This window comes from Coleofasciculus sp. G3-WIS-01 (assembly GCF_040223135.1).
Lineage (GTDB): Bacteria > Cyanobacteriota > Cyanobacteriia > Cyanobacteriales > Coleofasciculaceae > Coleofasciculus.
The window spans coordinates 1-57671 of sequence record NZ_JAVJZI010000211.1 but is presented as its reverse complement, the minus strand read 5'-3'; the positions used below and the strand labels follow the sequence as shown (position 1 = coordinate 57671).

39 protein-coding genes (1 of these 39 running past the window's edge) are annotated in these 57671 nt (G+C 44.5%); 21 read left to right on the top strand and 18 right to left on the bottom strand.

The features are described 5' to 3' along the window. The 3 genes from rimK to RIM23_RS21845 form a co-directional block, all read left to right on the top strand. A protein-coding gene (gene rimK, locus RIM23_RS21855) for a 30S ribosomal protein S6--L-glutamate ligase (RefSeq protein ID WP_446369277.1) crosses the window boundary here: on the top strand, window positions 1-116 show its end. 790 nt of this gene lie to the left of the window's left edge; the window shows 116 of its 906 coding nt (coding positions 791-906); the start codon falls outside the window, past its left edge; it ends in the stop codon at window positions 114-116. Window positions 117-289: 173 nt separating this feature from the next. After that, complete coding sequence (locus RIM23_RS21850; protein ID WP_446369274.1) at window positions 290-1246, top strand: succinylglutamate desuccinylase/aspartoacylase family protein; 957 nt, start codon at window positions 290-292, stop codon at window positions 1244-1246. 154 nt (window positions 1247-1400) lie between these two features. Continuing rightward, window positions 1401-5630, top strand: coding sequence for a CHAT domain-containing protein (locus RIM23_RS21845; protein WP_446369272.1), 4230 nt, complete (start codon window positions 1401-1403; stop codon window positions 5628-5630). A 286-nt stretch (window positions 5631-5916) separates the two neighbouring features. On the opposite strand, the gene RIM23_RS21840 is transcribed toward RIM23_RS21845, so the two are convergent. The 3 genes from RIM23_RS21840 to RIM23_RS21830 form a co-directional block, all read right to left on the bottom strand. Beyond that, window positions 5917-7218 carry an NAD(P)/FAD-dependent oxidoreductase gene (locus RIM23_RS21840; RefSeq protein WP_446369270.1) on the bottom strand — a complete coding sequence of 434 codons (1302 nt, stop codon included), beginning with the start codon at window positions 7216-7218 and terminating at the stop codon, window positions 5917-5919. Window positions 7219-7336: 118 nt separating this feature from the next. After that, window positions 7337-8002 carry a class I SAM-dependent methyltransferase gene (locus RIM23_RS21835; RefSeq protein WP_446369268.1) on the bottom strand — a complete coding sequence of 222 codons (666 nt, stop codon included), beginning with the start codon at window positions 8000-8002 and terminating at the stop codon, window positions 7337-7339. A 33-nt stretch (window positions 8003-8035) separates the two neighbouring features. After that, window positions 8036-9295 carry a DUF3747 domain-containing protein gene (locus RIM23_RS21830; protein ID WP_446369266.1) on the bottom strand — a complete coding sequence of 420 codons (1260 nt, stop codon included), beginning with the start codon at window positions 9293-9295 and terminating at the stop codon, window positions 8036-8038. A 248-nt stretch (window positions 9296-9543) separates the two neighbouring features. Here RIM23_RS21830 and RIM23_RS21825 point away from each other — a divergent pair, with 248 nt between their 5' ends. Beyond that, window positions 9544-10314: a hypothetical protein gene (locus RIM23_RS21825; protein WP_446369264.1), complete on the top strand. Its 771-nt coding sequence runs from the start codon at window positions 9544-9546 to the stop codon at window positions 10312-10314. 14 nt (window positions 10315-10328) lie between these two features. Here the strand turns inward: RIM23_RS21825 and RIM23_RS21820 are convergent, their stop codons facing one another. After that, window positions 10329-11684: a hybrid sensor histidine kinase/response regulator gene (locus RIM23_RS21820; protein ID WP_446369262.1), complete on the bottom strand. Its 1356-nt coding sequence runs from the start codon at window positions 11682-11684 to the stop codon at window positions 10329-10331. A 160-nt stretch (window positions 11685-11844) separates the two neighbouring features. Continuing rightward, window positions 11845-15570, bottom strand: a complete 3726-nt coding sequence (locus RIM23_RS21815) for a PAS domain S-box protein (RefSeq protein ID WP_446369260.1) — start codon at window positions 15568-15570, stop codon at window positions 11845-11847. Window positions 15571-15980: 410 nt separating this feature from the next. Here RIM23_RS21815 and RIM23_RS21810 point away from each other — a divergent pair, with 410 nt between their 5' ends. Beyond that, the gene (locus RIM23_RS21810) at window positions 15981-16214 is read left to right on the top strand and encodes a hypothetical protein (RefSeq protein ID WP_446369258.1); all 234 of its coding nucleotides are present in this window, start codon (window positions 15981-15983) and stop codon (window positions 16212-16214) included. 103 nt (window positions 16215-16317) lie between these two features. Next, window positions 16318-17670, top strand: coding sequence for a DUF6798 domain-containing protein (locus RIM23_RS21805; protein WP_446369256.1), 1353 nt, complete (start codon window positions 16318-16320; stop codon window positions 17668-17670). Here RIM23_RS21805 and RIM23_RS21800 read toward each other — a convergent pair. The 3 genes from RIM23_RS21800 to RIM23_RS21790 form a co-directional block, all read right to left on the bottom strand. Beyond that, window positions 17592-19316, bottom strand: a complete 1725-nt coding sequence (locus tag RIM23_RS21800; protein WP_446369254.1) for a hypothetical protein — start codon at window positions 19314-19316, stop codon at window positions 17592-17594. The two genes, RIM23_RS21805 and RIM23_RS21800, sit on opposite strands and share 79 nt — an antisense overlap. Before the next feature lie 291 nt (window positions 19317-19607). Beyond that, window positions 19608-21386, bottom strand: a complete 1779-nt coding sequence (locus RIM23_RS21795) for a hypothetical protein (RefSeq protein ID WP_446369252.1) — start codon at window positions 21384-21386, stop codon at window positions 19608-19610. Between the two features lie 17 nt (window positions 21387-21403). Beyond that, window positions 21404-22516, bottom strand: a complete 1113-nt coding sequence (locus tag RIM23_RS21790) for a hypothetical protein (protein WP_446369250.1) — start codon at window positions 22514-22516, stop codon at window positions 21404-21406. Between the two features lie 69 nt (window positions 22517-22585). On the opposite strand from RIM23_RS21790, the gene RIM23_RS21785 reads away from it, so the two are divergent. Further along, a complete protein-coding gene (locus RIM23_RS21785) occupies window positions 22586-23590 on the top strand; it encodes an NAD-dependent epimerase (protein ID WP_446369248.1) in 1005 nt (334 codons plus the stop codon). Between the two features lie 134 nt (window positions 23591-23724). On the opposite strand, the gene RIM23_RS21780 is transcribed toward RIM23_RS21785, so the two are convergent. Together RIM23_RS21780 and RIM23_RS21775 are read right to left on the bottom strand one after the other, a co-directional pair. After that, window positions 23725-26079: a GumC family protein gene (locus RIM23_RS21780; protein WP_446369246.1), complete on the bottom strand. Its 2355-nt coding sequence runs from the start codon at window positions 26077-26079 to the stop codon at window positions 23725-23727. A 301-nt stretch (window positions 26080-26380) separates the two neighbouring features. Continuing rightward, window positions 26381-27832, bottom strand: a complete 1452-nt coding sequence (locus tag RIM23_RS21775) for a polysaccharide biosynthesis/export family protein (protein WP_446369244.1) — start codon at window positions 27830-27832, stop codon at window positions 26381-26383. Window positions 27833-28312: 480 nt separating this feature from the next. Between RIM23_RS21775 and RIM23_RS21770 the strand changes: the two genes are divergently transcribed. Further along, window positions 28313-29245 carry an Rpn family recombination-promoting nuclease/putative transposase gene (locus RIM23_RS21770; protein WP_446369243.1) on the top strand — a complete coding sequence of 311 codons (933 nt, stop codon included), beginning with the start codon at window positions 28313-28315 and terminating at the stop codon, window positions 29243-29245. Between the two features lie 298 nt (window positions 29246-29543). Here RIM23_RS21770 and sfsA read toward each other — a convergent pair whose 3' ends face one another. Further along, a complete protein-coding gene (sfsA, locus tag RIM23_RS21765; protein ID WP_446369241.1) occupies window positions 29544-30305 on the bottom strand; it encodes a DNA/RNA nuclease SfsA in 762 nt (253 codons plus the stop codon). A 79-nt stretch (window positions 30306-30384) separates the two neighbouring features. Here sfsA and RIM23_RS21760 point away from each other — a divergent pair, with 79 nt between their 5' ends. Continuing rightward, window positions 30385-30525, top strand: a complete 141-nt coding sequence (locus RIM23_RS21760; RefSeq protein WP_446369239.1) for a hypothetical protein — start codon at window positions 30385-30387, stop codon at window positions 30523-30525. Window positions 30526-30884: 359 nt separating this feature from the next. On the opposite strand, the gene RIM23_RS21755 is transcribed toward RIM23_RS21760, so the two are convergent. From RIM23_RS21755 to RIM23_RS21740, 4 genes are all read right to left on the bottom strand, one after another. Then, complete coding sequence (locus tag RIM23_RS21755; protein ID WP_446369237.1) at window positions 30885-31163, bottom strand: hypothetical protein; 279 nt, start codon at window positions 31161-31163, stop codon at window positions 30885-30887. 236 nt (window positions 31164-31399) lie between these two features. Further along, window positions 31400-33550 carry a PAS domain S-box protein gene (locus RIM23_RS21750; protein ID WP_446369235.1) on the bottom strand — a complete coding sequence of 717 codons (2151 nt, stop codon included), beginning with the start codon at window positions 33548-33550 and terminating at the stop codon, window positions 31400-31402. A gap of 89 nt (window positions 33551-33639) precedes the next feature. Beyond that, a complete protein-coding gene (locus RIM23_RS21745) occupies window positions 33640-34035 on the bottom strand; it encodes a response regulator (protein ID WP_446369233.1) in 396 nt (131 codons plus the stop codon). Window positions 34036-34264: 229 nt separating this feature from the next. Beyond that, complete coding sequence (locus tag RIM23_RS21740) at window positions 34265-39832, bottom strand: trifunctional serine/threonine-protein kinase/ATP-binding protein/sensor histidine kinase (protein WP_446369231.1); 5568 nt, start codon at window positions 39830-39832, stop codon at window positions 34265-34267. A 529-nt stretch (window positions 39833-40361) separates the two neighbouring features. On the opposite strand from RIM23_RS21740, the gene RIM23_RS21735 reads away from it, so the two are divergent. After that, a complete protein-coding gene (locus RIM23_RS21735) occupies window positions 40362-42170 on the top strand; it encodes a hypothetical protein (protein ID WP_446369229.1) in 1809 nt (602 codons plus the stop codon). A gap of 62 nt (window positions 42171-42232) precedes the next feature. Continuing rightward, window positions 42233-43633, top strand: coding sequence for a thioredoxin-disulfide reductase (gene trxB / locus RIM23_RS21730; RefSeq protein WP_446369227.1), 1401 nt, complete (start codon window positions 42233-42235; stop codon window positions 43631-43633). A 44-nt stretch (window positions 43634-43677) separates the two neighbouring features. Here the strand turns inward: trxB and RIM23_RS21725 are convergent, their stop codons facing one another. Further along, window positions 43678-44742, bottom strand: a complete 1065-nt coding sequence (locus RIM23_RS21725; RefSeq protein WP_446369225.1) for a tetratricopeptide repeat protein — start codon at window positions 44740-44742, stop codon at window positions 43678-43680. 582 nt (window positions 44743-45324) lie between these two features. Here RIM23_RS21725 and RIM23_RS21720 point away from each other — a divergent pair. After that, entirely contained in the window at window positions 45325-46209 is an 885-nt protein-coding gene (locus RIM23_RS21720) for a glycosyltransferase (RefSeq protein WP_446369223.1), read from the top strand. Window positions 46210-46254: 45 nt separating this feature from the next. Here the strand turns inward: RIM23_RS21720 and RIM23_RS21715 are convergent, their stop codons facing one another. Continuing rightward, window positions 46255-46716 carry a tetratricopeptide repeat protein gene (locus RIM23_RS21715; protein WP_446369307.1) on the bottom strand — a complete coding sequence of 154 codons (462 nt, stop codon included), beginning with the start codon at window positions 46714-46716 and terminating at the stop codon, window positions 46255-46257. Between the two features lie 303 nt (window positions 46717-47019). Here RIM23_RS21715 and RIM23_RS21710 point away from each other — a divergent pair, with 303 nt between their 5' ends. The 7 genes from RIM23_RS21710 (at window position 47020) to RIM23_RS21680 (ending at window position 52828) form a co-directional block, all read left to right on the top strand. After that, on the top strand, window positions 47020-47409 hold the full coding sequence (locus RIM23_RS21710) for a hypothetical protein (RefSeq protein ID WP_446369221.1): 390 nt from the start codon (window positions 47020-47022) through the stop codon (window positions 47407-47409). A gap of 279 nt (window positions 47410-47688) precedes the next feature. Next, the gene (locus RIM23_RS21705) at window positions 47689-47871 is read left to right on the top strand and encodes a CsbD family protein (protein ID WP_446369219.1); all 183 of its coding nucleotides are present in this window, start codon (window positions 47689-47691) and stop codon (window positions 47869-47871) included. Between the two features lie 194 nt (window positions 47872-48065). Next, window positions 48066-48494, top strand: coding sequence for a hypothetical protein (locus tag RIM23_RS21700; protein WP_446369217.1), 429 nt, complete (start codon window positions 48066-48068; stop codon window positions 48492-48494). A gap of 18 nt (window positions 48495-48512) precedes the next feature. Continuing rightward, a complete protein-coding gene (locus RIM23_RS21695) occupies window positions 48513-49034 on the top strand; it encodes a hypothetical protein (RefSeq protein WP_446339931.1) in 522 nt (173 codons plus the stop codon). A 521-nt stretch (window positions 49035-49555) separates the two neighbouring features. Beyond that, window positions 49556-51664: a SpoIIE family protein phosphatase gene (locus RIM23_RS21690; RefSeq protein ID WP_446369215.1), complete on the top strand. Its 2109-nt coding sequence runs from the start codon at window positions 49556-49558 to the stop codon at window positions 51662-51664. A 158-nt stretch (window positions 51665-51822) separates the two neighbouring features. Continuing rightward, window positions 51823-52416: a DUF6272 family protein gene (locus RIM23_RS21685; protein ID WP_446369213.1), complete on the top strand. Its 594-nt coding sequence runs from the start codon at window positions 51823-51825 to the stop codon at window positions 52414-52416. 58 nt (window positions 52417-52474) lie between these two features. Beyond that, window positions 52475-52828, top strand: a complete 354-nt coding sequence (locus tag RIM23_RS21680) for a slr1659 superfamily regulator (RefSeq protein WP_446369211.1) — start codon at window positions 52475-52477, stop codon at window positions 52826-52828. Between the two features lie 320 nt (window positions 52829-53148). Here RIM23_RS21680 and RIM23_RS21675 read toward each other — a convergent pair whose 3' ends face one another. Next, complete coding sequence (locus RIM23_RS21675) at window positions 53149-55107, bottom strand: BamA/TamA family outer membrane protein (RefSeq protein WP_446369209.1); 1959 nt, start codon at window positions 55105-55107, stop codon at window positions 53149-53151. A 250-nt stretch (window positions 55108-55357) separates the two neighbouring features. On the opposite strand from RIM23_RS21675, the gene RIM23_RS21670 reads away from it, so the two are divergent. Together RIM23_RS21670 and RIM23_RS21665 are read left to right on the top strand one after the other, a co-directional pair. After that, entirely contained in the window at window positions 55358-57136 is a 1779-nt protein-coding gene (locus RIM23_RS21670) for a sodium:solute symporter family protein (protein ID WP_446369207.1), read from the top strand. Between the two features lie 112 nt (window positions 57137-57248). Continuing rightward, the gene (locus RIM23_RS21665; protein ID WP_446360037.1) at window positions 57249-57410 is read left to right on the top strand and encodes a hypothetical protein; all 162 of its coding nucleotides are present in this window, start codon (window positions 57249-57251) and stop codon (window positions 57408-57410) included. The last annotated feature ends 261 nt before the right edge of the window (window positions 57411-57671 follow it).

The window sequence follows — 57671 nt, the reverse complement described above, 5'->3', positions numbered from 1 at the left end:
CCCCTGGTTTAGAAGGAATTGAAAACGCTACGGGTGTAGATGTGGCGGGGAAAATTATTGAATTTTTGCAAAAAAATGCAGCATCAGGAAAAACGCGCGATCGCATTCAGTATTAATCTTAGGGAACAGGGAACTGCTTAACAGGGAACAGGCAATAGTGAATTCTAGAACTCAAACCTTAGTCAGGGCGGGTTTAGTGAAGTTAGGGGTTTTCTCCTAAACGTTATCGGTAAAACCCGCCCCTACACAATCAAAAAGACGCGCCATGGCACGTCTGGAACATTGAACTGTGAATCATGAAACTATAACAATTAGTGAGATTAGTGTTGCACCCGGAGAACGGAAACGCACAGAAATTCCGGTAGCCCGCCTACCGACACAAACGCTGCTCTCGTTACCAGTTACTGTGATTAATGGCGTTGAGGCTGGACCACGACTGTGGATTAGTGCGGCGATTCATGGCGATGAAATTAATGGGGTGGAAATTATTCGCCAAGTCTTAGAACGGATTAATCCGTCTCAGCTTCAGGGTAGCCTGATTGCGGTGCCAATTGTTAATGTTTTTGGCTTTATTGAACAATCGCGTTATTTGCCTGACCGCAGAGATTTAAATCGTTCTTTTCCTGGTTCCCCCCGTGGTTCTTTAGCCTCTCGTTTGGCGGATTTGTTTATGACTGAAGTGGTGAGTCGCTCTACCCATGGGATTGACTTGCACACGGCGGCTCAACATCGCACGAATTTACCGCAAATTCGGGCGAATTTGGATGACCCTGATACTTATTACTGTGCTAAAGCTTTTGCTGCACCCCTGCTGATGCATTCAACAATGCGTGATGGCTCTTTGCGCCAAGCGGCGACGCAGCGAGGTATCCCGATCCTTGTGTATGAGGGGGGTGAGGCGTTGCGATTTGACCCGGATGCGATCGCAATCGGTGTAGACGGTATCCTACGGATGATGGTGGGGTTAAATATGATTGAGTTGGCGCTTCCTCATTCTTTGCACCCATCATTAGAAGTTAAGGAAAGTAAGTGGGTACGAGCGCCCCGTAGTGGGATTTTGCGTCTTAATGTTCGATTAGGTCAGCGAGTTGACAAAAAGCAAGTTTTATGTATTGTTTCTGATGCCTTTGGTGAGAATAGCACTAAAGCATCGGCGCCCTTTGATGGATTAGTTATTGGTCACACGCAGAATCCATTGGTGAATCAGGGCGATGGGATTTTGCATTTAGCGGTTTTGAGTGATTAGGGAACAGGCAGCAGGGACTAAAAGATTAAACAAATCATTGTAAACTGTTACATTATAAATTGTTTTAGCGTTTTTTAGAGTTTTGTTGCTAGAGGAAAAATAATCAATAAAAATGGGATAAAATTCAGTCTGTTTGTGCCAGGAAATTAACCTGATGAAAGCGGCTCAGTGGTGCTTAATCTACCTGTTGACTCTTTTTGCTGGAACGGTAAGACTGGTAACGGTTGATCCAGTTTTAGCTCAATCGATTACTCAAGCCAATGATGGTACAGGAACAACGGTCACTCCAAATGACAACCAGTGGGATATTCAAGGTGGCAGTTTGTCGAGTGATGGGAGGAATTTATTCCACAGTTTCCAAGAGTTTGGCATTGATTCGGGTCAAATTGCTAACTTTCTGGCAACTCCGAATCTGAGAAATATTCTGGGACGAGTTATGGGGGGAAATCCCTCCATTATTAACGGGTTGATTCAGGTAACCGGGGGAACGGCAAACTTATATTTAATGAATCCGGCGGGAATTGTTTTTGGGGCTGATGCTCAACTCAATGTTCCGGCTGATTTTACGGCAACGACGGCGACAGGAATTGGGTTTGGGAATAACTGGTTTAATACCTTTGGTGATAATAATAATTATCCAGACTTGGTAGGAAATCCCAGTCAATTTGCCTTTGACTTATCCCAAGGTGGAATAATTATTAATGCGGGGGAATTGGCGGTTGAACCCGGACGGGATTTAGCGCTACTGGGTGGACAAGTCGTGAATACGGGAGAGCTGACAGCATCCGGGGGAACGATTACAATCATGGCGGTGCCAAATTCTCGTTTGGTGAAAATATCCCAACCGGGACAAGTGTTAAGTTTCGAGGTGGAGTTACCAAGGAATAATCAGGGGTTAGCGTTACCCAAAAATCCTCTGGATTTAGCCGCGTTGTTAACGGGTTCAGGCAATACTGTGGAAACTGGGGTAGAAGTAACTGCATCGGGAGAGATACAGACGGATTCTGGGGGGATTATACCAACTCAGGTTGGGGTTGCGATCGCGTCAGGAAAAGTTGACTCGGGTGTCGGTCATATTTCAATCCTAGGAATTGGCGGAACCCAAGAGAATACTATCTTAGGTATTCCGGGTATCCAAATTAGTCAGGATAGCCGTGTCGAAGCAATTGGACAAGGCACAATTACCCTCAACGGTACAGGGGGAAGTGGCGGCAATTTTAGCCCAGGTAATCCAGGAAATCGGGGAATTTGGATTAAAAACGCCTTGGTGTCTTCAGAAGATGGCACTATTCATCTCATCGGTACTGGGGGTTCTGGAGACAATGGCTTACATTATGGGGTTACGATTGGGAATCAGGGGGGAAGTGTTCAGTCAACAGGAACGGGAATGATTAGGGTTGAGGGGATTGGAGGAAATGGAGGAGAAGGAACCCTACATGGTAGCCAAGGAATAAAACTTGACCAAGAGGGTTTAGTTAGTACCCGAGATGGGGATATTCAGTTTGTTGGTAAGGGAGGAACTGGGGCGAATCAGTATCAACATGGTGTTGAACTGTTTCGGAATTCTCGGATTGAGGTGACTGGAAAGGGAACTATTACGATTGAGGGAATTGCTGGTACAGGAATAACAGAAAATCATGGGATTCGGGTTCAGGAAATAGCTCCTAACGTGAGTAACCCGTCTCGGATTATCGCTAGAGATGGTGCGATTATTCTAACTGGTGTGGGGAAGGGAACAGGAGACAGTAACTATGGCATTGATTTAAGAGGGGGTGGTATAGAGAAAACTGGTGGAGGAAATCTAACCCTAGAGGGAATCGGTGCTAATAATGCAGCCGGGATTAATGTGCAAGATGGTTTTATTCAAGCCAGAGGAACGGGAGAGAGTACAACAACCTTGATGGCGGATCAGATTCGGGTAGTGGAAATGCCACAAGTCCAAGGGACAGGAACGGTGGTGTTATCCCCCCTTAACCCGACTGTAAATATAACAATTGGAGATCCAAGCAATAGTAATAGTAATACCTGGAATCTGGATATCGATAAACTGAATCTCTTCCAAGAGGGATTTGAGCAACTTGTGATTGGTGGGGAAGATCATCAGGGTACAATTACATTGACAGATGATATCATGTTTAAAGTCCCCGTAATTTTGCGATCGCTAGTTGGTTCAGGGGCAATTGATACCACAGGTTTTACCCTGACTGGCACTCAGGATGCCACGATTACCCTACAAGCTAATCAAAGCATCACCACGGGTACTATTATCAATCCAGGTCGTGGGATTACCCTAACAAGTAATGGTTCGATTGATACCCGTGCTGGAATCCTTGATAGTCATGATCAAACCAGCAATGGGGGAGCGATTACTCTAACTGCTGTTAGGGATATTACCACAGGAGATATTGATACCAGTTCCGGTGGAAATGGTCAAGGTGCAACCATCACTCTAACCAGCCGTGATGGAGAAATTATCACGAATGATCTCAACAGTTCTGGATTCAGTGGCGGTGATATTTTAATTGATGCGGCGACGGCAATTACAACGGGAAAAATTAATAGCAGCGGAACTATCAGCGATGGCGGTAATGTTAATTTAGACCCCATTGGCGATATCCAAGTTACCTTTATCAACGCCCAAGGGGGAAATAGTGGTCAAGGGGGTAAAGTTGATAGTACTGCTGGTCAATTTTTCCGCGCCACGGGAACATTTATTGACCGGGATGGGATGAGCGCTAGCATCTCTACGGCTGGGGGATTGGGTGGAGATTCTATCACGCTGAGACATGGTGGAAATGGTGTCACTCCCTTTATCGTGGGTGATGAGATAACCAATGGAACCAGGGGAACGATTACCAGTGGCGATTTCACGATTTCCCCAACTCAATCTTTCCCATTTACTCAGAAGGTGGGCAATATTCAGATTATCAGCGTTGATTCTCCATCCATTCCAGTGATGCCGCCGACTTCGGATATAGAGTCTCCCATTCCGGTAACTCCACCAATTTTGATTCCGGAGTCTCCCACTTCACAAACCAATCCTGCTATCAATCCGGTTAATTTACTCAAACCTCTGACTGAACCCACGTTACCTCCCGACAAAAACGAACCGCCGGAAATTGAAATTGACACCCAGGTTGCCAAATGGGAGGAATCATTAACCCGTGACTATGAAACCTATTTAGGACTCAATGATACTTCCATTCTAACTCTGGCAGATGCCCGGGCAACTTTACATCGTATCGAACAAGCTACAGGGGCGAAACCTGCGCTTATCTACGCTATTTTTGTACCCACCACAATTACCAGTCAAGATAGTCAATCCTCAACTGATGAATCTCCCTCACGAAATAGTGATCAATTAGAAATTATCCTCGTTACTGCGAATGGGCAACTCATACGCCGCCCTATACCCGGTGCAACCCGCGAAAAAGTAATGGATACCGCCAACAAATTACGTCGCGCCGTTACCGATACTCACATCCCTCATCCCTATGAAAGTTATGCCCAACAGCTTTATCAGTGGTTAATTGCCCCCTTAGAAACAGAATTAAAGACGCAAGAAATTAATAATCTCGCCTTCATTATGGATCAGGGATTGCGTTCTCTACCCTTGGCGGTTTTGCATGATGGGGAAAAATTTATAATTGAACAATATAGTATTGGTTTCATGCCCAGCCTTTCTCTCACCGATACCCGCTATCGAGATGTGAGAAATTTGCAGGTTTTAGCCATGGGTGCGTCCCAATTTACAGATCAAAACCCATTGCCGGCTGTACCTACTGAATTATCCGCGATCGCGACTCAATTATGGCAGGGTAAATCGTTCCTCAATGAAACCTTTACCGCCGCCAATTTGAAAACAGCGCGGGCATCCCATCCCTTTGGTATCATCCATTTAGCTACCCATGGCGAATTTAAACCAGGTAAGCCGAATTCTTCCTATATTCAGTTTTGGGATAGTAAACTTAAACTGAGTGATATCCGCCAGTTGGGATTACATGACCCCACCGTTGAACTGATGGTATTAAGTGCCTGTCGGACGGCTTTAGGGGATGAAGAGGCGGAGTTAGGATTTACAGGGTTAGCGGTACAAGCTGGGGTTAAATCCGCCCTGGGAAGTTTATGGTATGTCAGTGATGAAGGTACCTTAGGGTTAATGATTAACTTCTATGAACAATTACAGCAAGCGTCTCTGAAATCAGAGGCATTGCGACAGGCACAATTAGCCATGATTCGGGGACAAGTGCGATTGGAAGGGGGTTACTTGATCACACCAAATCGTCGCATTGCCTTACCGCCAGAATTAGCTAATTTGCCAGATAAGGAATTAACTCATCCGTATTATTGGAGTGCTTTTACCTTAGTGGGAAGTCCATGGTAATAAAGTTTTGAGTCTTATAGCAATTTCCGGTTTGATGCGATACATCATTAAGGGCGCAAGCTTTGCGCCCCTACATTGCCCCTACATTTAGGTGTACCTCACACGTTGGGAAAGCGCTATAACCCTTCACGTCAGAAAGAGGGCATTTTTTTAGGGGCGGGTTTCACTACTATCGTTTCTTCCTTTACCCAGATGTAACTCGCGCCCGCCCTGACTGAGGAATGCGATCGCCTATCTTGTAAGTTGGATTCCGTTCCTGGTATCATTGGCTTATTTGCCAAAGTCTTTAATCCTCTGAATTAGTAATCAACCTAGCGCCACGGTTACGGGTGAAATACCCCCATGCCCATTGCACCATGACGATAATTTTATTATCAAATTCAATCAGGAAAAAGATATGCACAAAAATCCAGGTTAACCATGCCAAAAATCCGGAAAATTGTATAAAACCTAGATTCACCACAGCCGCATTGCGTCCAATCACGGCTAAACTGCCATAGTCTGTATAATGAAACGGGGGTAATGCTTCTCCTTTGAGGCGTTTCTGAATTAAAGAAGCCACATACTGCCCCTCTTGCATGGCAACGGGGGCGACACCGGGTAAGGGTTTGCCGTCGTCGTATTGGTGGGGGAAATTGGCTAAGTCACCAATGACAAAAATATTGCCATATCCTGGTACAGTAAGATCCGGATTAACAATTACTCGTCCGGCGCGATCGCACTTAACCCCTGTAGCCTTAGCCAGTACCTCTCCCATCGGCGAGGCTTTCATCCCAGCTGCCCAGAGGATGGTTTTTGCGGTAATCTGTTCTGTGCGATCGCCAGTCCGAATGGTTACCTGATCCTCGTCTATATTCGTAACTAGCGTCTTTGTTTGTACCTGAACGCCTAAATTCTCAAGTTCCCCTTGTGCTTCGGCGGACAACTGAGGCGGATAGGGAGGCAAGACTCGATCCATCCCTTCTAATAAAATAATCTTAGTTTCTCTTGTATCAATGTGGCGGAAATCTTGGTGTAACGTACTATGAGCCAGTTCAGCTAATGCCCCTGCCAATTCTACCCCTGTCGGTCCACCGCCAACAATCACAAAGGTTAACCACGCCCGACGTTGAGCGGGATTGGTTTCTTTTTCTGCCCTTTCAAATGCCAGTAAGATGCGCCGCCGCATTTCTAAAGCATCTTCAATGGTTTTTAATCCGGGCGCTTTTTCTGCCCATTGATCATTGCCGAAATAGTGATGACTTACACCTGTCGCCACAATTAAGGTATCATACTTAATCGTGTTACCATCTTTAAGCTTAATCAAGCAATCCTGGGGATTGATATCTATCACCTCTCCCATCAATACCTGAGTATTTTTCTGACGCTTAAGTACGGCGCGTAGGGGAGAAGAAATATCTCCAGGGGATAAACCACCTGTAGCCACTTGGTACAATAGAGGCTGAAATAAATGAAAATTACGTTTATCAATTAACGTTACCCGAACCGACGCCCTCCCCAGCGACTGGGCGGCATAAAGTCCTCCAAACCCACCGCCAATAATCACCACATGTTCCGGGGATTGATTATCAATCGCTGCATTAGCCATCAGTTGTCTTTCCTAACTCAGTTAGCAAAATTATAGGTTGTCATTTGTTCGTGGTAAGACTTTGAACCCGTTTAAACGGGTTTAAGCTTTTAGCCAAGAACTTGAGTTCTTGGCGGATCTAACCCCGCTTCAATGCCAAAGTCAGTCCATCAGCAATAGGGACTAAACTCAAGATAACCCCTTCATCTTGACTGATGGCTTGGTTAAATGCCCGAATCGCGGCTGTATTTTTATCTTGAACCTGAGAATCAGCCACTCGCCCCCCCCATAAGACATTATCAATGGCAATTAAACCACCCGGACGAATTAATTGCCGCGATCGCTCATAGTATGCCAGATAATTTACTTTATCGGCATCGATAAAAGCAAAATCAAAACTTCCAGCTTGCCCTGCTGCCAATAAGTCGTCTAATGTCTCTAAAGCAGGCGCTAATCGCAAATCTATTTTATCAGATACTCCGGCTGCGTCCCAGTATCGGCGGGCAATAGCTGTATAGTCTTCACTCACATCACAGGCGACAATTTTGCCATCCTCTGGTAGCGCTAATGCTACGGCTAAAGCACTATAGCCCGTAAATACGCCAATTTCTAAGGTTTTCTTGGCACCCATAAGCTGAACCAGCAACGCCATAAACTGCCCTTGTTCCGGGGCGATTTGCATGGCGCTATCCGGATGGGTGGCAGTTTCTTGCCGTAATTTTTGCAGGATATCGGGTTCTCGCAATGAAACCGATAACAAATATTTGTAGAGTTGGGTATCTAAACCCAGGGTTTTATTAGACATAGGCAATAGAGAACAGGCAATAATGGCATAAGACTATTTAACACAATTGAGCATTCGCACCGTAGCCGCCGCCGCATAATTCCGTTGGGCTTGGCTATTTGGAGAAAAAGCATTCCCCCTTTCATTCAAAGGAGACGCAACTCGGCAATAGGCAGACATTTGGGTAATTAGCGCATCTGCCCAATGACCTTGAGTATCGCTAAACTGTAAAGCAGACTGATTCCCCGTAAGCGTCGGTTGCTGACCTTGAAGGCTTAAAGCAAACTCCGCCGCCCGCCGTTCCATTGCCATCAGTTCAGCACGAGTCACGGGTTGTGTGGGTCGAAATCGCCCATCGGCATAGCCACTGATGATATTATTATCCCGCGCCCATTGAATCTTTGCTGCACTCCACCGGGATAGATCAACATCGGGATAAGGGCGAGATAAGACTTGAGTCGGAAGTTGTAGATTGGCGTTGGGGAGTTGATTCAGGGCTTCAAAAATAATCGAAACCAATTGTTCACGGGTTAAAACCGCTTGCGGTCTGAACGTGTTATCCTCTCTAAATCCAGCGATAAATCCCATTGCCACGGCTTGCTGAATTTCATTGGCATAAATATCATTGGCAATATCTGGAAATGTCACCATTGTACCGCCAGAACCGGAACCTGTACCCGAACCCGAACCTGGATTAGAACCTGTACCCGAACCCGAACCTGGGTTAGAACCTGTACCCGAACCCGAACCTGTACCAATACTACTTAAGGGTTGACTATTTGCCAGATAAATATGACCCAAAGCTTTACCTTGATAGGAACGGCGGGCAAATTCCCAGCCGGGTTCTAAGAGTATCTTGACAAACCCATTGGCTAACCCTTGGGTTCTACCCACCACAATATCTGGTGCATTGCGATCGCGGCTATTCGTCCCCACCAGTACCAATTCGCCATCGCGTCTGACGATTCTTAGCAGATAATCTAATCCCAAATCTTGACCCGCCACGCGGATCGAATACCCATTACTATCCGTGCTACGTCCGCAAATTCCAGTAAAGTCAAAGTTCAATAATAGTGGATCGACGATAACCGGATTACTCCCACTTTCACTCCAACAATCCCGCGCATTGCTTTTTTGTTCAATAATCAGCAGTTGATGGGAACTCTCGCCAAAGGGTGCAGCAATAGCAATAAATTTATTTTGTTCAACCGGAATTTGCTCAAATGTCGCCGCGACTGATTTATTGGCGATTAGGCTAGATAGGGCGATCGTGGCTAGGGTGGCTACTTGTGTGAAAAATGCACGCTTTCTCATCTGTTCCGCTTCAATCCTTTTAGGTGTGTAGTCCTTCAACCAGTTTTCTCTGTACAACGTCTGTGATGACTCTGCTGTATAAAAGTTTCCCAGATTCCCCAAAATTTTGCGTATCCTTAATATCTCTTAACAATGAACAAGAGAGTTCAACGGTTGTGAAACAACAGAAACTATCACAAGCTCAACCCCTGTCCCTGGAATCCCTAAGCATGATCGGGGAAAAGGTTTCACATTTGCAGGTTATAGGTATGTTCTTTAACTTTATCGGATGGAGTGCCGCCTTGGGAATCATTACCCTACTCCTATTTGGCATACTGCAATGGTTGCATATCAGTGCGGGTCATTTTCTGGATTGGGTGATTGGAGTTGCTAGCTTTTGGTGGCTGTTGGTGGTTGTGACAGTTCCCTGGAATGTCTACTTTGAAGCCAAGTCTGTTTTGGTAGATGGGGAGCAATCGGCGGAAAAAGGGATTCAGATTGACGCCAAACAAGTTAATTATGCCAAACTTGTGGCAACGCGATCGCTCACTGTTGCCATTGCTTTACATATTCTATCTACTCTCGGACTTTACACCCTAGCGGCTACGGGAATTAGTGCGGTGGGTTATATTAGTTCTGGTGCGGCATTGTTGTTAACCGTCTTACGTCCAGCGATCCGACTCTACGAATATTTAGCCACCCGTTTAGCGATGATTCGCCAAGAATTTAAGTATCCCCGCGAGGATGTTTATCAATTGCGCGATCGCGTGATGATTTTAGAACAGAATATTGACCAGATACAACCCCAACTCGATCCAGAAAATGAGCATTCTTGGGTGGCGAAGCAGAATCGTAACTGGGAACAAACGCGCAAAGATGTCGCCCGTCTGGGTGCTTCTTTAGATCAACTCGAAGCCCAGAATGAGGCTGAACACAAGCGTTTAGCGCGGGAAGCCCAACAAGCGATCGCTCAATTAACCACAGACAGTCAATTCCTGGATCACGTTCGGGAAATTATCCGGTTTTTCAAGACAGCCTAATTTGTGGTCATTTGTCATTTGTCATTTGTTAAACTTAGGGGAATCTCTATAAAAAATTCTGTTCCTTTCCCCAGTTTACTATTCACCTGTAATTGACCCTTATGCCTTTCCACAATAATCTGATAGCTAATGGCTAAACCTAAACCTGTTCCAGAACCAACTGGCTTTGTTGTAAAAAAGGGATCAAAGAGTCGGCGTTTTACCTCATCATCCATCCCCGAACCATTATCAGCAATTTTAATCAGCACACTGGTGTTGTCTTTCACTTGCGTACAAATCCGAATCATTGGTTTTGGCGGATTGATTGCCAAACTATCATTGGCTACCTTCCATCTCTCTGTCTCCTGATCAATGGCTTCAATGGCATTAGTGAGAATATTCGTAAATACTTGGTTTAGCTGACCGCCATAACACCAAACTTTAGGCAAATTGCTATAGTCCTTAATCACTCGAATGGCGGGTCGTCCTGACTGAGGCTTAAAATTGTGCTGCAACAAAAATAGTGTATTATTGATTCCTTGATGAATATCCGTTAATTTGAAATCAGATTCATCCAAATGGGAAAAGCTTCGCAATAAAAGAATAATCTGACAAATGCGTTCAGCTCCCACCTGCATTGAATTGAGGATTTTGGGTAAGTCTGACTCCAAAAAATTCAGGTCAATGGCTTCAGTTTCCGCGATGATTTCGGCATTCGGCTTACTGTAGTTGCGTTGATAAGAATGAATTAAGTGTAAAAGGTCTTTAATATAGTCTTGGGTAATCGAAAGATTGCTGTAGATAAAATTTAAAGGATTATTAATTTCATGAGCAATCCCAGCAACCATCCGACCCAAGCTTGACATCTTTTCGGATTGAATGAGTTGGAGTTGGGTGTGTTGTAGTTTTTTTAATGTCTGCTCAAGTTCTAATGCTCTTTGCTGTTCTTTCTCTTTTAACTGGAATAATGTTTTATTTTGTGCCATCAGTTGCTTTTGCAGATTTCTCAACGTGAGGTGGGTTTGGACTCGACACAACACTTCTTCCGGTTGTAATGGTTTCGTAATATAATCAACCGCACCAATTTTAAAGCCTTGGACTTTATCGACTGTATCGGAAAGTGCGGTCATAAAAATTAGGGGAATATCTTGGGTTGATGGATCAGCTTTGAGGCGTTTGCAGGTTGTAAATCCATCGACTCCTGGCATCATGACGTCCAACAAAATCAGATCGGGCTGGGCATATTTCACTTGTTCAATCGCACTTTCCCCATCCAACGCCACTAATACTTTGAAGCCAGATTTGGTTAAATACTCGAAGAGGAACCCTAAATTGGTTGGGTTATCATCGACAATAAGTAGTTTACTTTGATCCGGAACTGTAACGGTCATAATAAATGATGATTATGAATCAGGGAACCAATAGGTTAATAAATATGGCAATGAATAAGGCATTAGAATGGAACGGATGAATCTAGGAGTAATCCGTGATTGGTTGAACAATCTAACTGGATTGGAGGAGAAGGGGTACAATCACTTTGCCAATAACCAATCAACAATCAACGAGATAATCTTGAATCAGTTGGCGAAGTTGTTTTAATTTAAACTCCCGCGCTAACTGACAAAGTTGGGTTGTCAATGGTTCAAATTGTGAATTTTGTTGAGCTAGAGATTCAGCGCGTTCGATAATGCCTTGGATATCTCCCATTTTAACCAAATCAGCTAACGCCGTTATTTCTGAAGGGGGTAGGCAACTAATCGGCATCTGGGTGAAGTTAGCTGACTCAGTGAGGGAGGGGGATTGCCCTTGAGCATAAATCCATTTGAGCCCTAAATGTAGCGCGATCGCGTCGAGAAGTTGCTGGGTTTCCACAGGCTTGGGGAGGAAACCCCGACAGCCGGCGGCGAGGCTCTCCTGCTGAATCTGGGGGTAGACACTCGCAGAAAGCGCGATCGCGACGATATCCCTATCCTGAAGTTGAGGTAACTTTAGCATTCGCCGTGTGGTTTCCAATCCATCCATCCCTGGCATCACTAAGTCAATTAAAATCAGATCAGGATAAAACTTGACAACCTTGTGCAAACAATCTGGACCATCAACCGCCTCTAAGATTTCAAATCCTACGGGCTTTAGCATCGCCCGCAAGAGGGCACGATTGACTTTATTATCATCCACAATCATTAATTTGCGTTTGTCCCCTTTGAAGCCTGTAATCCGGCGTTTGCTAGATGGATTGGGTTCCTGCGATCCTGAGACTAAGGGTAAATTAATATCAAACCAGAATACACTTCCTTGACCGGGAATACTCTTCACTTTAATTTCACTCCCCATCAGTTGAATTAATTTCTGGCTAATAGCCAATCCTAGTCCCGTTCCTTCAGTCGCATGGCTATGAGCGCTGACTTGATGGAAGGGTAAAAAGATTTGGGCTAATTGACTTGGCTCAATACCCACACCCGTATCTTTGATTTGAAAACGAATTTTTGCTGATGGTTGATAGTTGATGCTTGACCCTTCGATTGGATCAAGATCATGGTTTGTCGGGGCGGGTTTCACCTCTATCGTTTTGTGACTCGCCCGGATGTGACTAAACCCGCCCTGAGTGAGTGTTAACGCTTCGCTTGGCGAAGGGTAAATCTGATTTGTAGAAGCCGATTTTACCTCAAAGCGGTTAACAACACTCACCGTAAATGTTACCTCACCCCGCTCCGTAAACTTAATCGCATTACTGAGTAAATTACACAGAACCTGTCGCAGTCGTTTGTTATCCGCCATAATCCCGTTAGGGAGTGACGAAAGAACTTGATAAGTAAAGATAATATCTTTTTGTTGGGCACGTAACTGAAATAAATCAGCAAGACTATTGAGAAAGTTCGGCAAGTGAAACTCTGTGGGATAGAGTTCCATCTTTTGGGCTTCAATTTTAGCTAAGTCGAGAATATCATTGATTAAAGTGAGCAGGTGTTCACCACATTGGTGAATGATGGTCAAATTATGGTGCTGTTGGTTACTTAAGCTTGTGTCTTGCCTGAGAAGTTGAGTATATCCTAAAATCCCATTCAGAGGCGTGCGGAGTTCATGACTCATATTAGTCAAAAATTCGCTTTTTGCCCGGTTAGCAATTTCGCTGCGTGCTGCTTCTCGAACGGCTAATTCTGTCGCTTTCTGGAGGGCTTCTTCGGCTTGCTTGCGTTCTGTAATATCTAAATAGGCAATAACGACACCAGAATCGCGTAACGGAATGGGTGAAACTGTGGAACTGATCCAAGTGATTTTTCCATCTGGCTTAACGATTCCTGATTCATGGTTTTTGATAACTTTGTTTTCGGTTAACGCTCTAACATTGGCAAATTCTGCTCGTGGCATTACGGTACCATCGGGTCGGATAACTTTCAAGTTTGGCGAAACATATTTAGCCTTGATTTGGTCAGAAACGGATAGTGCCAAAATTTTCTCACTCGCCGCATTCGCTTCAATAAGATTTCCCTGTTTATCGGTGATCGCAATGCCAATGGGTAAGATTTGGAATAGGGTTTTATATTTTTGTTGGCTTTCCCGTAATGCCTTTTCCATGCGCTTGCGATCGCTAATGTCAATGTAGGCTATGGCGACGCCGTAATCCTTCAGTGGAATGGGTGCGGCTGTGACATTAATCCAAGTAATTTTATCCTTGGCTTTGACGATTCCCATTTCCACGTTTCCCACGACTCGGTTTTCGGTTAAAGCGCGAACACTGGCAAATTCGGATGCTGGCATGGGAGTGCCATCTAGTCGAATAATTTGCCAACTGGGAGCATCATAAGTACGACTGGTGTGTTCTTGACGGGATAGTCCTAAAATTTCCTCACTGGCGCAATTGGCTTCAACCACATTACCGGCTTCATCAGTAATGGAAATACCGATGGGAAAGATTTTAAATAGGGTTTGATATTTCTGCTGACTTTCCCGCAATACCTCTTCCATTTGTTTGCGATCATTAATATCTTCACAAACCACGGCGATATATCGTGGGGAACCATCGTCGTTTTTAATCACAGATACTGTTAATCGACCCCAAACACAGGCACCATCTTGGCGAAGATAACGTTTATCAATAGTGTAGTTTTTGCGTTTTCCGCGCACCAGTGAATTAAATAAATCGGTATCCCGGCACAAATCTTCGGGGTGCGTCAACCGAGAAGAATGAATCCCTAGGATTTGATCCGGGGAGTAGCCTAAAAAACGACAATTGGCTTCATTCGCTGTCAGAATATACCCGTCGAGATCCAGCAGGACAATTCCCACCGATACATTCTCAAAAATAGAACGGAATCGTTCTTCACTCTCTCGGAGGGTTTTTTCAATCTGTTGGCGATCGCGAATTTCCCGTTTGAGTTCTTCATTGGCTTGCTCTAAGGCTTCGGTTCGTTCTTTCACCCGTTGTTCCAATTCAGCATTTAATCTTAATATTTTGGCTTCGGCTAATTTTATCGTGGTGATATCGGTGGCGATGCCTAAAATTTGTTGGGGTTTACCATCGGGGGTTTGGGTAAATACTGTATCTCGGCTATAAAGCCAGCACCATTCCCCATTTGCACGACGCATTCGGTATTCGGTTTCGATAATTTCTCGATCTGAAGCTGTCGCAAAGCTTTCCATTCGTGCCGATACGTTGGCTAAATCGTCCGGGTGTATCAGTTGAGAGAATAGTGTTTCTCCCATGGCTTGGACTGATTCAGGAGAATACCCCAAAATATCAGTGATGGTTCGATTACTATAGATATTACGCTGTTCAATGACGTCGTAGATATAAACAATGGCGGAAATGGATTGACTAATTTGTTCAATGACATACTGCGATTGCCGCAATGCCTTTTCCGCTTGCTGACGTTCGGTTACATCTCGAAAAATTAATAGATGATGATCTGGCAACATATTGGCGATGCCTTCTAATTCTACATCTCGTTGAGTCCCATCGGAACGCCACAGACAAAAGTTATGGGTGATTCGCCCTTGGGCGAGAAAGGGGCGCCAGTGATGAATACTAATTGGGGTAGTCTCCTTGAGATGGCGATGCAGCAGTTGATCGTGAGATAATTTAAATAACTCACAAGCTGCCCGATTTGCCCTGAGGACTTTTCCCCGACTATCAGCAATAACCATGGCATCGAGGGAGTCATTGAAGATTGCCAGAAATGCACAAGCATGAGAATCCCCCTTTTGTTCCTGAAACGGGCATGAAGTCGGGTTTGTGGGTTGGGTTTGACTGGGGTTGCTGGCAGAGTAATGGATAACCATACTATATTATTGCTTTCGCGTGACTTTCGCCCCAACCCGATGTTCCGCCATTTATGCGGTATATCACGGGTTTGGGCTTATTACTATCTACAATGCGATCGCGCTAAAATCCCTATTTTGGTAACCTAGTTTGATACTGTGACCCTTTATCCCCATGATTACCTATCACAGCAATAAATTTAATGGCTTAGATTTAATGTTTTCTTTATAGTTTTGTCCGGTTAGCTTTTCGGAGAAAATGTAAAGTTTTAATACAGATATCGTTCCTCAGAATTTCCTCAGATTTCAGTTTTAGTCTAGAGATAAAGCTGAATAGTTGTTAATTATATCACACCAGACCTACTCGTCAACCCAAACCGGGAACAGTATCTTACTGAAATTTAGCTCTACTGGAAATAGGAAGGAAAAAGATGTTAAATCATAGCTGTATTTGTTGTTCACATACCTTACTTAGGCACATTCGCTCTCACCAAGTCTACTGGTTCTGTCCCCATTGTTACCAAGCCATGCCTGAATCGGTTGAACCCTACTCACGGTTCAATGCATCCCAGCTTTTAGGGCTTTCTGTTGTCAAATCTTATACTGTTGGCAGTAGCCAACGCGAAAAAGTTACCAAAGCCCCTCAATTGCATCCTGTCGCCTAGAGTATCGATTTGTCGTTAATTAAATTCCCCCAGTTAACGCCCTAAACATTAATGAATAGACTAAAAAGAACTAAGCCGCAAAAGGCTCCATTGATCAACGTCTTTGACGTTACAGCAATCTTCAACTGATTATCTTCCCTCCCGTGATTTCAATTGGGGTCTTTATGCCTATAGTATCCTAGGTATTGTCAATCACTTCTACAAAATTGGCTATTCCGGGTTGAAGTATTGGGTATTTTTCACAGCTTTTATTGCTCTGCACACGGTACATATAAAACTGGGTCATTTTGATACGGGCTGGCACTTCCATACTGGCGTTGCGGATCAATTTATTCTCGGACAAGTCTTCCAGCCGTGTAATTTTGGCGCCTTTATCCTGTTGTCGATTTGGCTTTTTCTGAATCAGAAACCGTTTTGGGCGGTATCGTCGTTAGGGTTGGCGACGACGTTTCATCCGACTTATTTGCCCAGTGCGGCTATCCTGACGCTATCCTATATGGTGGTTATTTTAAAGGACGAGCAGAACATTAGGAAAGCTTTATCGGTTGGAATTTTATCCTTGATTCTCGTCTTACCCGTTTTCAGTTATATGTATTTCACCTTCAGCGCCACGAATCCTGAGATTTGGCGGAAGGCGCAGGAAATTATTGTCGAGTTTAGAACGCCGCACCATTCTTTACCTGAGGTTTGGTTGGATAATGAGGTGCCTTATATTCAGGCGGGGATAGTGGCGCTAGCGGTTTACTTGGTGCGGAAAACGAAACTATTTCTGGTTTTACTGTTACCCTTGATGACGGCGATATCGTTAACCGTGGCTGAAATTCACTTGAATCATGATACGTTAGCGTTTATCGCGCCTTGGCGACTGTCTGTATTTTTGGTGCCTTTATCGAGTTGCATTCTCTGTGCTGGTTTGGTGTCTGGGGCGTTCAAAACATACGGCAATTTTATGTTTAAGCATCAGCGGTTAGTGGCGCGGGTGACGCTATCTATCCTATCGCTTCTGGTTGTGGCGGGGACTGTGGAACAAACTATCTCTTTTTATGGGGAAGATAAGACGACGCCGATGATGGAGTTTGTTAAGCAAACGAGACAATCGGGTGAAATCTATTTGGTTACGCCGGATAATAAACAGTTACGCAAGTTTCGTTTATATACGGGGGCGCCTATTTTGGTTAATTTTAAGTCTCATCCTTATAAGGATACGGAAGTGATTGAGTGGTACAATCGGCTGCAATTGGCTCAAGGGTTTTATGGAGAGGGGTGTCAGGTTTTGCCGGAGTTACGGGATAGATATCGGATTACTCATCTGGTTTTGGAGCGTGAGCAGTTTGATTGGGGGTGTGAAGGCTTGCAGGAGTTGTTTCGCGATGAGAATTATGGGGTGTATCGAGTAGGGGCTTGGTTAGCCCCTACTAGACATTTGGCTTCTAATACAATAAATCTTTGGGTGTGAAAGATGGTACATTGGGGGATTAAGGGGGGGAGGGCTAAGGGGTTTCCTTGTTCTATTCTCAGGCTGGCTTCTGTGGCGACAGGTTGAAATTGTTGTATCCATTTGTTGTGGGTGATGTAGTCGGGGGTAAAGGCGGATTGGTCGATGAGCCAAAAGTCTATATGATAGTGTTGAATGAATGCTTTGATCTCGTTTAACTCAGGACTGTATTGAGCGCGAATTAAGTCAATGGCTCGTTGGCGCAAGGGGATGTAATAGCCTAAATGATAGGGGATGGCATATTCCCAACTGACTAAAATGGAACGGTGAGAAAAGGTGGGGAGGTTATCGGCTTCTGGGGATAGGGAGGCGATGCGGCTATCTTTGGGTTGATGGGTAAAAAATTGGTAAAGTTCAGGTGCGGTGCCAATTTCGTAGGCGGTTTTGGGAAAGTCGGTGACGAGAAGAGGGTAGAATATGAGTATCCCGGCGAGGATTGTGGCGAAGCCGAGGGCGAGTATTGTTGTTTTCTGGAATAATCCATGACAGAAAATGGTTAAGGCGATTCCTGTGGCTATAGAGAGTAGGAGTCGCAATGTATGTTCGGTGTAACGACTGGGTAAATGGAGTTGGAAGAGTAGCAGATGGGCGGTAAAAAATAGAGTCAGGGAGACGATGATAATTTGGGGGAGGAGGATGATTGAGGGTTGAACCTGTCGGGTTAGGGGGAAGCGTTTGGCAGTTTTCCCCAAAAACGGGAATAAGAATGCAGCATATAGTAAGATAGGGAGGGATTGGCGTCGAGGTAGAAGACCACTGCGATCGCCATTCAACCAGAAATCCCAGAAATTATCAGTAAAAAAGCTGGCTCGCCCCCCCGCCCAGAATTCCTGCATTTCCTTTGCTTGGGTGGCTGTAATAATTGGCTCAAACTCGGATGTGGTGATGGCGTAGGGTAACATTACCAAAAAAGCCACGACTAAACCCGCCGCGCCGAAATAATAATCCTTCTTTTCCCGCGACAGTTTCAATGTTCCCCTTTGCCATTTCCCCAACTGGAGGATTAAGACGCCACTGGAGATGAGGACACTTTGCGGATAGAACCATCCTTGCAGCGCGATCGCACCTAAACTGGGAATTAGCGATCGCCTGATTAGATAATACCAGAATCCCAGGAGTAATGGATAGACAAATGCCCTGGGTGTGGCGGAGACTAAATCATCCCGCATCCACAGGGTTTGATTCACCAGCAGGGAACTTATAAATCCGGTGATGGGGATGGGTAGGAGTTGTATGGTGAGAGCAAAGGCGTAAACTGTGGTGATTAGGGTGAGGAGTAGGGGGAGGAGTTTACTCAGGGTTAGGGGTGCGATTCCCAGGTTGGCGATGAGTTGGTAGACTGTTTTATAGCCGACGGGAACGACGGATTGGAAATAATCGGCAATGGTATCATTGGCAAATAATTGGGGGTCTAAAAATCGCTGCATCCAAAAGACATGCTGTCTGGCGTCATCCTGGACAATATAAGGGGAATTGAAGGCTTGTTTTAGGGCTAAAAGGCTATAACTTGCGGCAAATGTTAGGCTGAGTGATAACCAGAAAATGGTTCCTGGTGGGAATTTGTGGGTGATTAGGGATAGTAGGGTTTTTTGTCGGTGAGTGTTCATATATGAGGTAATCTAAAAATTAGAGGGAGCATCGTTATAGGCTTAGGTTGTTGAGCCAAAAATTCATATAAACTAGGAAACTGACCTTGTTTATATCAAGTCAACGGGAAACTCAAAAAGCAGGGATATAAAATAAGTGTTGCCCCCAAAACAGCCGTAACTACCCAGGCGAAGTATCTTTTAGAGGGGTAAGAGGTAATATTAACATACCGCAAAAAACTCTGCGTTCCTCTGCGCGTTCCTCTGCGTTACTCTGCGTTAAAAATAAAAGAATGAGACAACAAATCTAACCTAAAAAAGGACTAATAACGAATCTCTCAAACAATCCGCCGACAAAACAACCAACCCTTCCCCATCAAACACTTTACATCGTTCCATCCTCTCCACCAAAACCGGAACCCCTCCCCCTTCCAGACTCAACCTTGCCCCTATCGCCGCCGACTCATACTCTTGAATCCAACGATTACCCATCACATACTCCGGCGTAAACGCCCCTCGTTCCACCAACCATAAATCCACCCCATACCGCCGAATAAAATCTTGCACCAATCCCTCATCTAAACTATACTGAGCCTCAATCAAATCAACCGTCCGCTGATAAATTTCATTGTAATAATCCAAATGATAAGGCAACGCATATCCTTCCCCCCCCACTAAAATCGAGCGCTGGGCAAACGTCGGTAGACTATTCGCTTCCTCGGTTAACGAAGCAATCACCGTATCTTTCGGTTGTTGTTGCAGAAACTTGTAAAGTTCTGGCACATCACCTACCGTGTAACGGCTAATCGGAAAAGGATAATCATTAGCTTGCAAAATACTGGGATAAAAAAGTAGAATGGCAGCCAAAACCCCCGTAAACCCAATAGCCAAAAGCGGTTTCCCTTTAGTTTGAGCCACCTGTAAAACTGTATCCAATAAAATAGTCAGCGCCACAGCCGCCGCCAACGCCACCATAATTCGCAAACTATGTTCTGTATAGCGATTAGGAAGATGTAGCTTAAATAGAAACAAATGAGCAGCGACAAACATACCCATCGATACCAGCAGCATCTGAGGTAACAGCCAAATACCCCTACTAACCCGTTTAACCAAAGGAAACCGAGAGGGATATTTCAACAGAAACGGCAAAGAAAAACTCACCCAAACCTGTGGCGGTACTAAAAGAATCGAATACTTTGCCATCAACCTACACCATTCCGTTGGCAGCATACCACTGCGCTTACCACAAATCCAATAATTCCAAGGGTCAGCATTAAAAAAACTTGACCATCCTTTAGTCGAAAAAGCGGGTAACATCCTCGCTTGTGTCACCGTAATCACAGAACCAAATTCTGAAGAGTTTAAAGCATAGGGTAAGAGAACCAAGAATGCAACTCCTAATCCCCACCCACAGAACCAATAATCTGAGCGCACTACAGATAAGCGAAACCGTCCTTGTTCCCACCGCCCTAGCTGAACAATCAACAATCCAGCGACAATAAAGACACACTGAGGATAAAATAACCCCAAAAGCGCGATCGCGACAAGAGTTGGCAGTAATAACCGTCGCAATAAATAATACACAAAGGCGAGAAACAGAGGATAGACAAAGGCTACAGGTGTAGCCGATACTAAATCATCTCTCATCCAGAGATTTTGATTCAATAGCAATGACGCGATAAACCCAGCAATCGGTACAGGCAAAATTTGTAGAGTAATGCCAAAACAGTAGACAGTTGCCACTAATCCCAGCCCCAAGGGTAAAATCTTACTTAAAGCCATTGGATCAATTCCTACTGCGGCAAAGAGCCGATAGAATGTAGCATATCCCCACGGTGCAACCGATTGAAAATAATCGGCAATCAAATCCCCAGGAAACAACTGTGAGTCGAGAAACCGACGCATCCAAAAAACATGTTGCCGCGCATCATCCTGGACAATATAGTCATGACTCAAGGCGTTTAGTAGTGCCGGATATGCATAAATAGCCGCAAAAGTCAAGCTTAAACTCAACCAAAACACCTGCTGAGTGCGAGAGACTTTGCCAGTCAGTAGGTGGGAAAAATTAAAGTTAACGGCTCTTATCGTCATTCGTCATTTGTCATTCGTCATACTCGCTCTAAAGACTTAGCATAGAGAATATAGCGCGAATTTCGATACGCGATCGCAAGTCCTAAGCCAAAAGGTATCAACGTCAGTAGGGTAAACTCCGCCAGTCCCATCCGCACAGCATTTTCTGAAGACTGTTGCTTGCGCCGCAGTACTCCCACACTCAGCGCCAACACCAACAAGTACACAGCCAGTTTAATCCACCACTGTTGTGACCAATGCAGGGGATTCAGGTGGTGAGGAGTGCGGATGAATACATAAACATAGGACGGTTCTACAGCACCTGTGGGACTAAGTGTCAATAAATGTTCTAGAATCGTGTAAATCGATAGCGCACTGGCTATCAGATAAATCCCCACAATGGAACCCAGATACCGAATACTTCTAAAATGGCGGTGGCGTCTGAGGAGCAACCATCCTCCTATCACCAGAGACGCCCAACCCCCGACAAGAGTGTGAAATAATGTGGCTAGCCCCAAAAGAAGTGCCATCACGCGATAGCAACCCGTTAACATCAGCCCAATGGCGAACAGCAATAGACCGTAAGCCACAACTTTCGGCTCAACCCCTCCGACAAACCATTCACGGGCAACTATCCCTTGATGGTCATCCACATATAAAAACAAACCAACCGCCAACAGCAGCAAGGGCAAACTCAACCCCAGCTTTCGACCCAGAAAGACTAACCCTGAAGCCATCAGGGTGTAACACAACAGCCGCCCGATTAAAGACGTGGCTAAAAACCCCCAAGCCGCCGCCATTGAGCCAAAAAATGCCAGGAATGGTATGCGATAGCCCGGAGGCTGATTGAGATACCAGTCTCCGGGAATCCAAGTTGGGTCAGCATACTGTCTGGCAAAGGGTAAAATATCGACTTCATTTTTGTCACCCATATTGCCATCCAGCAAGAATCCCAAACTGAGAAATGCAGTTACGACCAAAATTTGAACGCTGACTTGCTTCCAGTGGGTTCGTTCTTGATTAACCGGATTGGTTTGTATGGAATGGCTTGATATCATCTTGTTGGTCACTGGCGTGATACTTCCCAGAATTAAAGCATAATTGTTGCTGAGTATAGTAGTGTCAGCGTCTTGTGAATAGCTCTGCCACATAACCCGTTGATTTGTCGAGGCGGACGCGATAAATTAACCAATCCCGAAGTTTACAAGAGGAATTAAAGTGTGGTCAACGTTTTAGTTACAGGTGCAGCCGGCTTTATCGGATATCACCTCAGTCAACGCTTACTTGCCCAAGGTGATACCGTAATTGGACTGGATAACCTGAATGCTTACTATGATGTCTCCCTCAAACAAGCCCGACTGGCGCAACTGGAGAACCAACCTGGGTTTCGCTTTTATAAACTAGACTTAGCCGATAGAGAGGGAATTGCCCAGTTATTTGCCCAAGAATCTTTTGAGTTTGTCGTCCATCTGGCGGCGCAGGCGGGTGTTCGCTATTCCCTGAAAAACCCCTACGTTTATGTGGATAGTAACCTAGTGGGCTTTACCAATATCCTGGAAGGGTGTCGCCATGCACAGATTAAGCATCTGGTGTTTGCCTCATCGAGTTCGGTGTACGGCGCGAATACAAAAGTGCCGTTTTCGGTACAGGATAATGTCGATTCTCCCATTAGCCTCTATGCCGCCACCAAGAAAGCGAATGAATTAATGGCTCATGCCTATAGTCATCTGTATAACATACCCACAACCGGCTTGCGCTTCTTTACTGTCTACGGGTCGTGGTATCGTCCCGATATGGCACTATTTTTATTTACCAAAGCTATCCTCGCCGAGCAGCCGATTAATGTGTTTAACTATGGTCGGATGGAAAGGGATTTTACTTACGTTGATGATGTCGTCGAGGGTGTGGTGCGAGTCATGGGTAAGATTCCGCAGCCGAAAGCTTCAGGAAATGCTTCACCTGGTTCGAGAAGTTCTGCCCCTTACAAACTCTACAACATTGGCAATAATCAACCGATTGAACTGCTACAACTCATCGAAACCCTAGAACAATCTTTGGGCAAAACCGCTGTGAAAAATATGCTACCCATGCAACCGGGAGATGTGCCGATTACTTATGCGGATGTGGATGATTTAATCCAAGATGTGGGATTTAGACCAAATACGCCCATTGAAGTGGGTGTGGAACAATTTGTTCAATGGTATCGGTCTTATTACAAGATTTAGTCTATTTTGTCAATGATTTAGATTGAATCGGGGCGGGTTTAGTCACATCTTTTTGCAACAGAAAAGATAGTCGTAAAACCCGCCCCTACACAAGTGCCATTCTTGACTAGCCAGGGACTTGAAGAGAACCTTTTTCATTCCCCTTCTTTTTCGATTTCGTCATCCGGCTGGATGTTTTCCTCCATCCGTTTGAGCAAAAGCTGTTTGGCTTTGAGAATATCGGATTCGGTGCCATAGTGATTGTGATAGTAATAGTAAGACCGGGTGGTATACCCTTTAACGCCATTGGCAACCACTCCGAACACGGTAGCGTTAGAAATTCTCATACTATCTAAGGCTTGCATTAATGCGGAGCGATCGCTCTTACCCAAACCAACCACCATAATTACACCATCAGCGTGAGCCGCCAAGATACGACCATCAGCCAGTCCTAACACAGGTGGTGTATCGTAAATCACCAGGTCAAAAACCGCATGAAATTGCTCCATTAAATGTTGCATCTTCTTGGAACACAGAAGACGACTCGGATCAGGTGGGACTTGACCGGCGGTGAGGACATACAACCGATCCCACATCGGTATGCGTTGGATTGCCTGTTTCGCGGTTAGTCCCGTGGCGATGACATTACTTAAGCCGACTTGATTATCTAAGTTCAAATAGTGATGAACCTGAGGGCGTCGTAAGTCCGCATCCACCAGCAAAACTCGTTGACCCATGGCGGCGGCGGCTTGGGCGAGATGGACGGAAACAGTAGATTTTCCTTCTGAGGGGGTGGCTGAACTCACAATGATGGAGTGAACGGGCGTATCGCTACCCAGAAACCGAATATTAGTCTGGAGCGAACGGAACGATTCTAAAAAAGGAGAAGCATTGTAGTTTCGGGATGGGCGGCGAGATTTTCGCGGGTTGGGGGAAGGGGGCGCTGATGTCGTCTGGGTTAGGTTTGCCGTAGACATCATCTGTTTGAGTTGTTTTTGGTAGGGGATAATGCCCAGTAGGGGAAGTTTGGTTAACTCTTTGAGTTCATCGGGAGAATGGAAGACATTATCCAAACGTTCGATCAGCAAAGCAACACCCATGCCCAACAATAACCCCGCGATCGCACCCAATGTGATATTACGCTTGGTATTGGGCCACACGGGGACTTGGGGGACTTGCGGCTTTAAAATAATCTGCCAAGGTAAGGCTTTCTGGGCGGCTTCAATTTCCAGATTTTCCCGCACCGCCAGAAAGCGATTTAAGCTATCGGTGGCGACTTGGAGTTCTCGCTGTAAATCTGTGTAGCGGCGGGCGATGACGGGGATTTGTTTAACCTGGAGGTTGAGCAGTTGAGCGGCTCGCGCGATCGCACTTTGTTTTACTTGCAAGACTTGCAGTTGATTAGTCGCTTGCACCAGTTGCTGGGTCAAGTTTGTGCGAATTGAATTGGGGGAAGCACCGGACACCCCAGCCTCACTTAGGCTGACGCCCAACACCTTTTGGGATTCTTGGCTAAGTAAAGGTAAGAGATTATCCCGTTTCTGGCGTAAGGCTTGCATCGTGGGACTTTGGGGCGTAAACCGTGCCGATTCTAGGGCAATCTGGGCTTCAAGTTCCGAGAGTTGGTTGAGTAACTGTTGGTAGCGAGGGGCTTCACTGAGGGTAACTGTGGCAACGGCTTGTTGGGGTGATAATCCCAACTGCTGTAGAAGGGTATTATAAAGCGATCGGGTTTCTTGATACTCAACCTGAGTTTGTAACTGCTGCTGTTCAATCGTACTTACCCGTTGGGATAACTCTTGGGCTTGGATTTCCGGGTCAAGGAGGTTGTGTTGTTGGCGAAAGTCTTGCAGTTGTCCTTGCAGCTTATTCACGCGATCGCGCAGCATGGGTAACTGGTCATCGACAAACATAATTCCCTGTTTCAGGTTCAGTTGTCGCTCTTGTAAAGAGTAGCGCAGATATCCTCTGGCGACTTCGTGTAAAACCCGCCGCACTCTTTCCGGCTCAGTATCCCGATAACGCCCTTCTAGGATTTTGGTTTCCCCCAGTCGGCTAACGATGAGCTGACCCATTAAGGAATCATAGCTCACCTCTGGGTAGTGCTTTTGGATCTCCTGGACAATAGCGTCCATTAGCTGAGGAGAGCGTAACACCTGAATCTGGGTATCGTAATCCAGTGCCGAATTCCGTCCATCACCGCCACCCACCACTTCCGTGAGTCTGTCTAAGTCTCCTTCCTTCGTAACCGGTTCAACCAGCAGTTGAAACTTGCTCTCATACTTAGGGGTCTGATTCAACGTCCAAAAACTGATCCCCGATGTTACCGCGATCGCGACTCCAGCAATGACTAAAGCACGACGCCGAATCACGTTGACCAACTGGCGCAATGTCCATTCATCAGGCTCAGGTTCCGGAGGTGGAGTCCGGTAGACTAGCGGTGGTGAATACTTTGGGTGTTTCCCATTGCCATTGGGTGATAATGGTTCCTGAATCTGACCAATCTCCATCTTCCCCCTACTCCTTCTGCGTGGATTGAGCGCGTTAGTCAAAAAATCATTTTACCTTGTTTAATTGTGTATCAGGTTGGCTCAAAATCGTCACCAATCCCGCTGAAATTTACAAATTTGATGGGAGTAGGGAATCAGTCCTTAACCATCAACTCTTGATTCCCTATCTGTCCTAGAACACCGATTCAGTCATCCAATTATCTACTGAAATTCCTCAAAAACGGTAACAGAAGCGACAATATCTCCCCTTTTTCCTGTAGAGACGTGCCATGGCACGTCTCTACAGCAGCCAACCTACGCTCTAAAATCCAAAAAATCTAAACACAGAGAACACGCTGCCAATCGGACTGACAATTGTTCCCAAAGTATCCGTGACTCTGGTCAAACCGGAACGTCTGACGATAATCACATCATTGGGGCGTAATGGCGGATTACTTTGATCGTTAACATCGGCAGTAAAATCCACCTCGATTTCCCGTTTTCTAACGGTACCATTCGGTTGGAGACGAACCAACTCCACAGAACTCTTACGAGCGCGACGGTTATCAAATCCGCCCGCCGCTAGCAGGGCTTGATTCAAGGGGGCGTTAGCGGGGACGGAGACTGCACCCGGTTTCTCGACTTCTCCCACCACATTTACATTGATAATTGCCGCCGAGAAGCTTGCTGATGCCAATTCCGTGGCTTCTGAAGCTGTCAGGGTTTCGGCTTCGGGGACTCTAATCGTATCTCCCTGTTGCAAAATCACATCTTCAGAGAGATCTCCCTCTTGTAAAAGCTCCCACAGATTTATGACAAGTACTTGCTCAGTACCATCTCTGGTAGTGCGTCGCACTTCCACGTTACGAATATCAGCAGATTGAGTAATGCCCCCCGCCACTTGGATGGCTTGAGTTACCGTTGGCGGTTCTGTATTGTTATTGTTATTGCCACCGCCACTACCACCACGGGCGCTGTCAGCCGTAGCGGCTCCCGATGTGGCGGCTGTCACAGTATAAGGACCTGGGCGCACCACTTCCCCCACAACGGCAACTTTAATCGGCTTTACCGCCTCTGGTGAAAAACTCGCTGTTGCCAGTTGACGGCTTTCCAGGGGGTCAATGCCGGTGGTGGTGGGGATTAAGATTTCATCACCATCCCGCAAGGTCACGTCTTGGGATAGATCACTATTTTGCAATAAGTCCCAGAGATTAACCGTATAGGTTTGTCGGGTAGCTGGGTTCATCCGGCGGCGGATTTGTACGTTTCGCACATCAGCCGAGCGACTAATTCCCCCAGCAAGCTGAACTACTTGAGTCACGGTGGGAAATTGTTGTCCTTCGTTGAGGGTGACGCTGTAGGAACCCGGACGACTGACTTCCCCGGCGACCGCAATTTTTAGGGGGCGAGCATCAATCAGGCTTAGAGTGACTAAGGGGCGTCTCACATAGGGAGCGTATCGCCCAGCAATTCTTTGAGTGGCAGCATTAATGGTTAACCCTTCAACAGCGATACTGCCAGCAACGGGTAAATTGAGGGTGCCATCGACTAAAACCTGGTATTCCCCACTGTATTCTGGAACATCAAAGAGCGTCACGCCCACGCGATCGCCCGGTCCTAGGGTATAGGGTAAATCGGGTGGTGGATTCGTCACTGTCGTGGGTGCAGGGGGCGAAAATGTGGGGACTTGCGCTATTCCCGGAAGCGGTGCGGTTACGGCAAAAAAGGCAAATAGGGTTAAACCTGCCACAGATGGTGTTAAATGCTTGCTCAAGTTGATCCTCCCGATCCCTATGGTGCGAAAACTCTCAATGGGTCTTTTAATTCTCAGTTTAGTCATATTTATTACAGATGTCTTAGCTCATTCGTGATTAGCTCCCATTACCGTTGAAGCTAATTGGCACGAAAAAGTTCATACCCGCAGAACGTTAGAGTCGATACTCGCTATCCTCAAGTGTCACACGACTTTCAGGGAACGGACAATAAACAAGTGTATCGGCAAGACTTAGAGGACACTCCAAACACTGTCTAATATAATTTCAGTAGAGCATAAACTGTGGCAGCTAGGATAAATTTCACAGAACAATCTATCCCAAAGTGGTGGAGTCGTTATGGCTCGTCCTGTATAGTTGAATTTACAGTAGTATTGGCGGGTATTCCTAATTCGCGATCGCGGGCGGATGACAAACCCAGCCAGATCAGAAAAATATGTTAAGCTTTATCTCAATTTCTAATTTTTTAATGAATTAAAACTATGATATTTATCAGTCCCAAAACCGACTTTGCTTTTAAGAAAATATTTGGAGCGAACGACAGTAAAGACATCTTAATTAGCTTTTTAAATGCCCTGATTTATAATGCCAATCCGGTGATTCAGGATTTAGAAATTATTGATCCGTACAATCCTGGGGATGTTGTCGATTTAAAAGATAGTTATCTTGATGTCAGAGCTGTCCTGGATAACGGCTCAACCGTGTTAATCGAAATGCAGGTGCTGAACGTGGCGTCCTTTGAAAAGCGCGTCATTTATAACCTGACAAAAACTTATGCCAATCAATTAAAATATGGGGAAGGATACTCCCACCTTAAACCCGCGATCGCCTTAACGATAACGGATTTCCAACTGTTTGACCAGACTCAGCGGTTCCTGACTCGTTTTGGCTTGAAAGAAAAACAGGAGTTGTTTGACTATACCGATCCAGAAGTTGAGCTAATTTTTGTGGAGTTACCTAAGTTTAATAAAAAACTTGAGGATTTAGAAAATTTAACCGATAAATGGATTTACTTTATTAAAGAAGCTCCCAGCTTGGAAGTCATTCCACCCACGTTTAGACAGGTTCCCGAACTCGAGAAAGCCATGAATATTGCTAACCAAGCGAATTTAAGTGTAGAGGAATTAGAAAAATTACGTAAGCGAGAGGTATTCCTTGAAGATCAACGGGGATTTATTGTTAAGGCAAAGCAGGAGGGACGAGCAGAAGGACGAGTAGAAGGACGAGTAGAAGAAGGAATCCGATGGACATTACGTTTGCTGGAGCGTCAGTTCGGGTCAATTCCGCCCGCAATCATTAATCAGATTCAAAACTTGTCTGTTGAAGAATTAGAAGGTCTAGGTGATGCTATTTTAGATTTTAACGATTTAGAGGAAGTATCGGCTTGGTTACAAGACAATACAAAGGGCAGGTAATAAAAGCAGTATACCTATCCAGAAATCGAGAAAGCCATGAATATTGCTAACTGCTCATTGATCGGGATTATCGGGATTATCAGGATTATCGCGGTTGTAGGAGCGAGTCGCGGCATATCGTAGGCGGCGTGAGAATTAAGGTATCTCGACTCGCCCTCATCTGATGTATGCGATGTCAGATAATTATTGATACCCTTCGGGGGGCGACCCGATAGAATTAATGATAGGGTGGTGTGTTGTAGGGGCGAGTCGCTGCATATCGTAGGCGGCGTGAGAATTAAAGGAACTCGACTCGCCCTCATCTGATGGATGCGGTGTCATAATCAACAACAAACTCGGCTAGCCCTAAATAACGAATCCCTTGGGGATTCGTCTCAAAACGACAGGGTAACACCTCAAGCCCCTGGAGAACCGCCTCTCGCAAGAGTTTGCCATAAACGGGATCAGTACTGTCACCCGGGCTAAAGCGATCGCAGTCCCCCCGATTGATAAAATAAAGCATGATCGCCTTGGCTTGGGGCAATAACTTCTGGAGTTCTTGCAGGTGCTTTTGTCCCCTTGTGGTAACAGTGTCGGGAAATAAGGCTAAGGTTCCCTGCGCCCAAGTCGTATTCTTGACTTCCAAATAGATGGGAGGCGCTTCATTCTCCCCCGTCAGTACAAAATCAACCCGACTTTTCCGGTTTTCACCATAAACCACTTCTGGGCGAATTTGGCTGTAGCGATTGGCTAATTCCGGGATTAGCCCTTGTTCCAGGATAATCTTCATCACCCGATTCGGGAGTGCGGTATTAATCCCTACCCAAGTCGGTTGGGTGTCATTGACTTGGATCATCTCCCAGGTGTAGGCTAACTTTCGCTTGGGATTATTACTGTGAGATACCTGAACTAAACTTCCAGGAGTGGAAACCCCTGTCATTGGACCAGTATTCGGACAGTGGGCGATGATTGTTTCCCCTGATGTAAGCTGAATATCGGCAAAAAACCGCTTATAGCGTCTGAGTAAAGTCCCCGTCTCTAGTGGCGGGTAGGTGTAAATCCAATCGGAGTTATCGTCCATTAATTTAAGTGAACTGTTCACATTACTTAATAAGTATATTAAAATAACTTAACATGCAGTGACATTCAATGGACTCAAAATGGCTAACTCAGACCAACGGAAACAGCGGATCATGGAACACATCAAACGCTCGATTACGATTCCTCAGCGAGGCTTTTCAATGACTTCAGATGCTAAAAAGCAACAGATTATGGATCATATCAAAATGACACGAGGTTAAACCTTCACAGCAGAAGTTTCCCATTAGTTCTCTCCGGGGCGGGTTTTACCGATAACCTTTTGGAAAAAACTGACCATAAAACTCCAGAGAATTTGGGTTATCCTGCTAGTTTATTCGAGAGAACCTGCGGATGGGAGCATGTCACCTTTGTAGGTTGGGTTGAGGAACGAAACCCAACTCCAGGGAGAGCCAGTTGGGTAACGCTTACGCTCTACCCAACCTACTTGAGAGTTCTGTGCTGTCCCTGACATGCTCCCCCTGCGGATTTGGTATAACTGGGGATTTAAGCCTAGGCTGAAACGCTAGTAGAAACGTAGCATCCTACGTCTCTACATTACCTATTGTGACACCGATTCCTGCTATACAGGCGGTTTGGTTAAACGGGAACAATAACGCTCCTCAACAATTGTAGATTTAGAGGACATCTTTACCGATTTATGGTGCGAGGTTTGGGAAACAACCTCCTTTTCCGGATGGATAGTAATTTGCTTACAAACTAATTGCTGGCTTCCGGGGCGAATAAAATCCCATGTATAAACTTGGGTATCAGGGAGTGTAGCTTGCGCTGGAGCTAGTCTGAAAGTAGTTGATAATACTAGCCCTAAAATAAATAAAACGACAAGTACGGTTTTCCGCATTGATTTCTCTCAGTTGACTGAGTTCAAATTAATTTTGCTCTCTACTCTCTATTATATCTAATATATCTAAGTAGTTGGACAAAATTAAAGTTACCTTAAAACCCAAGACGGCAATAAATAAGCTCTAATTTAATTTTTTATCGCCATAGTTCCACCCTCACGTCTCCCCCAGCTCCCCAGACGCGCCATGGCGCGTCTCTACCTGCTTCTTCTACCCTAGATATCTTCACCAAAATTCATCCCTCATCCCTCATGGTCAAAAAAACCCCCTTTTGCTGGAGTTGCGCCAGGGAACGGTTAAGATAAATTTGAGCAATCGTATCTTGGGGATTAATTTTCAAAACCTCTTCAAACCGCTGTTTCGCTTTGCCAAACGCCTGCTTGGCGTAGAGAAACAACCCTTCTTCAAAAATTGAGATTGTGGCTAACTTGCCCTCCTTAATTTTTAATGAATCTCCATCAAACACTTCAAAAACTGCCACCGCTTTTGACTTGCCTTTTACCTTAACCTGCTCCACAAAGCGGAGGCTGTACTCCGTTGGGTTATGTAAACGAGTCAACGTCTGTCCTGATATTAATAACGACACCTTATACTGTTTCGTTAGTCCCTCCAAGCGAGCCGCTAAATTAACATCATCACTAATCACCGTACTATCTATCCGGTGTTTTCCCCCAACTGTACCCAGCATCAACGAGCCGGTATTAATACCAATGCCAATTTTGATCGGCGTATAACCCGATTGCAGACGACGCAGATTATACTCATACAACCGCTGTACCATAGAAATTCCAGCTTGAACCGCGTCATCAGCAATACCACTAAATAGTGCCATAATCGCATCGCCCATATATTTATCAATAAAGCCATGATGTTCGATAATGGCTGGCTCCATCCGCTTTAAAAAAGCATTAATGAACTTGAAATTTTCCTGAGGATTCATCCGTTCCGAGAGGGTGGTAAAATCACGAATGTCCGAGAAAAGGACTGACATTTCTTGCTGGACTTGGTCGCCTAATTCTACATCAACGACACTTTTTTTATTTAAGATCTGTAAGAATTGACTGGGGACAAAACGGGAAAAAGATTGATTGAGTTGAAACAGTTCATTTGTGAACTTAATTCGCTCCGCCTCCGCTTGTTTGCGAGATGTAATATCTTCCACAAAGCCCTGATAGTAAAGTGGAGTTCCAGACGCATCATAAACAGTACGGGCATTCTCACTAATCCAGATAATTGTGCCATTTTTGCGGCAGATCATTGACTCAAACTCACACACAACACCATGCTGCTGCATAAGTGTCATAAATTCCTGACGCCGACGGGGATCAACGTACAAGTGATGCTGAATACTGTTAAGGATTGTGATCAATTCTTGGGGGGAATCGTAGCCGTAGATGTGGGCTAAAGCGGGGTTAGCACTGAGATAACTGCCATCGAGAGCAATCTGAAAGATTCCTTCTTGGGCATTTTCAAAAATAGAGCGATATTTTTGTTCTGCCTTCACCAGTGCAGCTTCAGCTTGTTTACGTAAACGCAGCTCATAATAGACATCGCTAATATCTCGACCTTCAACAATCAAAAAGTCAATACTACCATTTTCATCAATAATCGGTTTAATCGAAAAATCAATCGTAGCAATGCGCCGTTGTTCGCCAAAAATATCAACTTCATAACGGATAAATTTACCGCTAGCAGCTTGAGAAATGGCTAATTTTAACTGAGATTGAGTTTGGGAGGAAATAGTCCACCAGTAACACTCCCACAAGGGTTTTCCTGCCACATCATCTAAATGTAACTCACCTAAATCAAGGGCAGTTTGGTTTACTTCTAGGACGATTCCATCAACACTCAGCATCCCCGTAAACTGAAATGTATGATTAAAAATTGCCCGAAATTTTAGCTCACTAGCACTGAGTAATTTGACAGATTGTTTTAAATCCTGATTCAACTGTTTAAGTTGGGCATTTTGTTCAGCCAGTTTTTTATCTTGAAGATAACTATTGATTGCTTCTTTTACTGTCAAAATTAGGTCTGAAGCCTGCCAAGGCTTAGCGATATAACGATAGAGTTTAGCATAATTAATTGCATTGCCTATGGCTTCAAGATCAGCTTGTCCGGTTAGCATAATTTTTAGCGTTTTAGGTGAAAGTTCATGAACACACCTTAATAGTTCATCACCTTTCATCCCTGGCATGATATGGTCAGAGATAACTAACGGAATCTCATAGTTATCTTCTAAGAGTTCTTTCATTAACTCTAATCCCTCTTCTGCTGCTTCCGCAATTTCAATCAAATAATTCTTGCCAAGAGCCTCCTTAAGCTCAGTTTTTAGACTTCTGAGTACTGTTTTCTCATCATCGACACAAATAATTACCTGTTTAGTCATACTTAGGTTACCTATACCGTCACGCAGAAGTCACAAGGATTTTTTACTAGGTTTGAATTATCGGCTTGGCTGGATAATTTATAAATAACTTATAGTTGAGATAATCCTAATTTAATGATTTCCACTAATTCTGCTTCTGACCACGGTTTGTATAAGCAGTAATGCAGGTTTGCTTTCCTTTTTGCTTGTTCAATCGCCTCTGCATCCGCTTGACCTGTCAGCAGAATTTTAATGACATGGGGAAACTTCTGATGAACCTGAACCAGAAACTCATCGCCTTTCATTCCCGGCATTAACCAATCCGACACAATCAGAATAATGCTCACATTTTCTTCAACAAGCTCATCAATTAATTCTAACGCTTCATCAGCCGCTTCGGCAAGTTCATAAGTATAAGCATCCCCAAAGGCTTCTTTGAGTTGAGTCTTCAGACTTTTGAGAACGACTTTTTCATCATCAACACACAAAATGACGGGTTTATTCATTGGGCATTTGTCCTTTGTTATTGGTCATTTGTCCTTTGTCCTTTATCAAGTCTATCTAAACAATTATTATTCGTTTCCTTCGGGAGTATGTCAGTTTCGCATAAAACGTTCAAGTAGGTTGGGTTGAGGAACGAAACCCAACAGGCTAATCTGGAGTTGGGTTTCGTTCCTCAACCCAACCTACAAAGATGATATGCTCCCGTTTCCTTCTGTCCTCTGTCTTCTTGCTTTAGTCTCCCGCCGTCCGAAAAGGTAATGAAACAGTAAAAGTGGTTTTACCTGGAATGGATTCAACGTCAATCTGTCCCTGATGCTTTTCAATAATCTTTTTCACAATATCGAGCCCTAATCCACTTCCTTCTCCAGCTAACTTAGTAGTAAAAAATGGCTGAAATATTTTGCTTATAATTTCTGGAGGGATTCCTTTCCCACTATCGGTAATACTAACTTTTATCTGTTGGTCTTGCCCCTTGACATCAATGGTTAATGTTCCCTGATTATCCATTGCCTGTAAAGCATTATGAATCAGATTCGTCCAGACTTGATTGAGTTCATCTGCATAACATAATATCGGTGGTAACTCTTCATAGTTTCGGCTCACATTAATCCCATGCTTTAGTTGATTCTGATAGAGGGTTAACACTGTTTCAATGCCTGCTGTTAGGTTCGCCGGAATCATTGTTCCTGATTGATCATAACGGGCATAATTTTTTAATGCAAATACTACTTTAGAGGCTCGTTCAGTTGCTATATTGATGGTTTGAGTCCCCCGTTGTAATCCAGATAGTTTGTAAGCCGTTTCTAAGAGGTGGGCACTATGGGGGTGTCTCAACAGAGGGAAGAATTCTTCAATGTTGTTATAAATCCCCATATCAACTAAAGTATCGGCTATGGTATCAGCATCCTGAATATCTTCAATTTCCAATTGACGAATTAATACTCGCCGCCGTTTTCGTTCTTCTTTCGCCGTTAGATTCGATTCGTTTTGGAGTGAACGTTGCAACATTTTGAGAAAATCCTGCCCTTCTTCTGAAGATAATGATTGAAAAAGTGTGGGTAATTGTTCCAAGGTTTGGCGTAAAAATTTAGAAATATTTCCGGCTGAGGAACGAATCGCTCCCAAAGGTGTATTGATTTCATGGGCAATCCCAGCGATTAATTGTCCCAAGGCTGCCATTTTTTCCGATTGAATCAGTTCATCTTGCGTGGCGTTGAGAGAGTCGAGGGTGTTTTTTAACTCTTGGGTGCGTGCGGCAACGTTTTGTTCTAGATTGTGATAAAGTCGGGCATTGTCGATCGCGATCGCGGCTTGTCCGGATAGGAGTTGTAAAACTTCCAGTCTGTCTGGGGTAAAGGCGTCTGTGGTTAGATTATTTTCCAGATAAACAATACCACTGAGTTGACCTTGATTCAGTAGCGGCGCACACAAAATCGATTGGGTTTGATGGGTTTGAATATAAGGATCGTTGGTAAACTTGCCGACCTTAGCCGCATTGGTTTTGACTACGGTTTCTTGGGTATGAGTGACATAGTTAATAATCGATAGAGGTAGGTTATTTTTCAACGGTAGAGATTGCAAAACTTTGACTTGATTAGTCTCGACATTTAGCGATGCCTCAATCACCCATTGTCCCGATTTATTTAAAACAAGGACTCCCGTTTGCGCTCCCGTATTTTCAATTAAAATTTTCATCAAAGCCGCCAGTAACTTATTCAGATTAATTTCACTACTAATGGCTTGAGAGGCTTTCATCAGCGTCGCAAAATCTAATTCTGACTGATTTCTCCCGGAAATACTACTCACCGTCGTGCGAGTTTCTGTGATAAAACTGACACGAGAAGATGGAGCAAAAATCTGGGGATACTGGGCTTTCAAATCTCTCGCCTTCGCCGTCGCCCCCCAGCGCGTGTAAGCATAATGGGCTTCTTTAATATAAGTATGAGCAAACTTGTCCATCCCCCGATTCTGATAAAAAATTGCGGCTAAATTGTAAGCTAAGGCTTCCTCTTGAATATAGCCATTATCCCTCGCCCCTTTAATCGCTTGTTCATATAACTCCATCGCCGTAACCACTTCACCCAAAACTCGCGCTTTTTCGGCTCCAACTAAATCAAATTTATGGCGCTGATTCATCGCACCATGCTTTGCCCAAATCTGCATTTTTTCTTGATTGGCGTTAACTCGCTCAATCAACGCCTGTTTTTGTACCGATGTCGCCTCAGAAAAAATGGCAAGATGGGCGAGAGAATCATAAAAATAGAATATCGGAATCACAATCATCGCCGTAACCCCGTTTAAATACTGTTCGGCTAAAACCGCATTTTTCACCGCTTGCTCAAACTCACCAAATAGATAACACAGAATCAGCTTATTCAAATAAAATAAATGCAGTTCTGTGCGGTCATTTGCAGCCAGCGCCCGGGGTAATGATTTCTCTTCATTGTACGCCTTCCCCGTTAACTGCGTGGGATTTTCTCCTTGACCCCGTAAATTCTGTACCGCCTGTAAAAAAATTGCCGTCCAATTAAATGGACTTTCCCGACGAATTTGCCGCACCGCCTGATTATAGGTGGCGATTTCTTGTTCCACCTGTGTTAGTTCAACCGCACTAAAATATAAATGATCGCAGGTATAAAAGGCGCAATACCCCGCAAACTCAAAATCTCCCGTTTCTACCCCACTGTGATAGCCCTCAATCAGGATGGGTACAGTTTGACTAAAATGCTCTTTCCAATGCAAATTATGAGCGCCCAGCACCTCTAAAACTTTACATTTGACTTGCTGAGCATTAAACTGATTCACTAAACTAAGTGCTAATTTACCAAATTGATATCCAGCCTCAAAATTTTGCTGACGATCCAATAAAATACATCCATAACAGGCATACCCAAATGCTGACAACGGAGCGTTACCATACTTAACTGATAACTGAACCATAGATGAGGCAATCAGAACAAAAAGTTCCGGTGCGGCGATATAAGCAGCGGCAATTAAATTGGATAGAATTAGTACAGCGGCTAGAGGTTCAGCGGCGGTCATTTCCGGCAGATTAATTAAATCTTCAATCTCATATTCGACCAATATCGCCGCCGTTTCTGCTAATCCGTTTTGTAAATCTGCCAAACTGGGTTCTTTGGGTAAGCTGATTCCCAGTAATTTTAGTACTTGCAGTCCAATATGAATGGCTTCTTTAAGATTATTTTGCGAGGCAATGGCTTGAATCTTGACTTCATACACATTGACTTTTTCCAGCACGGTTTTGGCATGGGTCAGGAGGACTTCAATTAATCCATCCATCGCCGTAAAATTCCCGCTTAAATAGGCGGCTTTTGCGGCTTCTTCATATAAGGCTAAGGTTAAGTCATAGTCCTGTTGCCAACTATCTGCACCGAGAAGTTCTCGTCCCACAGTTAAATAATTGAACGCGGCGCTATAAGCGGCTGAGCTTATGGCTTTCTGACCAGCTATTAAATTCAAATTGGCGATTTGATGGCGTTCATCCTGACTAATTTCTCCCGATAGGTTTTCACCCGTATTGACGATTCCTTGATTCAAATGATCAACGATTGCAAATATATTCTCAGACAAGGTTTCAGAGTCAGTACTTTGCCAAAGCAGACGACCAATTTTTAGGTGAATTTCTTTCTTATGGCAGTCATCAATTAATGCATACGCGGCTTGTTGTACCCGATCATGCAAAAATTTATACTCGTGAACCAGCAGATCTGGATTGAGTTCAGATAGGGGTATGATTAATTCAGATTGAACGGCTGTGACTAAGTTAGAGAAAATCACATCCTCCGGTTTTTCACAGACGATTGCCAGCGTGGACAAGTTGAAATTGGCACCGATACAAGCAGCTAATTGTAAAACTTGCTGGGTAGAATCGGGAAGCCTTCTTAACCGATTTGTCATCAACTCTACGACGTTATCGGTAATATTTTTTTTCTTGATTTTATTAATGTCCCACTGCCATTGATAATCTTGAAGATTGAAGGTGATTAAGTTTTCAGCATAGAGATTCCTCAAAAACTGATTCACAAAAAATGGATTGCCTGCCGTTTTGCTCATCAGCAGTTCGGCTAAATGGTGGGCGGATTGTTTTTTTTGGTTTAATGTGTCATAAATAATTTGGCTAATATGGTCTAATTTTAAAGGAGATAACTTAATAAAGTTAACCGTCGATCCTTGTTTTTTAAATCCATCCAGTGTCATCATCAACGGATGAGTCGCGCTGACTTCATTATCCCGATAGGCACCGATTAAGAATAGATAATGTATCTCGCTATCAGTCATAATCAGTTGAATTAACTTGAGCGTCGCCAAGTCTACCCACTGCAAATCATCGAGAAAAATAACTAACGGATGTTCGGGTGAGCAAAATGCCCGAATGAATTTTTGGAAGACAATATTAAAACGATTTTGGGCTTCTTGTGACCCTAACTCTGGCACCGCATGCTGTTGACCGACAATCCGTTCGACTTCAGGAATTATATCAATAATCACCTGACCATTTGTCCCTAAAGCGGCTAATAGTTTTTCTCGCCATTGATTAAGCTGGGCTTCGCTTTCTGTCAAAATTTGCTGTACCAATTCCTTAAATGCGCTGACAATAGCCGAGTAGGGAACATTTCGTTGAAACTGGTCAAATTTTCCCGATACAAAATAGCCGCGTAGTCGAGTGTTAGGTTTATGAATTTCGGCGATTAAGGATGATTTTCCAATACCAGAATACCCCGCCACCAGCATCATCTCGATGGGGGGATCGGCGGATTTTTGGGTTTCCTTGTCGTCTCGATTCGCGACGCGATCATAAGCGGCGAGCAAGGTTTCCACTTCCGCTTCTCGCCCATAGAGTTTTTGGGGAATTTGGAATTGTGCGGAAATATCTTGAGAACCGAGAGGAAAGTCTTCAATTGTTCCAGTTTCAGTTAATTGTCTCAGACAGGTTTGCAAATCAGCGACAATTCCCCAAGCACTTTGATACCGTTCTTCGGCGGTTTTTGCCATCAGCTTGATGACAATATTCGCAACGGTTGGCGGAATGGTTTCCCCTCGCTGCGTCCCGACTAATTCGTGGGGAGGAGTTGGGACTTTTGCCAGATGACAATGGACTAATTCTATGGCATCTTTTGTCTCAAATGGCAGTTTTCCGGTTAGCAGTTCATAGAGGGTGACACCTAGGGAGTAAAAGTCTGTGCGATAGTCTAAAGAACGATTCATCCGCCCGGTTTGTTCGGGGGAAATATAGGCTAATGTTCCTTCTAAGACATGAGGATTTTTGACGGTGGGATTTTCGCGGGTAAGCTGGGTGGAGATGCCAAAATCAATGATTTTGAGTTGTCCGGTTTCGGGGTTAAAGACAATATTACTTGGGTTAATATCTTTGTGAATGACATGAACAGCGTGAATCTGTGCTAAAATTTCTGTTATTGTGAGCGCAATTTTGAGAAAGTCCCGCAGGGGTAGAGACGAGGATGTCTTTGTCAGGTTACTCATCCACTGCTGTAAGGATTCACCGCCAAAATCCTCTAAGATGATTACTAAGGTTCTCTGATAGGGTTTGATACTATACGCCTTAACCACGCCATCGATATTCAGATGGTGGGTGATTTCATACTCTTGTCGATAGCGAGTCAACTCTTGGGGTGTGGGATAGTCTTGTTTGAGAAGTTTGAGAATGACAGGTTTGTTTTCCTCTTGTTGAATACCGCGATAAACTATGGTATTGGCACTTTCGTAGAGTCGGGACAAAATGCGGTAATTGGCAATTTTTAAGGCGGTGTTATTCGTCATAGGCTGTGTGAATAGGAAATCGAGGGTCTAGAGTTGACAAACACCACGTAATGTGGTAATAATAGAGCCGTCGCATATAAATTTAGCCGTCGAACTGAAAAATCTGGGCTTTGAATGTGACTCTATGAGTTCTCCTAGGGAGTAGACGAACGCCCCGACTCTTCACCAACGATGGTAAATGACACCCTAAAATGAAGCGTTAGTGTAGCTTCCCTCGATTTTGGATAGCAAATACTACTCACGTTAGCGATAACAGAGCGATCGCGAAACCCACCTGGCAAAGGCAATGGTAAATGACACCCTAAAATGAAGCGTTAGCGTGGCTTCCCTCTATTTGGCACAGTTGTATAGTAATTATACTCGGTTCAGGAATTATTGAACTCTTAAAATCAGCTTGATTTTAATTTTTTCTATCATACATCGATAGGACTTGTAATACTTTACAATACAGCAACCGTAAACTCTTGTCCTTCCAGACGCCAGATGTTGCATCTGCACTAGCTTCCCTGTAGTCTAAATCGAAACCATTTTGATTGACCGAATGTGGATAACCCATTTGCACCGTTTTCTCACGGGTACAACGAAGCATAACTTGATTGTTTGGTTGACGCTGAGTCTGGTAATTTCCACGCTTTACGGCATTTTAGCCCTTCAGTTTGCCTTCAGCAGCCAATACGTGGTACAGGATGATGCGCGACAGCATGTCTTCTGGATGCGGCGATTTTTAGACCCAGAGTTATTTCCTAATGATATCATTGCCGATTATTTCCAATCGGTTGCACCATTAGGATATCGCGCCCTATACCATTTCATGGCGGGGATTGGGATTGATCCGATTGTTTTGAGTAAAGTTTTGCCCCTGGTTTTGGGATTAGTTACCACAGGTTACTGTTTTGGCGTGGCGGTGCAATTGTTACCAATACCTTTGACTGGATTTATCGCATCTGTACTGCTGAATCAAAATCTGTGGATGCAGGATGGGTTGATATCGGGAACTCCCAAGGCGTTTATCTATCCTATACTGTTAGGGTTTTTGTATTATGGGATGCGCCAGTCACTGATGGGGATGGGAATCGCGATCGCGCTGTTAGGATTGTTCTATCCCTCATTAGTGCTAGTCTGTGCGGCGTTTCTAATTTTGCACTTGTGGCGGTTTAACCGGAAATTTCCCTCTGTGTCTCACAATCGCCGCGATTATGTCTTCTGTTTCACGGGTTTGGCGGTGGCGTTTGCGGTGTTATTACCCTACAGGATTAGTCTGTCAGAATTTGCCCCGGTGATCACGGCTACACAAGCCAAAAGTTTACCCGATTTCTTATCTCAAGGGCGAACTCGCTTTTTTATCAACGATGCTTGGTCATTCTGGTTTAATGGACGCAGTGGTATCCGCATTGATACAGCCTTAGCGCCGCCTCTGAGTTATTTGGGCTTGCTATTACCCGTTGTGTTACGCTATCCCTCTCGCTTTCCCCTCGCCAAGCAGATAACCGGGAATATGGGAGTTTTTCTCAAGTTCTTATTGGCGTCAGCTATTTTATTTTTAGCCGCCCATGCTCTGCTATTCAAACTGCACCTGCCTAGCCGTTATACTCAGCATAGCCTGCGGATTGCGATCGCGCTGGCGGCGGCAATAGTTCTCACCCTAATCCTAGACGCGGTTTTGATGGCGGCTAAGTCTAATTTTCAGGTTTGTCGTCAGCGAGGCGGCGCTTCTGGCACTTTAGTGCCCACTACCAACCCAGTCAGCAAGATTTCTCCAAAATTGGCGAAACCTTTGGCGCTGAGTTTAACAGGTTTAATTGCGATTACTCTCGTGGGATATCCTCATTTGGTTCTGAATACGTTTCCCTGGACGGCTTATATTGGTGGTAATGTCCCAACCTTATATGAGTTTTTTCAACAGCAACCCAAGGATAGTCAAATTGCATCCTTAGTGGAAGAAGCGAATAATTTACCCACTTATGCACAACGCTCAATTTTAGTCGGTCGCGAATATGCGATTCCCTATCATTGGGGATATTATCGCCAATTTCGGCAGCGGATGTCAGATTTAATTGAAGCGCAATATAGTCCAGATTTGGCGATTGTCCAGGAGTTTATCAAAAAATACGGGATTGATTTTTGGCTGCTACCGACTACACCATTAACAGCCGAATCAATTACTAATGATTCTTGGTTGATGCAGTACCAACCTGCGGCAAATCAAGCCATCGCTAAACTTGAAGCGGGGAAACAACCTGTGTTGGCATCGTTGAGAAGTAATTGTGCTGTTTGGGAGACACAGGGATTGATGGTTCTAGAGGCAGAGTGTATCTTACAAAAAAGACGCGATCGCTAAACGGTTAGGATTGAAATTCCGCTATACTAAACTTTAAACGGAGTCGTTATGAGTTTATTTATATGCCCAACCCCACTGTAGAAAATCTGGTGATTATCGGTTCTGGTCCTGCGGGTTACACGGCTGCCATTTACGCCGCCCGTGCTAACCTCAAACCCCTGATGTTTGAGGGCTTCCAAGCCGGGGGACTTCCTGGCGGTCAGTTAATGACTACCACCGACGTAGAAAACTTTCCCGGTTTTCCGGAAGGAATCACAGGTCCGCAACTGATGCAGGGGATGAAAGCCCAAGCCGAACGCTGGGGGACACAGTGCTATACCGAGGATGTCACGTCTGTGGATTTGAGTCAGCATCCTTTTATTATCCGTTCTGACGAGCGAGAAGTTCAAGCCCACAGTATTGTAATCGCCACCGGTGCCACCGCCAAGCGTTTAGGACTCAAGAGCGAACATCAGTATTGGAGTCATGGGATCTCCGCCTGTGCGATTTGCGATGGTGCGACTCCCCTTTTTCACGGTCAATCCCTAGCCGTGGTGGGTGGGGGTGACTCCGCCGCCGAAGAAGCCGTGTATTTAACTAAATACGGGGATCATGTGCATTTATTGGTGCGCCGTGACCAACTGCGGGCATCAAAAACCATGCAAGATCGAGTGCTAAATAATCCCAATATCACCGTTCACTGGAATACGGAGGCGGTGGATGTATTTGGCGAAAATGGTCGGATGAGTGGGGTCAAACTCCGCAACATCCAAACGGGCGAGGAGAGCGACTTACAGGTTAAAGGATTATTTTACGCGATCGGTCATACCCCCAACACATCCCTGTTCCAAGGACAACTCGACCTGGATGAAGTGGGCTACATTATCACCAAACCGGGTTCGGTTGAAACCAGCGTAGAAGGGGTTTATGCGGCGGGTGATGTGCAAGATCATGAATTTCGCCAAGCCATCACGGCGGCGGGAACCGGCTGTATGGCAGCTATGTTAGCCGAACGCTGGTTGTCTACCCATAACCTGATTCAGGAATATCACCAGAAACCCGAATCTGAACAACCTATCCAGAGGTTGGAAGATAAACCGACAGCAGATACAGAAGAAACCTTTGATATAAATAAGACACGGCATGTTGGCGGTTATGCCCTACGCAAACTCTTCCACGATAGCCATCGCCTGATCATAGTTAAGTATGTTTCACCCAACTGTGGTCCTTGTCATACCCTGAAGCCAATTTTAAATAAAGTGGTGGATGCATATTTGGGCAAAATTCACTTTGTCGAGGTTGATATTGAAGCGGAACCCGAAATCGCTGAAAATGCCATGGTTACTGGGACACCTACGGTACAATTTTTCAAAGACAAAGAAATCTTAGATCAACTCAAGGGATTAAAACAAAAAAGCGAATACCGTCAAATGATTGAGAAGTACCTACCCGCCGAAGTTTCAGCAGCTAGAGCGTCGGTCTAGTAATCGCCGTTCGTAGAGACGCGCCATGGCGCGTCTCTGGTGTACTAGATTAATTTCTGAAATCGCTCATCCTGCCGAATACTAGCCAAATCGGAGTCATTTTTGGCTAAATTTCGGTACTGCTCAGGATTCAGATTGATAGTTTTTTGCAGGTTTTCGATCGCTAGGTCAACATTGCCCTGCAAAGCATAACAGCAAGCTTTATTGTAAAAAGCATTAGCACTGTCAGGTTTTAACTCTATCACTTTGTCGAAACTAACCAAGGCTTCTGGGTAGTCTCCCAATTGTAAAAATGCATACCCTCGATTATACCAAGCCTCATATTTGTCGGGCTTGATTTTCAGGGCTTCGTCGTAACTGGCTACAGCATCTTGAAAGTATCTCAAGTTGACGAGGACATTGCCGCGATAATACCAAGTACTATGTTGTTTATACTTAAGTTTTAGGGCTTCATTGTAACTTGCCACGGCTTCTTGAAAACGCTCAAGGCGATACAGTGTACCCCCTCGGTTATTCCAAGCTTCGTGAGCATCGGGTTTAATTTTTAGGGCTTCATCATAACTAGCGATGGCTTCTTGGAACTGTTTTAGGTGTACCCAAGCATGTCCTTGGTTATACCAAGCTTCGTATTTATCCGGCTTAATTTTCAGGGCTTCTTGATAGCTAGCGATGGCTTCAATAAAGCGTTGTAAGCTAAACAGAACATTGCCTCGATTGTACCAACCTTGATGCAGGCTCGGTTTAAGGTCTAGGGCGTTATCATAGCTGACATTTGCCGCTTCATAGTGTCCTAAATTCACCAGCGCATTGCCCCGATTATACCAAGCCGGGTAAAAGTCGGGTTGCAATTTCACCGCCAAGTCATAGCTAGCGATCGCCTCTTCATGGCGTCCCGCCTTATCCAGGGCGATTCCCCGGTTATACCAAAGTTGGTATAAATCCGGTTCACGTTCTAAAACTTGGTCAACTGTCGCGATCGCTTCTTCAAACTGTCCGGATTGGATCAGTACAATACCCAAGTTATACCAAGCTTCATGGGTTGTGACTTCCAAGGGGTGATTGTAGCTAACGTTTGCGGCTTGAGGATTTTCTAGAAGGAGAGTACTCATTGATGTATTTTTTGGCTATGAGAGGCTTTTGACCTGGTTCACAGGTTGCAGCGTTGAGGGGGAACGTTCTTGACGATTCTCGATTGAGTGCAATACATAAAGGAGTCGGGAAACGAATGTGGGGTTTAGGGTTTAGGGTTTAGCAATCAGAACCGCGACGTTCACGGCTTAGGGTTGTCTCCTCACTTATCCTAGTCAACGCTTTTACTTGCTTATTCTTCCCCAACTCCCCCAAATCCGGATCAGTATAGGCAGGTACGATGGAAGGATTCATCTGGCAGATATAGCACTACGCATACAGGTTAGGACATTCTTTACTGCCGATGAGTTCCCCTTCCCCTTGGGATAACCGCTCCTCGTAGTGCTATACCAAGGCTGGTGTGATGCAGTTTCCCGATAGTGCGGGTTATCAGGGTTTTTGTATCGATTCCAGGACAAACAACGGCGATCTATCTCATGTTTACGGTTCATGTTCGCTATTTGTTCGTGATTTTGTTACGAGAAAACTTGACAGTTTATTCGTTGGATTAGAAAATGGAAGTATGAGGGCGAATATTACTCTAGGATGGAAGTATAAAATAAATGGAACACTCTAAACTGTTTGAACATTTCCTTATTACTCGAATGAATGTGGATTGGAACTTATCAAGGCATCGGCACGACCGGAACAGTTCCGTTTTTCTTGATCATAGATTTAATTTGTTTGACAAAATTTGTTATCCCTCGGTTTTAAGCCAAAATAACAAAATTTTTTTTTGGATAATTTTATTTGATGCGGCTTTACCTATCTCGTTTAAGCAGAAAGTTGAACGTTACTGTTCCCAGGCATCAAAAATTAAAATAATACCAGTTTATGTTCAGAATAAAAACACATTAATAAATACAGTTAGAAAAACTATTCAGCAAAATCTAAGCAATAAAACAAGGTATTTAATAACGACAAGTATTGATAGTGACGACGCAATTAGCCAGAATTTTGTTTCCCTAGTTCAAGAAAAATTTAGTCGCCAAGATTTTGAATTTATCAATTTTCCTTTTGGTTATTTGTATCGAATGAAGGAACAGAGTCTCTACCTAAGAGAATGGCTGACTTCTCCCTTCTATACATTAATAGAAAACATAAATGATTTTAAAACAGTTCTTCAGTATAATCATACTGAGATTAAAAACTATAGAAATCGCCAAATAATAACTAAGCCTGTATGGATCATGATTGCTCATGGAGAAAATGTACGTACTAATTTTGATGTAAGCGCCGCATGGCAACCTCTCTATAGATTGGGGTCGGACTTTACGATTAATTTAGAGTTTCCCTCTAAAAGTAGAAACTCTTATTTGAAAGAGATAATTGAGGCAGTGTACCAAGTATATGGTAGTCGCAAAAAGTGGGATACTAAAAAAGTTAAGATCAGGAAAATAATTAATATTTTATCCCCTTCTTTAGTACGTTTTACTAGGAAACTATAGTCGCTTTATCCAATAAGCAGCCGACTTAAAGCTTCCTTCCTCCAATCACCCGCTGAAACCGCTTATTTTTCCGCAACCGTTTTTATTAAAAGACGCGATCGCATCGTCTTGTTTTTCGAGTTTCATCAACAGACAGCCTTGGTTGAACCATATTTCCGGGTGATCAGGACTAATTTGCAGGGCTTTGGCGAAACTCTTGAGGGCGGCTTTGTGGCGTCCGAGGTTGGTTAAGGCGTTACCGCGATTACTCCAGGCTTTATCGTAGTTGGGATTACAGGCGATCGCTTGATCGAAACTGGCGAGGGCTTCTTTGTTACGTTCCAGAATCATCAGGGAACTCCCGCGAGAGTTCCAGGCTTGTGCAAGTGTGGGTTCTCGTTCAATCACTTGATCAAAACTTGCGATCGCGGCTTCATGCTTTCCCCAGTCTGCCAGAGCTATGCCTCGATTCAGCCAGATGCGCGTATCCTGGGGGTTTAACACCCCCGCTTGGTCAAAGCTGGCGATTTCACTCTTGTCTATTGCTGATGCTCCCCCTCAATGGTCACAGTCGATTTCCCTCTATCTTTGCAAATCTTTACAAGTTTGTATTGTTTTATACCTATTCTTTAAGATAGATATACGTTTATAATAATTCTCAAAGTCTCAGCCAAAGTAGCGACAACGCCCCAACAGGGGTTGTGTCTCCTACTCTCTAACAAATGCCGTTAGAAATTTCAGGAATTGACTATGGCAAGTAGCGCCACTAGCCAAAGAAAAGCTAATAGTAAAACAAACAGTCGTACCCATAAAAACACAGAGGAAACAACCATGGCAAAAGATAACGAAACCCAATCAACAAAGCTAGCTATTCAAAAGCAGCAAGCTGGGGGAGTTTCTCTGGTTGAACCTTCAATCCCTCTACCGGGAAATCGTCCCATAGCCACCAGTTCGCTAAAAGTGAGTGATCAAGGTTCAATAAGAGGGATGCGTCCTGTGGATACCAGCGAGTTACAAGTTGTTGGCACATTTTCATCCATGGGTGATCGCCCGATCGCGGCGAGTAACATGCAAGTCCGAGATATCATGGCTGTGTCAGGAAATCGCCCGATTTCTGTGAGTACCCTGCATCTTACGGGTACAGAAATGATTCTGGGGAATCGCCCCATCGCCTCCAATATCATGGAAGAAATTGATGAACTGATTGGTTATCTAGATTAATTTTTAGTTGAACTCTATCTTCCAGGTTGTCGAGATATTCTAGCAGAGTGTCTCGACAATTTTGTCGGGTAATCTCTAAAAAGGAAGTAGTAAACCCCGATTGGATCTAACCAATTCATACTTTAGGTATAAGGCTGGGATCAGCATAATCTACCCGTAGATTGACGATTCTAATAAAAAATACAGATACATTGGATATTAACGGAAAAGAAATTGCCTAAACAATTATTTACTTGGTGGGCAAATTCATAATCATCATAATTGGGAGACTCTTAAAATATGAGTACTGAAGATAGAGCTAAAGCAACTGCCAAAAACATTGAAGGTAAGGCACAGGAAGCCATGGGTAATGTTACTGGTGATCCTGAAGATCGGGGAGAAGGTAAGGCAAAGCAAAATGAAGCTGAAGCTCGCCACGCTGTCGAAGACGTGAAAGACAAAGCTAAACAAGCAATTGACTAATTGCATTGTAAAGAATAGTAAGCAGGTAGATATTTGTGCGCGATTGGGAACGCCGCCAAAGCCGTATCTGATTTTATTTTAGTCGGCTGATTCACTTCTACCTGCCTTACTAGAGTCGGAGGTCTAGGCAATCTTGCTCTAGACCTTCTGGTTATTTCTTTAAAACCCAATAGTAGTTTCATCAGGAGGTTGCTGTGAGTTTAGGTCAAAGAACTCGCCACTTTTTCACAGCTTTGGCTTTAATTTTAGTCCTAGCTACAACATCGGCTTGCCAAGCCAACCAAACCAAGGCAAAAGCGCCAACGGCACTAAATCCCAGTGTAACCTATCAACAATTAGAACAAGGTAACACGGCAGCAGGTCAAGAGTTTGGGAAGTGGGTGGTACAAACGGCAAAGGGATTAATTAGTGATGCCTACGTGCGCGATAACGATAAGTTAGGTATTGTGATTACACCTAAAGTTCGTCCCCAAGAGGTTAAGGATTTAGCCCGGTCTTTAGTTCAAGGGTTTCACCAGAATTTTCCCAATCGAGATCTGAAGGTATTGGTATACGCCCCGGATAAAGAACTGATTGTGACAGCGAATTACAATAATCAGTCCCACCAAGTTACGTATCAATAAAAAAGGAGATAATAAACCATGGCAACTAGCGACCAGTATAAACGCCAGATCATGAATGATTTGGCGGGTGGTAATACAGAATCTCTGGAACCTGTTCCAGAAAAGCCAGAGCAAGAGTATCAAAACTTTGATGACTTTGCTCAACGTTCTTCGCGAGATGAACGACGTCAATTATTTGGCAGATCCCTGCATCCCGATCGCATTCCTCCCAGTCAGATGGAACCCGAACTGCGACAGGCTATCGCCCAGATTAAGCCCAATGAACGGGATGATGTGGCGCGTGAGTTTTTCAAGCAACTCAAGAAACGTGGATTGAGCGATCGCGACTTAGAAAAGCAACTGGGACTTTCAACCCATCACGCTAGCCGGATGACGGAAGATGATGTGGCTAAACTCGCCGCCTTTACCTATCACTCTCATCCAGATATCTTTCAGGAGGTTTTAGCTGATCAACCTGCGATTGTCAAATTCCTTAGCAATCCCTTGGTGGGGGCGGTTATGGGGGCAGTTGCCTCAAAATGGTTTGGACATCGTCGCTAATCACTCAAGGTTTAAGTTAATTGTTCATTGTCATCAACCTGCGTAAGCAGGTTTTTTTATAGCAGTGGTTTCTAATCCCCAGGATAGGCAGGTAAGTTTTGATCCTTCACTTCGGAAAGAGTGCGAGGATTATTGGTCCTTAGACACACCTTACAATTATCTATCCTTGCGGCAATCCTTAAACCAAAAGCCCGCAGAAAACTACTAAGCGTCGAGTCTAAGTTAGATAACCCCAGAGGGAGCCTGCTCCCCAAGCGTAATGGTACTTTGTGAAATTGTCTGATCCATCCGTTCTCTCTCTTTCCCTAAGTTCCTGTCCGCCCGACAGTACGCTTGCTCTTAGTCCATTGATTGACTAATGTTTTTACAGGTGATTGCTGATGTCTTGCACTACATTGGCAGCCAAAAAATTTATGATGATATCACGTTGCTCGTGCTGAAACAGAAATGAATTTAGGGAAAAATTAATTATAATTTTAGGTATTGGGTATAAAAAGCATAAACCCTTGAGGCACAATATAATGTTTAGGAAAATAAAACATTTAGTTAGCCAAACATCAGGCAGTGTGCCGCTACGCATGGTTTTGGTCGTTCCTTTTGTCGTGCAAATCTTTGCCACAGTGGGATTAATTGGATACCTGTCCTTTCCCACGGGACAAAAAGCGGTCAATGAACTCGCTATTCAGTTAAGCACTAGGGTAACAGAGCGGATTAATCAACACCTAAAAAATTATTTAGAAACGCCACACTTTATGCAGGCTATAACCGTATCATCAATCCGTAATGGAAATCTAGATATTAATAATTTTACCAGCTTACAGCAACAGTTTTGGTCGGATATCCAACTGTCGGATGCTGTTGATTATATTTTCTTAGGGGATCAAGACGGTAATTTTATTGGTGTGCAAGAATATAGGGATGGTGGCAAAGTGGTGAAGTTTCGCGATCGCGCCACCGCCCCTAAACGGCTGATTTATGCTCTAAACGAGGATGGAGAGCGGACTGAGTTGCTCAAATCCCAAGACTATGACCCCCGTACTCGCCCCTGGTATCAAGCAACCCTGAAAGCGCAAACCCAAACCTGGAGTCCCATCTATATTTCCGCCGATTTAGGTATTTTGCAAATTACGCCCGCGACGCCAATTTATGACCAACAAGGAACGCTGCAAGGAGTTTTGGGGACTAATTTAATTTTATCTCAAATTAGTGACTTTTTACGGGACTTGAAGATTAGCAAATCTGGACAAGCCTTTATTATTGAACGTTCAGCTAACATCGTTGCTAGTTCCACCGATGAACTTCCTTATATCTCCACTGATTCAGTACCGATTCGCCTCAATGCTCTGAATAGCCAAAAGCCCGGTATTAAATTGACGACTCAAGAACTATTCCAACAGGTTGATAATCTCAATCAAATTAATCAACCTCTACAATTTGCCTTTGAACTCAACAATAAAACACAACTGGTACAAGTCTCACCGTTAACCGATGTACAGGGGTTAGACTGGTTGATTGTGGTTCGGGTTCCCGAAGCGGACTTCATGGCACAAATTACCGCCAATACTCGCACCACTATTTTGCTCTGTCTTGCTGCTTTAGGGGTGGCTACAATTCTTGGTATTCTCACAGCGCGATGGGTGACTCAACCCCTTTTATCCCTGAATACGGCTGCCAAAGAGATTGCTAAAGGAGAATGGGAAAAAATCGTCGAGATTAATCGTTCGGATGAAGTGGGAGAGTTAGCAAAATCCTTTAACAGCATGGCTAAACAGCTTCATGAGTCCTTTGAAACTTTAGAAGAAAAAGTAGAAAAAAGAACCGCTCAACTGGCTCAAGCCAATGGCGAAATTCGCGCCCTAAACCAACGTCTTAAAGCCGAAAACCTCCGCATGAGCGCCCAACTTGATGTCGCCAAACAGTTACAACAAATGGTTTTACCCAAGCCAGCAGAATTAGAAGCAATTGAAGGATTAGATATTGCGGGGTTTATGGAACCCGTTGACGAAGTGGGAGGAGACTATTATGATATTCTCCATCACGATGATGTTGTGACGATTGGCATTGGTGATGTGGCTGGACATGGGTTGGAAAGTGGTGTAGTCATGCTAATGGCACAAACGGCAATTAGAACCCTTCAGGAAATACAGGAAACTGACTTGGTTAAATTTTTGGATGTTATCAACCGTACCATTTATCACAATGTTGAGCGAATGAACTCCGATCGGAATATGACCTTAGCAATCTTAAACTATTGCGGCGGACGAATCAGCATTAGCGGACAGCATGAAGAGATTATAGTCGTGAGAGCATCGGGCGAGATTGAGCGAGTCGATACAATAGATTTAGGCTTTCCGATTGGCTTGGATGAGGAAATTAGTCAGTTTATCAGTCACGTTTCCGTGCAATTAGAGTTTGGAGATGGTATTGTGCTATATACCGATGGCATTACCGAAGCCGAAAATCTGGAGGGAAAACAGTACGGATTAGAACAGTTATGTCAAATTATCAGTCAAAATTGGCAAAGTGCAGCAGAAGCGATTAAACAAATCGTGATTGATGATGTGCGGCGACATATTGGTTCTCAAAAGGTTTACGACGATATCACACTATTGGTACTCAAACAAAAATAGATAGTTTGGGATTCCGGGTACAGTTAGACGTTGGCGATAGTATTTTTTCTATACAGATAAAATAAGAACTCTATGAAAGAGAGCAATTTTGTGAGATCATGAGAGTATGTCCCTCCTGGAATGAATAAATTAAGTCTTTTAATTAGTAATTGATGGCTATGCCTAAGATATTCGGAGAATTTCATGAACGTCTTTCTAATGAACATGAGTTTTTAATTCTTGGCTTTTCACCAAGCTCCATTCCCATTCAGCAACGCTGGCGCAACAATGGTTTATCGGCTGATTTTGTCGCTGATTACTTAACTACATTTTTTCCCGCTATTGACGAAGATCCCGACCCTGAGGGAAAGCGGGTAGAAATAAAAGGAGCGGTGAGTTATATTGCTAATGAGCTACTGGAAAATGCGATGAAGTTTAATGACGATAGTTCTTCCTATCCGATTAAGTTTGGGCTACATATACTAGAGGTGGCGTCAGAAATAACGTTGGTTATGTTGGCAACTAATAGTGTTTCTCATCAATCTGTGGATAAGTTCCAATCCTTCATTAAAGAACTACTCGAATCAGATCTGGATGAACTCTATATGCATCAGTTAGAAAAAAGTGCTGAAGATGAAAGTGGGGGGACTTCTGGGCTGGGGCTACTAACCATGAAAAATGATTATTTTGCCAAATTAGGTTGGAAATTTGAAACCGTTCAAAAAGAACCAGAAGTGATTACGGTGACAACAATGGTGCAACTTAAGGTATAGATTTGAAACCTTTAATCAGTCTTATTGAAAATGTGTAGTCTTAGGAGCAGATGCATTCATGGAAAAGCAAGAAATTCAGGGTGAAAACTACCAAGTAATTGGTGAGCCAGAAACAGCAACCGTCTACTTTAAAGGGTCACTGCGACTGGGTGGGATGAAAGAGTACGAACCCATCGTCAAAATCCTCGATCAGATGATTCAGCAAGACCATTCCCTGATTACGTTAAACCTGCGGGAGCTAGAATTTCTCAATAGTTCGGGGATTAGCATGTTGTCAAAATTCGTCCTGAATGTACGCAAAAAAAAGACTATCCAGATTGAAATTAAAGGTTCTGACCAAATTCCTTGGCAAGGAAAATCCTTAAAGAATTTGCAGCGATTAATGCCAGGATTAAAGTTGGAGTTGGAGTAATTTACAGCACGGATTTATAGCAAAAAATTTAAAGAACCCCCCTTTTTGCCACGGCGATTAAAATCGCTGCTACACTTGCCTTTCGTCCGCTTGACAAGGACTAGGTTATACTCACATCTTGCACCATTCAAGGGTAAGCTAAATTGTAGTGGCGTGGCACACCTAAAATGGTGAAATAGATTTGGTTCGTAGTCAGGGCTTTAGCCCTCTCCAGCTAGGCGTTAAAGCACTCTTCGTGCTTACTACAAACAAAGTCCTATTTTAACCCGGTCACGCCGCCATCGTGCGTTACGCTTCGCTAACGCACCATTGCTTAAAGCTTAGAACCGTTGACCCAAACCAAACTGGAGTCGGCTATCTCCTTGATCATTAAATCCTAAATCGGCGCGAATGATACCCACAGGGGAATTAACGCGCAATCCAGCACCGTAACCAAAGCCTATTCCCGGTTTACCCCGCACCACACCCGGTTCTCCAGGTACGGTTTCACCAGAACCCAAATCGGATGCAAAGTCGGCAAAGACAACGGCGCCAACCGGATTGAATAGGGGAATCCGATACTCCGCTGACGCTAACACATAACTGCGCCCCGTTCCCACCTCTCCTGTACCGTAGCCTCGCACCGAATTTTGACCGCCGAGGTTAAAGGCGTTGTAGGGGGGTAAGTCACCAATCGTAGTTCCTCCCTGAACGTTAAATGCCAAGACTTCTTGAGTATTGTTATTAAATACATCAACGGGAACATACTGGGAGTAGTTCGCCTCCAGCCGATTCATCAAAATACTACCATTGCCAATCGGTACAGACTGTTCCGTACTCAGACGAGCCAAAGAACCTTGGGTAGGATTGACGGGATTGTTTCGTTTGTCTCGCGTCACTCCGGCGGAGACAGTAACTAAATCATCAATTCCGTTATCACTAAAGGAGAGACGATTGCCTAATTCATCAACCGCATTAATTTTGCCGTTACTATCGCGGATACTGGTACGGGTATAGTTGACTCCCACCGACGCATCCCATTCCTGATTCACGGGTTTGGATAGGGTTACACCACCCCCAAACTGTCCTTCACGGGGATCATCCCCATTAGCGAGATCAACATCATCATCGAAGGTTTGGGATACAGTACGACGTCGAAACGTATTCACCTCATATCCCGGTTGTTCTGGATTACTGGCGCGATATGGTCTACCATAGTTGCCATTAAACTGCAAGTCCCGACGGCTAAACTGCATATTCAGTCCGAGTTTCTGGTTCACACCGCCGAGATTGAAGTCGTTATAGCTGAGAGTGCCAAAAACACCGCTATCATTGCTATATCCTGCCCCAGCATTCACCCCACGGGCTGATCGTTCGATTAGATTATAAATAACATCGACATTTCTAGCATCGCCATTGAGGGAAATGTCTACTTGATCAAATAATCCCAACTGATAAAGCTGTTGCAAGTCTTGGCGGACAACCTCTACATTAAAGACTTGACCCGGTTGTAGGTTCAATTCGCGATCGATGAAAGCCTCGCGAGTTCGTCCGTCTGTGGGTTCACCTTCTTCGTCTAGGAAGCGGAAATTAATTTCACCGACAACGCCTTCAGCCACGTCAACGGTAATCACACCATCGGGTGTCGATCGCACGTCTAAAACCTGTGCCAAGATATAGCCATTGTCTTTATACCATGCTTCTAATTTTTGTAAGCCTTGACGTAGGCTAGCCGGACCAACGGGTTGACCCAATTGCGGATTAAAAATAGAATTAGCAACGTCTGGAGTGAGAACCTGGTTACCCGAAAGTTGTAGCGATCGCGCGATAACGGGTTCAACTTGATAAACCACCTCCCAGCCTGTGGAGTTAGCGGTTGGCGTGACACTGGCGTTGGCAAATACGCCTGTATCTAAAATTGCTTGAATATCCTGATCCAGTTGAATTTGACTGGTTTGACCCCCCGGACGAGTTCTAATCGTTTTTAAGACAAGCTGCTGCAATTCTTCCGACACACCAACGACTTGCACGTCTGTAGCGAGGACAACTAAATCGTTAGCAGGTTGTGATTGATTAAATGTGGGAACAGATTGGGCAAATTCTGGGGTTGGCGTCGCTTCTGGAGAGGCTACAGTTCTAGGGGAAGGCTTTGCTGAGGTGGCTTCTGTGGGGACAACATAGTTTCTGGTTTCCGATGGCGGGTTAGCAGTTGTGGGATCTGGAGTAGCGTTGACTGGGTTAGTTAAGTCCCCACCGATAAGCACAGCCAAAGTGGAAAAAGCAACAGCTTTGTATAGCATAAAATTAGCCTCAATCGTCCTGTTCGTTGGTTAAATTCTTTTACGTTTGGTTAACCTGACCGAGGCTGAACCAGTGGAGTTCCAACTGATGTGCCACCTTTGTATCTGACACAATCAGTTTTGAGAAATTAGGACTTACGCAATTTGAGGATTCAAACCCTCTCTATAGGGGTAAGGTGGGCATTGCCCACCCTACCGACTTGAAAGCGGTGTAGTATATCAAATTCAGGTCAAACGTTATCGCGACAGTATGCAACCAATTGATTGGCTGATAGTTCTGCTCTACCTGATTAGCTCAATGGGCTTAGGACTTTATCTCTCACGCAAAGCCTCAGGGAGTTTGGTGGATTTTTTCGTATCCGGGCGATCGCTCCCTTGGTGGTTAGCGGGTACAAGTATGGCGGCGACAACGTTTTCCATTGATACGCCCCTTTACATTGCGGGGGTTGTGGGTAATCGAGGCATTGCCGGAAACTGGGAATGGTGGAGTTTTGGCATTGCTCATCTGGTGATGATTTATATCTTTGCCCGATTGTGGCGACGTTCAGAAATTATCACCGACGCGGAATTGACTGAACTGCGTTATGGCGGACGAACAGCAGCAATTTTACGGGGAACGAAAGCATTTTTATTTGCCGTACCGATTAACTGTATTGCCATTGGCTACGCCATGCTTGCCATGATTAAAGTGGTGGATGCTCTGGAACTTTGGCAGAGTTTGGGGATTGAACCGGGAGAAAATCTGAAAATTTGGAGTGTGGTTGGTGTTAGCATTCTGGTTTTAATTTACTCAGGTTTTGCTGGGCTTTGGGGTGTGGTCACTACCGATTTTTTCCAGTTCTTTTTAGCACTATTTGGGGCAATTGTTGTCGCGATCGCGGCGGTGAATCATGTGGGTGGAATTCATGTTCTTGTGCCAAAAGTGCAGCAGATAACTGGACATGATATCTTATCCTTTTTTCCCATCACTGATAATTTTCGCTGGAGTGAAACGGCTGGGATTACCGCCAGTACCTTTTTTGCCTATATCTTTCTCCAGTGGTGGACGTTTCGTCGTAGTGATGGCGGTGGGGAATTCGTGCAACGTCTGGCGGCGTCTAAGGATGAAGCGGAGGCGGAAAAAGCGGCGTGGTTATTTAATATTCTCCATTATGTAGTTAGAACTTGGCCCTGGATACTCGTGGCGCTAGTGGCAATTGTCGTCTATCCCGATTTATCAGACCGAGAATTGGGTTATCCTAAACTGATGCTGGATTTTCTACCCCCCGTGATGTTGGGGTTAGTCGTCACGTCTCTACTGGCTGCGTTTATGAGTACAGTATCCACATCGATTAACTGGGGCGCGTCTTATTTAACCAATGACCTGTATCAGCGCTTCATGAAACCTGATGCTCAACAGTCAGAGTTGGTATTAGCGGGGCGAATTGCTTCAGTGGTGGTGACGGCGTTGGGGGCTATGGCAGCGTTCTTTTCTCAGGATGTGGCGACTGTCTTTCGGTTAGTGATTGCCATTGGCACAGGTCCTGGCTTAGTCTTAATTCTACGCTGGTTTTGGTGGCGGATCAATGCGGCGGCTGAACTGACGGCAATGGTGGGTGGGTTTATTGTGGGGTTGACGACTAGTATTGTGCCGATTATCCAGATTGAGGAGTTTGGCTTGCGTCTATTGGTGACGACAGCCATTACCAGTGTGTTATGGATTACGGCAATGTTGGTGACACCGCCAGAATCTGAGGCGACTCTGGAGGCGTTTTATCGCCAGGTTCGTCCAGCAGGTCCTGGTTGGCAACGTCAACAGGAACGCACAGGGTTACTACCGATTCAAAACCTGGGACAGGATATTAAACGGGTACTTGCCGCCATTTTATTGTTATTTGGTGCTATGTTTGCGATCGGAGGGTTTTTGCTGCTGCAACCCCTGACGGGTTGGGTGTCCCTCATTGCCACTGTGAGTGGTGCAATGTGGCTGCGTCAGCTTAATCGGAAAAAACCTTTACCTGTACCTAGACCTGGATTAGATGATCGGTAGCGAATGTGACCATTGGGGAGGATTTCAGTAGATAATTTGATTAAACCGATGTTCTCAGTAATTCTAAGATAGATAAGAATAGCGTTACAAATCTTTACCCTACTGCATACCTATGTCTATTTTTCGCCAATATATTGCCCCTTTTCTGATCGTCTTAGTTTTTGTCGTCGCATTACTCGCCGTTAGCGCTCGCATCTTTTTGCCCAATGATATGGCAGCGCCTGCACCTATTGAAGAGACGAATTCAGTTAGCATGAGGGGATTGGGGATGTGAGAGAGTATTGAGTAGGGGCGGGTTTAGGGACTTTCGTCTCGCTGTTCATGATAACTGTTGTTCAAAACCCGCCCATAGCTTACGCGAGGTTTCTTACGCTTCTTATGACCCAGTTGCGCGGTTCGACAGATCCCCTAAAATATGCTTAAATCTATGCATAACTCTTTAGGCGCAAGCTATGCATAGATTAGAGCATCTAGTTGAGGAAAAGTAACGATGCCACGCCGCAAGAAGCAACAGAAAACTCAAGAAATTTACACT

What these genes read in the sequence shown, in the direction of transcription:
- RIM23_RS21845 (WP_446369272.1), top strand. Translation starts at nt 1,401, where the DNA reads ATGAAAGCGGCTCAGTGGTGCTTAATCTACCTGTTGACTCTTTTTGCT.
- RIM23_RS21840 (WP_446369270.1), bottom strand. Translation starts at nt 7,218, where the DNA reads ATGGCTAATGCAGCGATTGATAATCAATCCCCGGAACATGTGGTGATT.
- RIM23_RS21835 (WP_446369268.1), bottom strand. Translation starts at nt 8,002, where the DNA reads ATGTCTAATAAAACCCTGGGTTTAGATACCCAACTCTACAAATATTTG.
- RIM23_RS21830 (WP_446369266.1), bottom strand. Translation starts at nt 9,295, where the DNA reads ATGAGAAAGCGTGCATTTTTCACACAAGTAGCCACCCTAGCCACGATC.
- RIM23_RS21825 (WP_446369264.1), top strand. Translation starts at nt 9,544, where the DNA reads ATGTTCTTTAACTTTATCGGATGGAGTGCCGCCTTGGGAATCATTACC.
- RIM23_RS21820 (WP_446369262.1), bottom strand. Translation starts at nt 11,684, where the DNA reads ATGACCGTTACAGTTCCGGATCAAAGTAAACTACTTATTGTCGATGAT.
- RIM23_RS21815 (WP_446369260.1), bottom strand. Translation starts at nt 15,570, where the DNA reads ATGGTTATCCATTACTCTGCCAGCAACCCCAGTCAAACCCAACCCACA.
- RIM23_RS21810 (WP_446369258.1), top strand. Translation starts at nt 15,981, where the DNA reads ATGTTAAATCATAGCTGTATTTGTTGTTCACATACCTTACTTAGGCAC.
- RIM23_RS21800 (WP_446369254.1), bottom strand. Translation starts at nt 19,316, where the DNA reads ATGAACACTCACCGACAAAAAACCCTACTATCCCTAATCACCCACAAA.
- RIM23_RS21795 (WP_446369252.1), bottom strand. Translation starts at nt 21,386, where the DNA reads ATGACGATAAGAGCCGTTAACTTTAATTTTTCCCACCTACTGACTGGC.
- RIM23_RS21790 (WP_446369250.1), bottom strand. Translation starts at nt 22,516, where the DNA reads ATGTGGCAGAGCTATTCACAAGACGCTGACACTACTATACTCAGCAAC.
- RIM23_RS21780 (WP_446369246.1), bottom strand. Translation starts at nt 26,079, where the DNA reads ATGGAGATTGGTCAGATTCAGGAACCATTATCACCCAATGGCAATGGG.
- RIM23_RS21770 (WP_446369243.1), top strand. Translation starts at nt 28,313, where the DNA reads ATGATATTTATCAGTCCCAAAACCGACTTTGCTTTTAAGAAAATATTT.
- sfsA (WP_446369241.1), bottom strand. Translation starts at nt 30,305, where the DNA reads ATGGACGATAACTCCGATTGGATTTACACCTACCCGCCACTAGAGACG.
- RIM23_RS21760 (WP_446369239.1), top strand. Translation starts at nt 30,385, where the DNA reads ATGGCTAACTCAGACCAACGGAAACAGCGGATCATGGAACACATCAAA.
- RIM23_RS21755 (WP_446369237.1), bottom strand. Translation starts at nt 31,163, where the DNA reads ATGCGGAAAACCGTACTTGTCGTTTTATTTATTTTAGGGCTAGTATTA.
- RIM23_RS21750 (WP_446369235.1), bottom strand. Translation starts at nt 33,550, where the DNA reads ATGACTAAACAGGTAATTATTTGTGTCGATGATGAGAAAACAGTACTC.
- RIM23_RS21745 (WP_446369233.1), bottom strand. Translation starts at nt 34,035, where the DNA reads ATGAATAAACCCGTCATTTTGTGTGTTGATGATGAAAAAGTCGTTCTC.
- RIM23_RS21740 (WP_446369231.1), bottom strand. Translation starts at nt 39,832, where the DNA reads ATGACGAATAACACCGCCTTAAAAATTGCCAATTACCGCATTTTGTCC.
- trxB (WP_446369227.1), top strand. Translation starts at nt 42,233, where the DNA reads ATGCCCAACCCCACTGTAGAAAATCTGGTGATTATCGGTTCTGGTCCT.
- RIM23_RS21725 (WP_446369225.1), bottom strand. Translation starts at nt 44,742, where the DNA reads ATGAGTACTCTCCTTCTAGAAAATCCTCAAGCCGCAAACGTTAGCTAC.
- RIM23_RS21720 (WP_446369223.1), top strand. Translation starts at nt 45,325, where the DNA reads ATGGAACACTCTAAACTGTTTGAACATTTCCTTATTACTCGAATGAAT.
- RIM23_RS21710 (WP_446369221.1), top strand. Translation starts at nt 47,020, where the DNA reads ATGGCAAAAGATAACGAAACCCAATCAACAAAGCTAGCTATTCAAAAG.
- RIM23_RS21705 (WP_446369219.1), top strand. Translation starts at nt 47,689, where the DNA reads ATGAGTACTGAAGATAGAGCTAAAGCAACTGCCAAAAACATTGAAGGT.
- RIM23_RS21695 (WP_446339931.1), top strand. Translation starts at nt 48,513, where the DNA reads ATGGCAACTAGCGACCAGTATAAACGCCAGATCATGAATGATTTGGCG.
- RIM23_RS21690 (WP_446369215.1), top strand. Translation starts at nt 49,556, where the DNA reads ATGTTTAGGAAAATAAAACATTTAGTTAGCCAAACATCAGGCAGTGTG.
- RIM23_RS21685 (WP_446369213.1), top strand. Translation starts at nt 51,823, where the DNA reads ATGCCTAAGATATTCGGAGAATTTCATGAACGTCTTTCTAATGAACAT.
- RIM23_RS21680 (WP_446369211.1), top strand. Translation starts at nt 52,475, where the DNA reads ATGGAAAAGCAAGAAATTCAGGGTGAAAACTACCAAGTAATTGGTGAG.
- RIM23_RS21675 (WP_446369209.1), bottom strand. Translation starts at nt 55,107, where the DNA reads ATGCTATACAAAGCTGTTGCTTTTTCCACTTTGGCTGTGCTTATCGGT.
- RIM23_RS21670 (WP_446369207.1), top strand. Translation starts at nt 55,358, where the DNA reads ATGCAACCAATTGATTGGCTGATAGTTCTGCTCTACCTGATTAGCTCA.
- RIM23_RS21665 (WP_446360037.1), top strand. Translation starts at nt 57,249, where the DNA reads ATGTCTATTTTTCGCCAATATATTGCCCCTTTTCTGATCGTCTTAGTT.